This window comes from Psychrobacillus soli (assembly GCF_006861775.1).
GTDB classification, from domain to species: domain Bacteria; phylum Bacillota; class Bacilli; order Bacillales_A; family Planococcaceae; genus Psychrobacillus; species Psychrobacillus soli.
Genome location: NZ_VDGG01000004.1, coordinates 1 through 57671, shown reverse-complemented (window position 1 = coordinate 57671; position 57671 = coordinate 1). Strand labels below are relative to the sequence as shown.

Here is a 57671-nt window from a genome sequence, read left to right as displayed (position 1 = left end):
GTTTCATCACAGCTTCTAAGCGCTTCGTAAAGTAAGTGAGCAGCATGTTCTAGTTGATGTTCTTGTCCTAATGAAAAATAGTAGTCCGCCTTCGCTAAACGATAATTTTCTGTTGCAATCAGTGCTACTTTTTTCTGATCATTATGTATTTGTTCAATTGCCTGCCCGACTTTCCCGGTAGATGCTTCGATTAAATAGACAGGAGCATCAGGGGCATAATGCGCATATTTCATACCTGGTGCACGGGGTGCTTCTGCTTCATCTGTAAGTTTAGACTCGTTGACCTGCCCTATTACTTTTTCAAGCATTTCTTTCGTTACTCCACCCGGACGTAATATCGTTGGTACTTCTGTCGTAAAATCTAAAACGGTTGACTCTAATCCAATTCCAGTAGCTCCACCATCTAGGATAAGTGGGATTTTTCCGTTTAAGTCATGATACACATGTGCTGCTTTTGTAGGACTTGGTTTTCCACTTCTATTTGCACTTGGAGCAGCGACCGGTTGTTTTAAACGTCTAAGTAATTCTAGTGCGACAGGATGATCCGGCATACGAACGCCGACTGTATTTAATCCAGCTGTCACATTTTTAGCAAGTGAATCGTTTTTAATTGGTAATACGAGCGTAAGTGCTCCTGGCCAAAATGTATCCATACATGTTTTAGCTAAATTCGGAACATTTTGTGTAAATGTGGATAACTCTTCTTTTGATCCTATATGCACAATGAGTGGATTATCTTGTGGTCTACCTTTTGCTTCGAAAATTTTGGAAACGGCAGATTCACTTGTTGCAATCGCACCTAACCCATAAACAGTTTCAGTCGGAAAAGCAACTGTTTCTCCTTCATTTAACAAATCCACAGCTTGTGTATAACTAAACTCTTTCGCTAATAAGTTATCCACACTCGCAATTTCAGTTTTCATGTCGTATTTTCTCCTTTCTCTCTACTTTGTCCACAATTTGTTGGTAACTTTCTGAATTTTGTGGATAGTTATGTGGAAAACTTCTTTTTTAACCATTCCCACACCCAAAATTTCGGTTTTTCTTCTTTTTCTACTTCTTCTTTATAACAAACCTTTGGAAATAAGGAGCACCACCAATTATCTCCACGTGCATGTCCAATTGATATGACGATCGATTCGACATTTGTTTGGGAGGTAATCCCTTCATTCCATACTTTAGGTGGAAATAGAGCTTTACCTGTGGATATATGAATCTCTTCGTTTAATTTTTCTGATAACTTATCCACAGCTTGTTCTAATTCACTATATGTTTGTTGCTGATTTTGAGTATAATTCATTAAAATAGGTTCAATTGCTTTTTTTACTTCTTCTTTCATTTGTTGATCTTGGACAGTATTACTATTGGCAATTAATCGCAAGCGCATACCTTCCGCTTCTTCTCCCGGTTGAAAAAGAAAAAACAAACAAAATTGAATGATTAGTAACATCCAAACAAAGAAAATAACTGCATCTATTTGTTGGCCAACTCTTGGTGCTTTTTTTATCTCGTAATCTGGTAACATGTAACATTCCCCCTTAGGAACATTGTTACCAATAGATTCATAACTTATTCATCGATTGTGCAAAAAACAAATCTATTTTTTTGATTTATATCTTTTACAATTTCCACTTGCGCTTGCGGAAATGCAGTTTGAAGCATTTTTTGTACAGCAGGTCCTTGTGCATATCCTATCTCAAAACCTATGAAACTAGGAGAATTCATTATTTGTGGGAGCTGCTCCGCCATTTTCCGGTACAATTGCAAGCCATTTTCTTCGGCAAATAAAGCAAGATGCGGTTCATAATCTAGCACTGTATCGGACATGACTTGCGCTTCTTCGTTTCCTATATAAGGTGGGTTCGATAAGACGATATCCCATTTTTCATCTGCAATTGGGGCAAGTAAATCCCCTTGTTTGAACACTATTTCCGCTTCTAGCAATTGCGCATTTTGCTTCGCTACTTCCAAAGCTTGCGCTGAAATATCCGTTGCAGTAACGTTTGTAGTTGGTATTTCTTTTTTGATCGTGATAGCAATCGCACCACTACCAGTTCCAATATCTGCAACTTTCGGAGCAGCTTGTGCGCCAAATAGTGTTTTCGTTCGTTTTTTTACTTCTTCTATTAACTCTTCCGTTTCAGGTCGGGGTATTAATACATGTTCGTTTACTAAAAAGTTTCGGTCATAAAACGTTTCTTGCCCGATAATATATTGAAATGGGCGACCAGTTGCACTTTCTTCCACGTATGACCAAAATATTTGAAAGTCTTCTGAGGGCATGTCTTCATATAAGTCTTGCATTAACTGTGAGTAACTTTTTCCAAGGACATGTTGCAATAAGAAACGAGCGACTCCTGTTTCCCGATTATTCGCTTCTAAAAAAGAAGAAGCCCGGGTAAGGGCCTCATAATTTGTTTTACACATTCGTATCATTCATTCTTTCTAGTTTTTCTGCTTGATCTTCTACGATTAACGCATTCACAATCTCATCCATTTTACCTTCTAAAATTTGGTCCAGTTTTTGAATCGTCAATCCAATACGATGATCCGTCACACGATTTTGCGGGTAATTGTATGTGCGAATTCGTTCGGATCTATCTCCTGTACCTACTGCTGATTTTCGAACAGCATCATATTCTGCTTGTGCTTCTTGCAAAAATTTATCCGCAACACGTGCACGAAGTATTTTCATCGCTTTTTCTCTGTTTTTGATTTGTGATTTTTCATCTTGCATCGATACGGTAATTCCAGTTGGTAAATGGGTCATACGAACAGCAGACATCGTTGTATTAACGGACTGTCCACCGGCACCAGATGATGCAAATGTATCCACACGGATGTCTTTTTCATGAATATCTACGTCAACTTCTTCTACTTCTGGAAGTACCGCGACTGTTGCCGTTGATGTGTGAATACGACCACCAGACTCTGTTTCTGGGACACGTTGAACGCGATGCGCACCATTTTCATATTTCATCTTCGAGTAGGCCTTATTGCCATTAATCATGAAAATGATTTCCTTGAAACCACCAAGTCCAGTTGGAGATGAATCCATTACATCAATTTTCCAGTTTTGCGATTCTGCATAGCGACTATACATACGGAATAGATTTCCTGCAAATAATGCAGCTTCGTCTCCACCCGCTGCTCCACGAATTTCCATAATTACGTTTTTATCATCGTTTGGATCTTTCGGGATCAACAAAACACGAAGTCGCTCTTCTAATTCCTCGATTTGTGATTCCAAATCATTTACTTCTTCTTTTACCATGTCGCGCATATCCGCATCTAGCTTTTCCTCTAGCATAAGCTTGGCGTCTTTAAGCTGACTTTTTACTTCTTTATATTCGCGATATACATCGACTGTATCTTGCAAGTCGGATTGTTCTTTTGAATATTGTCTTAACTTGCTCGTATCATTTACGACATCCGGGTCGCTGAGCAATTCATTTAATTTATCATAGCGATCTTCTACCGATTGTAATCGATCAAACATCGACCTCACCTCGTTCGTTTAAGTCTATATCATTCCTATTATAAAGAAAAAACATCGTTCCCGCTACTTTTTCTATCATCGATTTATTACAGTTTTGTTACTGGTGCCAGGCACCAGTAACAAAACTGTAATAAAAAAAGAGCAGCTTTAGCTACTCTTTTGGAATGTTATTGCTGTAAAGTTGTTGTTCCTACAGGTACTTCATGGTGGTGGCGGCATCTAGGCTCGTACGCTTCAGATGCTCCAACTAGAATGATCGGATCATCTGCACCAGCAGGTTGTCCATTAATGAGCCTTTGAGTTCTGCTTGCCTCTGATCCACAAACAGCGCAAACTGCGTGGAGTTTCGTTACTTCCTCCGCCATACATAAAATAGCAGGCATAGGTCCGAATGGCTTGCCACGAAAGTCTTGGTCAAGACCTGCTACAATTACACGATAGCCATGATCTGCAAGTTTTGTGACAACATCCACTATTCCTTCATCGAAAAATTGCGTTTCATCTACTGCTATTACGTCGATTTCATCTGAAATATGTTCCCATATTTCCTCCGATTGTTGAATCGGAATCGCAATTGTTGACGTTCCATCGTGGCTCACTACTGCCTCTTCACTATACCTATTATCAATCATCGGCTTAAACACGGCAATTTTCTGTTTAGCAAATTGTACACGTCTAATACGACGAATTAGCTCTTCTGATTTACCAGAGAACATGCTTCCACATATTACTTCTATCCAGCCCATTTGGGATGTAATAAACATTTAAATACTTCCTTTCAAACAGTCTTTACTCATCATACCGAAAAACAAATTAAAAATCTTGTCTTTTATTTATTATGAAAATGTGCTTAAGGAAAAACTGTTTCCGAACACTTTAATTTTACTATCGATGGTTTATGATTTTTTCTCTATCTATTTATAACATACGCTACTGTACATCTAAATTTAAATAAATATTTTCATTTTTCACTTCAGCATTTTTCTAGAAAATACTAATACGAGGATATGTATCACACAAACAAAAATACCTGCAAAACACATTGTGTTTTGCAGGTATTTGGTGCTTAGTTTTTAACTTCTTCTTTAATACCGTATTTTTTGTTGAAGCGATCAACACGGCCATCCGCTGCTGCGAATTTTTGACGTCCAGTATAGAATGGGTGACATTCGTTACAGAACTCGACTTTAATGTCTGATTTTACAGAACCTGTTGTAAATGCGTTACCACATGAACATGTTACTGTTGCTTCTTTGTAATCGGGATGAATTCCTGCTTTCATCTCTATCTCTCCTCTCGCCCTGAACCATCTGGAACAGAGTTGGTTATGAAAACTGATACCTTACACGATCCGATTGATGTCAATCGCATATGTAGCAGAAATGTATGATGTTACGTTAAATATAGTATCATCTTTCTCATTCGCTTGCAACTATTTTATTTTAAAGCGTTACTTTGCCACTACGATGTGCTTTCATTTCTTCTGCGAGTTGTTCAAAAAATGCTTCGTTCGTTTTTGATTGGCGCAGTTTTTTCAAGAAACGTTCTGCAAAATCGGATGAGTCGGAAAACGTTTTGCGGATTGCCCATAGTTTATCCAGCTGATCTTTTGGAATAAGTAGCTCTTCTTTTCTTGTTCCTGATCTGCGAATATCGATGGCAGGGAAAATTCGGCGTTCTGCGAGGCTTCTATCTAAGTGAAGTTCTAAGTTACCTGTTCCTTTAAATTCCTCATAGATTACTTCATCCATACGTGAACCTGTGTCTACTAAAGCAGTAGCAAGAATCGTTAAGCTACCACCTTCTTCAATATTACGTGCTGCTCCGAAAAATCGTTTTGGACGGTGGAATGCAGCTGGGTCAATACCACCAGATAATGTTCGACCACTTGGAGGAATTACTAGATTATATGCACGAGCAAGTCGTGTAATAGAATCCATTAAGATGATAACATCACGCTTATGTTCTACTAGGCGCATTGCTCTTTCTAGTACTAACTCAGCTACTTTCACGTGATTTTCTGGTACCTCATCAAATGTGGAACTTACTACATCCGCTTTTACGGAACGCTCGATGTCTGTTACTTCCTCAGGACGTTCATCTATTAATAAAACAATTAACTCCGCATTCGGGTGATTAGTCGTAATCGCATTTGCAATTTCTTTTATTAGTAATGTTTTACCTGCTTTTGGAGGAGCAACGATTAATCCACGTTGACCGTATCCAACCGGAGCTACTAAATCCATTATTCGAGTTGATAGCTTTTCAGGAACGCTTTCTAATTTAATATGACGATCTGGGTATAATGGTGTAAGTCCTGGGAAATGCACACGTTCTTTTGCGATTTCTGGATCTTCTCCATTTACTAACTCTACATGTAAAAGGCCGTAGTAACGTTCACTTTCTTTTGGAGGTCGTACTTTTCCTGTTACTTTATCTCCGTTACGTAGATCAAATCTTCTAATTTGAGAAGCAGAAATATAAATATCCTCGGAACTAGGAGAATAGTTAATCGGACGTAAGAATCCAAAACCTTCTTGCTGAATTATTTCTAAGACACCTTCCATAAAGAAGAATCCTTCTTGTTCGGCACGGGATTTTAATATAGCAAAAATAAGTTCTTTTTTTGTTAGTTTGCTGTAAGCCGCCACTTTGTATTTGCGCGCAAGTGTATAAAGCTCTTTAAGCGTCATGTTTTCTAATTCATTTATCGTCGTTTGTGTCATCGGCAACGCACCACTCTTTATTATATTTTGTTGTGAATTCTTTTTTCGGATTTAATAGGAATGAAGTTTATTATGAGGATACCCGGTACATAAAGACCGGGTATACATAAGAGAAGTTTCACTTATAGAACTAAATTCGGTTTTTTGTTTAAACTATGGCGTCCTTCTACAAATCGAATTGTGCCTGATTTTGCACGCATAACGATTGAATGTGTAGAACCGAAAGCCCCTTTAAATTGTACACCACGAAGAAGTTCTCCATCTGTTACTCCTGTTGCTGCAAAAATTGCATCGTCGCCTTTTACTAAATCTTCCATACGTAATATTTTTTCTACGTTGAGACCCATTTTAATACAACGAGCTAGTTCTGCTTCATCTTGTGGTACAAGTTTCCCTTGAATTTCCCCGCCTAAACATTTTAATCCAACAGCGGAGATTACTCCTTCTGGAGCTCCACCCATGCCGAATAAAATATCTACACCTGTGTTATCAAATGCAGTATTAATAGCTCCTGCTACATCGCCATCTGTGATTAACTTAATGCGAGCACCGGCAGCTCTAATTTCATCGATAATTTTTTGGTGACGTGGACGACCTAAAATCGTAGCAACTACGTCTTGGATATCTTTGTTTTTTGCACGTGCTACTGCTCTTAAGTTATCAATTACTGGTGCATTGATATCGACTTGACCAACAGCTTCAGGACCAACAGCTAGTTTGTCCATATACATATCTGGCGCGTGAAGTAGATTTCCGCGATCGGCAATTGCAAGTACTGCTAGTGCATTCCAACCACCAGAAGCTACGATATTTGTACCTTCTAAAGGATCGACTGCTACGTCTACTTGAGGACCTCCAGTTCCAAGACCAAGCTTTTCTCCGATATATAACATCGGTGCTTCGTCCATTTCCCCTTCCCCAATTACAACGACACCTTCCATTGGAATTGTGTCAAAAACTGATCGCATTGCAGTAGTTGCTGCGTCGTCTGCTTCATTTTTTAATCCTAGTCCCATCCAACGTGCTGATGCAATTGCTGCTGCTTCTGTTACTCGGACTAGTTCCATTGATAAACTACGTTCCATCTATTATATGCCTCCCGTTTTACGGTAAATAAAATCCGATCTTAACTTTCTTCCTGTATCATTGTAGCATATTTTAAGAGAAAAACGGAAGCACCTATGTTCTAGCTAGGAGGTAGGTTTACTCGTTGTTTACTTCTACTTCTTTTATCTTTACTCGTCGAATGTCTGCTCCGAGCCCTTGCAGTTTTTCAATGATGTTGCTGTATCCGCGTTCAATATGGAAAATATCTTGAATTTCTGTTTCTCCCTCTGCGAGTAAGCCAGCAATAACGAGTGCTGCTCCTGCTCGCAGATCGCTTGCGCGCACTATTGCCGCCTCTAGCTTCACCGGACCTGTAATGGTTGCTGTTCTACCATCCACTCGACCAACTGCATTCATACGGCGAAGTTCATCGATTTGTTTAAAACGGGCAGAGTAGATACTATCTGTAATAACGGAGGTTCCAGTAGCTTGTGTCATTAATACGGAGAATGGTTGTTGTAAATCCGTCGGAAAACCAGGATAGACAAGTGTTTTCACATCTACTGCCTGTAAGTTCGTCGATTTCGGAATGAAAATCTTCTCTTCGTATTCTTCTACTTTAATACCCATTTCCCGGAGCTTAGCAGTTAATGCTTCTACATGGAATGGGATGACATTATCGATCGTTACACCGTCTCCTGCAACCGCTGCCATTATCATAAATGTCCCCGCTTCAATACGGTCTGGAATAATTGTATGCTTTGTGCCATGCAACTCTTTCACACCATCAATACGGATGACATTCGTGCCGGCACCTTTAATATTTGCGCCCATATTAGATAATAGCGTTGCCACATCTATAATTTCAGGTTCTTTCGCAGCATTTTCAATGATCGTTCTTCCATTTGCAAGTACAGCAGCAAGCATAATATTAATCGTTGCTCCAACACTTACGACGTCTAAATAGATTTTAGAGCCGACTAATCCCTCTGTACGCAAGTAAATGGCTCCATGTTCATTGGAAACATTCGCTCCTAAAGCTTCAAAACCTTTAATATGCTGATCAATTGGACGAGGGCCAAGATGACATCCACCTGGCAAGCCGATTGCTGCTTTTTTAAATTTTCCAAGTAGGACACCCATTAAATAATAAGAAGCACGCAATTTTTTAATATTGCCATTTGGGAGCGGGATATCGACCACATTTGTTGGATCGATAGTCATTGTACCGTTTTCAAACGTTACGTTCGCTCCCAGTTCTTCTAAAATTTCTTTTAACGTCCAAACGTCTAAAATTTCTGGTAAGCCTTCAATGGTAACAGGTGAATTTGCAAGTAAAGAAGCAGGTATTAATGCAACTGCACTATTTTTTGCTCCATTTACTTTGATCGTGCCTTTCAGGCGTTTTCCGCCATTTATTTTATAAACTTCCATACGTTTCTCCTTCGACTTGTTACTCGCTTTTACGATTGTTCCAATCCGCTAGAAACCCTTCAATCCCTTTGTCTGTTAAAGGATGGTTAAATAATTGTTGTAATACTTTAAATGGAGTTGTAGAAATATGCGCACCATTTAACGCAGCATCTGTAATATGCTGTGGATGTCTAATGGAAGCAGCAATAATTTCTGTATCGATTTGATGGATGTCAAAAATTTGCGCAATTTTTGCGATTAACTCCATTCCATCATGCCCAATATCGTCTAAACGCCCCAAAAATGGTGATACATATGTGGCACCTGCACGAGCTGCAAGTAATGCTTGGTTCGCGCTGAAAATAAGCGTTACGTTTGTTTTAATATTTTCTTTTGTAAATACTGCACAAGCTTTTAAGCCTTCTGGTGTCATTGGTAGCTTAACTGTAATGTTCGGAGCAATGGCAGCAAGTTCTCTACCTTCTTTAATCATTCCTTCAGCATCTAGTGCAATTACTTCTGCACTAACCGAACCGTCCACAAGTGCTGTAATTTCACGTAGTCGATCATGAAAAGAAATGTTTTCTTTTGCAACAAGTGATGGGTTTGTTGTGACACCGGATAAAATACCCCATGCGTGTGCTTCTTTTATTTCGTCAAAGTTTGCTGTATCGATAAAAAATTTCATATTAATATTTCCTCCTCATGATGGACAAATAGGAGAAGGTCCTTTAGATGAACGCTTCTCCATTAAAGTTGTTTATGTTGACTTGCTTATGCTTTGTTTGAGCTTCCAAATTCGCGCATTTTACCCATTACGGTTGTTTTAATCGCGTCGCGTCCTGGAGTCAAGTATTTACGTGGGTCGTATTGGTTTTCATTTTCTGCCAAATACGCACGTATTGCTTTTGTAGCAGCAATTTGGTTTTCCGTATTTACATTAATCTTCGCTGTTCCAAGAGAAATAGCGCGTGTAATATCATGCGTAGGAATACCAGTTCCACCGTGTAATACTAATGGAAGGTCCGCAAGTTTCGAGATTTCTTCCATTTCTTCGAACCCTAAATTTGGTTCCCCTTTGTATGGTCCGTGAACGGAACCTAATGCTGGTGCTAAACAGTCAATTGCCGTACGTTTTACAAGTTCTGCACATTCTGCTGGATCCGCATAAATAACCCCATCTGCCACTACATCATCTTCTTGACCACCAACTGTGCCAAGCTCTGCTTCGACAGAAACGTTATGTGCATGTGCATAATCCACCACTTTAGATGTAATTTCTACATTCTCTTCAAACGGGTGATGGGATGCATCTATCATAACGGATGTAAATCCTGCGTCAATGGCCGCTTTACATTTTTCAAAACTAGAACCATGGTCTAAGTGAATAGCTACTGGTACGGTTGTTTTGTAGTCTTCCATCAATCCTTTTACCATGTGTACTACTGTAGTAAACCCGCCCATATATTTTGCTGCACCTTCAGAAACGCCTAAAATAACTGGAGACTTTTCTTCTTCAGCAGCTTGTAAAATAGCTTGTGTAAATTCTAAATTGTTAATATTGAATTGTCCTACAGCATAGCCTTCTTTTTTCCCTTTTTCAAGCATTTCTTTCATCGATACTAAAGCCATTTAAATGGGCCTCCTCTATTCGCTTTTTCATACTTTGTTTTAATCCCTATATCTTTTTCATCATATCAAAAAAAGGCGATGTTTTCCACTGCCTGCTAGTAGAGCTTTTTATTTCAATAAATTCATTACGGCATCCCGTACTTCAAATATATCGAATGGCTTTGTAAAATAAAGAGCGGCACCTAAATCCATTGCTTCTTGGATTACATTTAACTCCCCGTATGCAGTCATCATCATTACGGGTAAATCAGGCCACTTTTCTTTTAGCTTTTTTAAAATCTGAATACCATCCATTCCCGGAATCTTCATATCTAATAAGACTCCGTCAATTTTCCCGGCATTCGCAATTTCCAAAGCTTCAAAACCGTTTGCCGCTAAACTCACTTCGTATTTTACTTGTGAAAAAACTTCTTTCAAGAGCATTCGTATTCCTAGTTGATCGTCTACAATTAAAATGTGTTTCATGATGAACAAACCCCTTTTTTGAATTTCCCACTTTCATACTACTATTCGATACTTTCCCTACTATTCCTTCTTTATTCCTAATCTTTTTTCCATTTTTTATTCGAATAGGAAGAAAGGCGACGTTTTTTTACTTTTCCTTTATAATTATTATGAAGATGAGGTGAATAAAGAATGAAAATGTTAACAACACAACTCACAGGGCTTCTTCAACGTATTGCAACTTCGGAGGAAGAGAATATAGAAGAAACCGCTCGACTATTAGCACAAGCCGCCGCTAGAGAAGGAAGCATTTATTTTGCAACGTTTGGAGAAATGACCAGTATTTCTGTCAATGCACAATTAGCTGCAGAGCCCTTTCCTAGTATGAAAAGTTGGACACCAACCGTTCAGCTGACAAGTGCGGATCGCGTTTGGATCATCGTTCGATCTGCCGAAAATGAGGAAGCAATAGCTCTTGCGGAACATTTAAGTGCATTATTTATTCCTTTTAGCGTGCTTGCTGCAGAGCCTGTAAGTGAAGAAAATAAGTTAGCGAATCTTGCCTATACATATATTTCATTGAAATTAGCGAAAGGTTTGCTTCCTGCTGAAGATGGTTCACGCATAGTGTTGCCGTATGCACTGGGCGCAATGTTTGTGTATGAAGCGGTGAAGATGAAGTTGGATGAAATGCTATTAGGTGAATAATTTTATTGGAAACGCCCAAAGAAATTTCTTTGGGTGTTTTTTTGTTTGGATACTTTGGCTTTCTAATTGGTTGCTTTCGATGGTGAACTGGTTGCTCTGCCTGGCGATTTGGTTGCTTTCGTTATGGATTTGATTGCTTTCATGCTTGATTTGATTGCTCTTAGCTATTTATTTCCAATTTGTGTTTTCATTTTTGGTGTTCATTCAGATTGTAGTTAGTTCTATACTGTTTGGTTGCTCTCAGAGCTGAACTGGTTGCTCTGCCTGGCGATTTGGTTGCTCTTTCTATGAATTTAATTGCTTCCATGCTTGATTTAGTTGCTCTTAGCTATTCATTTCCAATTTATGTATTCATTTTCGCTATTCATTCAGTGAGTAGTTAGTTATATATGTTTGGTTGCTCTCACGTTCCAACTGGTTGCTCTCGAAGCTGAACTGGTTGCTCTGCCTGGCGATTTGGTTGCTCTCGTTATGGATTTGATTGCTTCCATGCTTGATTTGATTGCTCTTAGCTATTTTTTCCAATTATTATCTTCATTTTCGATATTCATTCAGAGAGTAGTTTTGGTTGCTCTCCCGTTCCAATTGGTTGCTCTCGCTGCTGAACTGGTTGCTCTGCCTGGCGATTTGGTTGCTCTCGCTATGGATTTGATTGCTTCCATGCTTGATTTGATTGCTCTTAGCTATTTACTTCCAATTTGTGTCTTTATTCCGATGTTCATTCAGAGAGTAGTTAGTTCTATACGCTTTGGTTGCTCTCCCGTTTCAATTGGTTGCTCTCGCTGCTGAACTGGTTGCTCTGTCTGGTGGTTTGGTTGCTCTCGCTATGGATTTGATTGCTCCCATGCTTGATTTGATTGCTCTTAACTATTTATTTCCAATTTGTGTATTCATTTTCGATATTCATTCAGAGAGTAGTTAGTTCTATACGCTTTGGTTGCTCTCCCGTTCCAATTGGTTGCTTTCGATGGTGAACTGGTTGCTCTGCCTGGCGGTTTGGTTGCTTTCCCACCGGATTTGGTTGCTTTTAGCCAATTATTCCCTTTATCCACACTAAAAAAGCAGCTCGACGTTGTCGAACTGCTTCTTTTATATTATTCGCCTACAGATGCTTTGATGAATTCACGGAATAATGGTTGTGGACGTCGTGGACGAGACACAAATTCCGGATGGAACTGAGAAGCTACGAAGAATGGGTGATCTGGAAGCTCGATGATTTCGATTAGACGACCATCTGGGCTTGTACCAGAGAACTCAAATCCTGCTGCTTCGAATTGTTCGCGGTACTCGTTGTTGAACTCGTAACGATGGCGATGGCGTTCGTATACAAGTTCTTCTCCGTAAGCTTGGTGTGCTTTTGAACCAGGCGTAAGTTTACATGGGAATAATCCAAGACGAAGGGTTCCGCCTAAGTCTTCCACATCTTTTTGTTCTGGCAATAAATCGATAATCGGATGTGCTGTATTTGGATCTAGCTCAGAAGAGTGTGCGCCTTGAAGTTCCAAAATAGAACGGGCAAATTCCACTGTTGCTAATTGCATTCCTAAACAAATACCTAGGAAAGGCACGTTGTTTTCACGAGCAAATCTAGTTGCAGAGATTTTCCCCTCTACACCACGGTCTCCGAATCCACCTGGAACAAGGATGCCGTCCACATCAGATAGAATTTCTGCAACATTTGCATCATTCACTTCTTCTGCGTTCACCCATTTAACTTCTATATCTGCATCAAATTGGTATCCTGCATGTTTCATCGCTTCTACGACAGAAATGTATGCATCTTGAAGCTCTACATATTTACCAACTAGACCAATACGCACTTTTTTCGATAAAGATTTCACTTCATCTACTAATGCTTTCCAGTCTGTCATATCTGCTTCTTTCGTAGTAAGTTGGAAATGATCCACAACAATTTGATCTAAATGTTGGGCTTGAAGATTTAATGGGATTTCATATAATGAATCCGCATCGATACATTCGATTACTTCTTCTGGTTTGATATCACAGAAAAGCCCGATTTTGTCTTTCATATCTTGAGGAACTGGCATTTCCGAACGAAGTACAATTACGTTTGGTTGAATACCAAGGCTGCGTAATTCTTTTACACTATGTTGTGTTGGTTTTGTTTTCATCTCACCAGCAGCTTTTATAAATGGAACTAATGTACAGTGAATGTACATCACATTAGTGCTACCTACGTCGCGTTTCATTTGACGGATTGTTTCTAGGAATGGAAGAGATTCGATGTCTCCAACCGTTCCACCGATTTCTGTGATAACGATGTCAGCCTGCGTTTCTTTTGCAGCTAAGAATAGACGTTGTTTAATCTCATTTGTAATATGTGGAATTACTTGTACAGTTGCTCCATTATAATCACCACGACGTTCTTTTCTTAACACGGAAGAGTACACTTTCCCTGTTGTGATATTGGAATATTTATTTAAATTAATATCCATAAAACGCTCGTAATGACCTAAGTCTAAGTCTGTTTCTGCGCCATCATCTGTAACGAAAACTTCCCCGTGTTGATACGGGCTCATAGTCCCTGGGTCTAAATTGATATATGGATCAAATTTTTGAACCGTTACATTTAATCCTCTGTTTTTCAATAAACGACCAAGTGATGCTGCTGTAATTCCTTTACCTAATGAAGATACAACTCCACCAGTAACAAAAATAAATTTTGTCATTATTTTTTCCTCCTCTAAATAATATCTAATTCGCCTTAGCTTGTTTTGCCCAGTTTTCGCATCTGACCAATGCTTTATTCAGCAAGCTTTTGGACGGGCTTTTGAATAAGGTCTTACAACAACAAAAAGCGCCCCGCCTGCTATTTTGGCAGGGGAGCGCATATGCACATAAGTAATGTCTCTTTAAAAAGAGCCCAATAGAATCTTATAGCGATTAGAAGAAGATGTCAAGAATTATTCTTCGTCTTCCTCTTCTTCGTCCAATTCTTCGTCATCGATAATATCGAAGTCTTCTTCGTCTTCATCGATTATATCTTCTTCAATTTCTTCATCGATATCTTCTTCGAAGTCCACTACTACTTCCTCTTCATCTTCTTCGTCTTCAATAAACTCATCGAATTCTTCTTCGAATACGATTTCGTCTTCATCTAAATCGTCTAAATCGTCATCTTCCACTGCTTTGGCTTTCTTTTTACGTACTTTTACAGTAGGAGCAGTTTCTTCTTCAATTTGTTCGACTGGGTACCATTCTCTTAGTCCCCATTGGTTTTCGGCAATTGCTAAAAAGCGGCCGTCAATATTCATATCTGTGTAGAATTGTGGTTTACGCTCCGCCATTTCTTCGTCCGTAAATCCATTTAGTTTTTGAATTTCATCGAATAGATCTGTTAATGTTAATGCATTTTTCTTATCTTCTAAAATCGCAAATCCTATATCTATTAGCGATTCTTCTACTAGTTGTGCTGTTGTCATTTCACGAAAATTCAAATCGTGCACGTCCTTTCTCTGTCCGTTTGGATACTTCCCATTATATACAAACAATTATGTTATATGCTACAGTCATTTATTCTTTTTGAAAAGGGAAAACTTTGCACCTGCCAATAAAAATAAGTAAATAGAAAGCAATAGTAATGGAATAGATGCCAGTCTTCTATTATACAGATAAATAGTAAGTAGTAGGAGTATAATAACTATCATTATTTGAATTGGTTTTTTCACGCCTATTCTCCTCTACTCCATAATCAACTTATATCATTATACAAAAAAGTGTCCCGATAATACATCGAGACACAAAATTTTCTTTAAACTTGTTGCCACCAGGATTTACGCTGCAGGCAGACGCTTTCCGTGGGGTGAGTGATGAGCCTTCACCGCCGCTTGCGCGTACGTTGTGAAGTCTCATCTTACTCACACAGAGGATCAAAGGCTAAAAACGCCACATCGTGTGGCAGCGCCTTTGTGACCAACATCCTGTTGGCCTCCACTGGAGTCGCCACCTGCATCGAAAATCAATGGAAATTGCTGACTAGTTAACAATTGTTCTTAACAAAGTCTTAGCTTATCAGTCATGAACCTTTACATATTTCTTCTATATTGTCCGCCAACTTCGTATAGTGCGTTTGTGATTTGTCCTAGGCTTGCTTTTTGGACTGTGGACATGAGCTCTTCGAAGATGTTGCCACCTGTTACTGCTACTTGTTTCAACTTGGCAAGTGCAATGTCAGCTTCCGATTCGTGCTTTTTTTGGAAGTTACGAAGATTTGTAATTTGAGATTCTTTTTCTTCTGTCGTTGCGCGGGCAATTTCCATATTATCGATGTCCTCGGCGGTTGCAGGATTTGGATTTAAATATGTGTTGACGCCGATAATTGGTAGCTCGCCTGTATGTTTTTTCATTTCGTAATACATTGATTCTTCTTGAATTTTGCCACGTTGGTATTGTGTTTCCATCGCACCAAGGACACCGCCGCGATCGTTCATGCGGTCAAATTCAGCAAGTACTGCTTCTTCTACAAGGTCTGTCATTTCTTCTACGATGAAAGCACCTTGGAGTGGATTTTCATTTTTAGATAGGCCATGTTCTTTTGTAATAATCATTTGGATGGCCATTGCACGTCGAACCGATTCTTCTGTTGGTGTTGTAATTGCTTCATCATACGCGTTTGTATGAAGGGAATTACAGTTATCTTGCAGTGCCATCAATGCTTGAAGTGTTGTACGAATATCATTAAAGTCTATTTCTTGCGCATGCAAACTACGACCTGACGTTTGTACATGGTACTTCAGCTTTTGGCTGCGTTCATTTGCTCCGTATTTTTCTCGCATCACGACTGCCCAAATACGACGAGCAACCCGACCGATTACTGTATACTCAGGATCCAGACCGTTCGAGAAAAAGAACGATAAGTTTGGTGCAAAATCATCTATATGCATACCACGACTTAAATAGTACTCCACATACGTGAAGCCATTGGAAAGTGTGAATGCCAGCTGCGAAATTGGATTGGCGCCAGCTTCTGCAATATGATATCCAGAAATCGATACGGAATAATAATTTCGAACCTTTTGGTCGATAAAATATTGTTGGATATCGCCCATCATACGTAGTGCAAATTCTGTAGAGAATATGCATGTGTTTTGACCTTGGTCTTCTTTTAAAATATCTGCTTGCACCGTTCCACGAACTACTTGCAATGTGTTTGTCTTCACTTCCGTAAACTCTTCCAGCGTCAATGTACGTCCTAGTTCTTCTTCTCTAATACGCACTTGCTGATCGATTGCCGTGTTCATGAACATCGCTAAAATGATTGGTGCCGGTCCATTAATCGTCATAGATACAGATGTTGACGGTGCGCATAAATCAAAACCGTCATATAGCTTTTTCATATCCTCTAACGTACAAATGCTTACACCTGATTCTCCTACTTTTCCAAAAATATCTGGACGGTGATCCGGATCTTCTCCGTAAAGTGTTACGGAGTCAAACGCTGTGGATAAACGTTTGGCATCATCATCTTTGGATAAATAGTGGAAACGACGATTTGTACGTTCTGGTGTTCCTTCTCCAGCAAATTGACGTTTCGGATCTTCCCCTTCTCGTTTGAACGGAAAAACCCCCGCAGTATATGGGAATGAACCTGGGACATTTTCTTTATATACCCATCTTAAAATTTCTCCGTAATCGACGAATTTTGGCAGGACTACTTTTGGTATTTTAAGACCGGATAAGCTTTCTGTACGAAGTATGGTCCGAATTTCTTTATCGCGAACTTTTGTGACGAATTCATCTCCAGCATACGCTTCTTTTAAAGCCGTCCAGTTTTCCAAAATACGTTTGGATTCTGCCGTCAATTCGGCTTTGACACCCGATGCAAGTGATTCCAACGATTTTACTAGTGCATCGTCCCCAGCTTTTTCTTTTACCGCTTCTATGGCACCTTCTAGTTGGAACAATCTTCTTGCAAATGCTACTTGTTCATCTGACTTTTTATGGTAGCTACGAACTGTATCGGTGATTTCGCGAAGGTAGTAGTGACGATCATTTGGAATTATGACGTTTTGTTTTTGCGTCTTCACGAATTGTTCGTATGATGTTTCCCAATCAGTACCAGTCTTATCATTTAGCACACCAACTAACGCTGCAAATAAAGAATTCGTTCCTTTATCATTAAATTGGCTAGCAATTGTTCCGTAAACTGGCATTGTATCTAAATTATCATGCCATAATTCTCGGCTGCGCTGATATTGCTTTTGTACTTGGCGAAGTGCGTCTTCGGAGCCTTTTCGTTCGAATTTATTGATGACGATTAAGTCTGCATAGTCAATCATGTCAATTTTTTCAAGTTGAGACGGTGCACCGAACTCGCTTGTCATTACGTACATCGAAACATCCGATACGTTTGCAATTTCAGCGTCCCCTTGCCCAATACCACTCGTTTCAACAATGATTAAATCGAAACCTGCTACTTTCACGACATCTAGCACATCCGAAAGTGCACCGGATAATTCTGTACGAGATCCGCGTGTTGCTAAGCTCCGCATAAACACTCGTTTATTGAAAATAGCGTTCATACGAATACGGTCACCAAGTAATGCGCCACCTGTTTTTTGTTTGGTTGGATCAATGGAAAGAACCGCAATTTTTTTGTTTGGCAGGTCATGCAAGAATCGGCGAATTAATTCGTCGGTTAACGAACTTTTCCCTGCTCCACCAGTCCCTGTAATACCAAGCACTGGTGTACCTTTCGAAATACTTTTCGCATGTTGAATCATCGCTTTTGCCTCGGCATCTCCCGTTTGGTGTGCTTCCTCTGCAATGGTGATTAAATGGGCAAGTACTTCTGGACTTTCCGTGGAAACAGCTTCAATTTGCTCCTTAGCACCCGTTGCTTTAGTAGGCACATCACATGCTTGAAGTATTTGATTGATCATTCCTTGGAGACCTAGTTTACGTCCATCTTCTGGTGAGAAAATACCGGATATCCCGTACTCTTCCAATTCCTTTATTTCTTTCGGTATGATTACGCCACCACCACCGCCAAATAATTGAATATGCGGTGCGCCACGTTCCACGAGTAAATCCTTCATATATTTAAAATACTCAACATGTCCCCCTTGGTAAGAAGAGATCGCTATCCCCTGAACGTCTTCTTGTATTGCCGCATTTACGACTTCTTCAACGGAACGATTATGACCTAAGTGAATTACTTCTGCTCCGCTCCCCTGTAAAATACGGCGCATAATATTAATCGATGCGTCATGCCCGTCAAAAAGACTAGAAGCTGTGACAAAACGAACGTGATTTTTTGGACGATATACTTCTACAGAAGACATGTTGCTCCCCCTTTGTTTTGTGACCATTTACTGTCCCATCCCCTTCAGTACAAAGTGTATTTGCAATTCAGTAAATTGTTCGAGCGAATATTCTTTGCCGAGCGCCCATCTTCTAAATGCCCACATTTGCCCTTGAACGACAAGTGTATGGGCATACAGATTGACTTGTGCATCTGTTAGCTCAAGTTCCCCAGCTTGTTTACAGCCAACAAGAATTTTCTTGAAAATCTCGACCATTTCTAATTCTTTCGTAAGTACGTATTGCAATGCGCTTTTTGGTAAAGACTTTGTTTCTTGATACATAACAACAAACTCATCTTGCATATCGTCAATAACTCCATAATAGTGTCGTATTGCAGTTTTTAAGCCTTCCGTCGTACCATTTTGAAGTGAAATTTTCGATAGTTTGTTATGCACTTCATGATAAATACTATCGCAAACTAAATAGAGTACATCTTCCTTTGTCCGAATATATTCATACAGCGTTCCGATACTAAAGCCAGCTTCTTTTGCAATTTCTCTCGTTGTTGTTCGGTGAAAGCCTTTTTGTTTGAATAACGTAACCGCTGCACGGATCATTTGATGACGCCGCTTTTCAACGAGACTCTCATCTTTTATGGACGTTAGTACTTTATGCTTTTTTTCCATAGGTATCTATTACTTCGTCAACATACGAGAAATAACAAGGCGTTGAATTTCTTGTGTTCCCTCGTATATTTGTGTGATTTTCGCATCGCGCATATAGCGCTCTACTGGGTAATCTTTTGTATAACCGTATCCACCGAACACTTGCACAGCTTCTGTTGTTACTTTCATCGCGGTATCACCAGCCATTAATTTTGCCATTGCGGATTCTTTCCCGTAAGGAAGTCCGTTAGACTCTAGCCAAGCCGCTTGATACGTAAGTAGTCGGGATGCTTCTGTTGCTGTCGCCATATCCGCAAGCTTGAATGATACTCCTTGGTTTGCAGCAATTGGTTTTCCGAATTGTACACGCTCTTTTGCGTATCCCACTGCTGCATCCAGCGCACCTTGCGCAATCCCTACTGCTTGAGCAGCGATACCGTTACGACCGCCGTCTAATGTTTTCATTGCGATGATGAAGCCTTCTCCTTCTTCTCCTAGAAGGTTTTCTTTAGGCACACGGCAATTTTCGAAAATAATTTCCGTTGTTGGTGAAGAGCGAATACCTAGTTTCTTTTCTTTTTTCCCTACAGAAAAACCTGGGAAATCTGCTTCTACGATAAATGCACTCGTTCCTTTATGCTTCGATTCTTGATCGGTCACTGCAAATACTACATACGTATCTGCAATTCCACCATTTGTGATGAAAATTTTAGAGCCATTTAGAACGTAATGATCGCCGTCTAATTTAGCAGTCGTTTTCATGCCACCTGCATCTGAACCTGAACCAGCTTCTGTTAAACCATATCCACCGATTTTAGTTCCCTCTGCCATGGGACGAAGGTATTTTTGTTTTTGCTCTTCATTGCCATATTTGAAAATCGGCCATCCTGCAAGTGATGTATGCGCGGAAAGTGTTACACCCGTTGAAGCGCAAACTCGTGATAGTTCTTCTACCGCGATACAGTATGCAAGGTAATCAGAACCGATTCCGCCGTATTCTTCTGGCCACGGGATACCCGTTAATCCAAGGCCCGCCATTTTGTCGAAGATTTCGCGGTCAAAGCGTTCTTCTTCGTCGCGCTCTGCTGCGGTTGGTGCTACTTCATTTTCTGCAAAGTCACGTACCATTTTACGAATCATTTCATGTTCTTCTGAAAGTTGAAAGTTCATTGTGTATCCCGCCTTTTTGGTAGTTTTGCTGATTTGGTTGCTCTTCTATATGATTTGGTTGCTTTCGATTCTTAGTTGGTTGCTCTTAGATGTGAATTGATTGCTTTCGCTGCTGATTTGGTTGCCCTTAACCATTTACAGGAAATTTCTTCAATTCGTTAAATATTTACTAATGACGATTCGTTGGATTTCACTTGTACCTTCGTAAATTTCCGTTACTTTTGCATCTCGGAAATAGCGTTCTACTGGATAGTCTTCTGTGTAGCCGTATCCGCCGAATACTTGCACTGCTTCGATTGCGACATCTACTGCTGTTTTGGATGCAAACAGTTTCGCCATCGATGCTTCCTTTCCACAAGGAAGTCCTTGGTCACGAAGGCTAGCTGCTCGGTATACAAGAAGTCTAGCTGCCTCTACTGCTGTGCCCATGTCTGCAAGTTTGAAGCCTACCCCTTGGTTTGCAGCAATCGGCTTACCAAATTGCACACGCTCTTTTGCGTATCTGACTGCTGCCTCAAATGCAGCTTCCGCTATTCCAAGTGCTTGCGTTGCGATTCCGATTCGACCAGTATTTAAGTTCGCCATCGCAATTTTAAATCCGTCGCCTTCTTCGCCAAGTCTACTTGCTACCGGAATCTTCATATCTTCAAATGTAAGCTGAACGGTTCTAGATCCGTGCAAGCCCATTTTTTCTTCATCTTTCCCGACAATAAATCCTGGCGTATCTTTTTCTACGATAAATGCCGTAATTCCTCTGGAGCCCCGCGAAGGATCAGTCGTTGCAAAAACGATGTTCACATCTGCTTCTCCACCATTTGTAATAAATACCTTTGATCCATTTAGCACATAGTGATCATCTTTTTTCACAGCTTTTGTTTTCAATGCAGCTGCATCGGATCCAGCAGATGGTTCTGTTAAGCAAAATGCGCCTAGATATTCCCCACTTGCTAGCTTCGGAATGTATTTATTTTTTTGTTCTTCATTGCCAAAATAAAGGATTGGATTTGTTCCAACCGAAGTGTGGACAGAAAGAATTACTCCAACTACTGCACTTACTTTTGACAGCTCATTAATCGCGATGACATAGCTTGTAAAATCCATTGCTGAACCGCCATATTGTTCCGGAACGGTAATTCCCATTAATCCAAGTTTCCCCATTTTTTGAATGATTTCACGAGGAAACTCTCCTTGCTCCATTCGACCGATAAAAGGTTCAATTTCTGTTTTAGCAAAATCTCTGACCATGTTGCGCATCATAAGCTGTTCTTCAGTAAACTTTAGCTCCATCTAAATTTCCCCTTTACCCGTAAATGTAGAAACCTCTACCAGATTTCTTCCCTAACCAACCAGCTTTTACGTATTTTCTAAGAAGTGGACATGGACGATATTTACTATCACCAAATCCTTCATGTAAAATTTCCATAATGTATAAACATGTATCTAAGCCGATAAAGTCGGCAAGTTGAAGGGGCCCCATTGGATGATTCATCCCTAGTTTCATCACATCATCGATTGCTTCTTTTGATGCAACTCCCTCGTAGAGCGTATAAATTGCTTCGTTGATCATCGGCATTAAAATTCGGTTAGAGACGAAGCCAGGAAAATCATTTACTTCAACTGGTACTTTGCTTAACTTGTTCGTCATTTCTTCGATTGCTGTATATACTTCGTCTGATGTAGCAAGGCCACGAATAATTTCTACTAGCTTCATCACTGGAACTGGATTCATGAAATGCATGCCAATTACTTGTTCTGGACGGTTCGTCACAGCAGCAATTTCAGTAATTGGTAACGATGAAGTATTTGTTGCTAAGATCGTATGCTTTGGTGTAATTTCATCTAGTTGCTTGAAAATAGATTGCTTGATTTCCATATTTTCTACTGCCGCTTCTATTACGATGTCTACATCTTTTGCGTCCTCGATGGATAATGATTTCGTAATATTGTTTAGCACTGCTTGCTTTTCAGCTTCTGTCATGCGGCCTTTTTCCACATTGCGTGAAAGATTTTTTGTAATTGTTTGAAGGCCGCGTTCGTAGTATTGTTCTTCTCGATCATTTAGCTTCACATCAAATCCGGCTTGTGCACAAACTTGTGCGATGCCTGCGCCCATTTGCCCTGCACCGATTACCATTACTTTTTGGATTGTCATGCGTTACTTCCCCCTGTTTTTGGAACTTCGATCATAATTGCGTCACCTTGCCCGCCACCTGAACAAATTGCTGCAACTCCAATTCCTCCGCCACGGCGTTTTAATTCATATGCAAGCGTTAAAATGATTCGTGCTCCAGACGCTCCAATTGGATGACCTAGTGCAACTGCTCCACCGTTTACATTTACTTTTTCTTCATCTAATCCTGCAATTTGGCTGCTGACTAGTGCTACCGCTGCAAACGCTTCATTTATTTCAAATAAATCAATATCTGCTAGATTTTTTCCAGTTCTATCAAGTAATTTATTGATGACGATTCCTGGTGTTTGTGGGAAATTTTCTGGTTCAATGGCAATTTCAGCATGCCCGATTACGTACGCCAGTGGTTCTTTGCCAAGCTCTTTTGCTTTTTCTTCATTTGTTAAAATGATTGCACATGCCCCGTCATTAACTCCTGGTGCATTTCCTGCCGTGATTGTTCCGTCACTACCAAATGCTGGTTTCAATTTCGCAAGTGAATCGATAGACGTATTTCGTCGTGGTGCTTCGTCTTCTTTTACGATGACTGGTTCTCCTTTTCGCTGAGGTATTTCCACTGCAACGATCTCCTCGGCCAAAATCCCATTGTCGATTGCTTTTAAAGCAAGGTCATGACTTCTAAAGGACCATTCATCTTGTTTCTCACGTGATAATTCAAAGACTTGAGCAGTAGAGTTTCCGTATGTCCCCATATGCACTTTTTTTGGATGGAATGAACAAGAAAGTCCGTCATAAATCATGCCATCTACTATTTGGGCATCTCCCATACGAAGGCCAAATCGTCCTTTGGGTAAATAATAAGGCGCATTTGACATCGATTCCATTCCACCTGCAACGATAATTTCTTCGTCCCCAAGTCGAATTAATTGATCAGCTAAAGTAACACTTCTCATACCAGAAGCACATACTTTATTAATCGTTTCGGTTTTCACTGACCAAGGAATTCCTGCTTTTGTCGCCGCTTGTCTAGATGGAATTTGCCCTTGCCCTGCTTGTAAAACGGTCCCCATAATTACTTCATCTACATCTGTAGCATCGACACCCGCGCGAGTCAACGCTTCTTTTATCGCAATTCCCCCAAGATCCGAAGCTGTTAAACTACTTAGTCCTCCTCCGAACTTACCAAAAGCTGTACGTGCCCCATCCAAAATCACTGTTTTTGTCAACATAGCCACCCCTTTTGTATGCGCTTTCATCACCTTTAAAATAAAAAACAAGTTGACTGAACGCTCGCTCAATTTATCTTGTTAGAAAAAGGGAGTATCGACTACTCCCTTTACTGTTACTCCTAGTTTACGAAACTGTTAAACTATTTGCAATATAAATATGTCTATTTATTGAACAATCGCTTCCTTTTCTTCCTCTTCTAATTCTTCGCTCGATGGTGTGAATTCCCCGAAAATAGATTTCTCTAGCAATTCAGCAATATCGTACGTGCCAACTGTTTCTTCTACTTCTTTTGCTTTTGTACCATCGGAAAGCATTGTTAAACAATATGGACAACCAGATGAAATAATAGTTGGATTTACTTCTAGCGCTTGTTCTGTTCGAGCAACGTTAATACGGTTTCCTACATGTTCTTCCATCCACATTAGTCCGCCACCAGCTCCACAACACATACCAGTTTCACGATTACGATCCATCTCCACTAATTTCACACCAGGAATTGCTTTCAATACTTCTCGTGGTGCGTCATATACATCGTTGTATCGACCTAAATAACAGGAATCATGGAATGTAATCGTTTCTTCCACTGCATATTGTGGCTTTAAGCGACCTGCTTGGACTAAGTCGTACAGCATTTCTGTATGATGTAGTACTTCCCCGCTCCAACCAAAATCACTATATTCATTTTTAAAGATATTATATGCATGCGGATCGATTGTGACGATTTTTGTTACACCAGCTTTTTCAAATTCGGAAATATTCGATGTTGCCAACTCTTGGAATAAAAACTCGTTTCCTAATCGACGTGGTGTGTCTCCAGAGTTCTTTTCTTTATTACCAAGAATGGCGAATTTCACTCCAGCTTCGTTCATCAAATGGGCGAATGCTAATGCAATTTTTTGTGACCGATTATCGAATGATCCCATTGAACCAACCCAGAACAAGTATTCAAATTCTTCTCCAGCTTTCGAAACTTCCTTCACTGTAGGAATATGAATTTCTGGACTAGCATCTCTCCAGTTTTCTTTTTCTTTACGGTTTAAGCCCCATGGATTTCCTTGACGTTCAATATTCGTCATTGCGCGTTGTGCATCTGGATCCATTTTTCCTTCTGTCATTACTAAGTAGCGACGAAGGTCGATAATTTTATCGACATGCTCATTCATAACTGGACATTGGTCTTCACAGTTACGACAAGTAGTACAAGCCCAAATTTCTTCTTCTGTAATAACGTCGCCAATTAGTGATGGGCTATAAATGTCTTCAATGATTGCCCCTTCTGCTCCAGCAGCCATTGCAAGTTGGTTTCCTTTTGTTCCTTGGAATGCTAGTGCTGGTACCCAAGGTTTTGCCTTCGTTTCTACAGCTCCAGTAAATGTTAAATGATCACGAAGCTTAATGATTAAGTCCATCGGAGACAGCATTTTACCTGTTCCTGTTGCAGGACACATATTTGTACAGCGACCGCATTCTACACATGCGTAGAAATCGATCATTTGCGCTTGCGTAAATTCATGAATGTTCCCAACACCAAACGAAGGCATTGCTTCTTCGTCCGCTTCTTCGTCTTCTTCCTCTTCAAAATTGATCGGACGTAGTTTACCTACATTGTCTAAGCGATGGAAGTAAACGTTCGCAGGACCAGTAATTAAATGGAAGTGCTTCGATTGTGGAACGTATACTAAGAATGTTAGTAAGAATAGTAAGTGCGCCCACCACATGATATAGAAAATAGTTGTAGCAGCTGCAGTTGGCAATATTCCAAAAATTGTTGCGACAGCTGATGCAATCGGCTCTGACCAAGTTGCTTCGTGCCCTTGCCAAATCATTCCCATACCATTCCCAACTAAAACGGAAACCATTAGCCCACCGATGAATATGAGAACTAGTCCACTTTTCCATCCTCGTTTTAAACGTACTAATTTTTCAATATAGCGTCGGTAGAATGCCCACACAACTGCTACTAAAATGACAAATGTTACAAGTTCTTGAAAAAACGTAAAAGCAGGATACACAGGACCTAATGGCATATGTGAACCTGGTGCTAAGCCTTTCCAAATGAAATCAATTGCTCCAAATTGAACAAGTAAAAACCCATAAAAGAACATTACATGGATTGCTCCGCTTTTCTTATCCTTTAACAGCTTCTTTTGTCCGAACACATACACCCAAATTTTCCGGAGTCGTTCCTTCACGTTATCTTCAAACTCCACTTTTTTCCCAAGTTTGATATACGCATACCTTGTTTTTAACAAATAGGCGAACAAACCGATTGCATACAAAGTAACTGCTATAAACAGCACCCAGTTAGCGATTAACAATGGATTCATCTTATTCTCTCCCCCTTAAAGACGTAAAATGATGTTATGCATAGAATACCATTAGGCTAATAGATTAATAAAGAATTAATTTAATATTAAAACTGAATGAGCATTCAGTCAATGGTTATTTTCAAGAATAATCTAAATTCTATCTTCTATTTTTCACCATTACCCTAACATACTATGACCACCGTTGATCGAAAACACTTGGCCTGTGATCCAATCAGACTGCTCACTTAACAAAAATTGCATCATTCCTGTAATATCTCCCGGTTTGCCTAAACGTTGAAGCGGATACCCTTTTACAATTTTTCGATACATATCCTCTCCTATCTGCAAGTCATCTTGATCGATTAAACCAAGTGAGACGGTATTACACTGAATATGTTGTCGACCTACTTCTTGGGCTAAAGACTTCATAAAACTTATAACTCCATTTCTCGCTGCTGCGGATACGATGAGTTTTCGATCACCAGTGCGCGCTGAATCGCCAACAATCGTAATAAACTTGCCTTCTTGTTGTTCTTTCATAGATGGTACAAATGTGTAAGCTAAATTTAATACTCCATTTAAGCAAACATCGATTTCTTGTTTCCATTCATTTGGTTCATAGTCAAAGAAAGACTTCATTTGCCCGTATCCTGCATTGTTGATCACACCAAACACTGATCCTAGTTGTTCTTCTATAGCTTTGTGCATCTTTTGTACATCCTCTAAACTTGCGATATTTGCTTGAAAACAAGCAACTTGGCTCCCTAATTGTTCTATTTCTTTAGCTGTTATTATTGCTTGTTCAGCAGAATGGTTGTAATGCAGTGCAATAGTTGCTCCTTCATTTGCTGCTGCAATAGCTATTGCCTTTCCAATTCGATTTGCTGCCCCTGTTACTAAAATTGTGCGACCATTTAGTGAGTTACCCATTTTCCAATCATCCTTTCTAGCTTTCTATATAAAAAAACAGGAGTCAGAATTGGCTCCTGTTGATTGTTCATGTCACACCATTGCCAATCCACCATTGACCGATAATACTTGGCCTGTAATATAATTTGCTTCTTCTGAAGATAGAAATGCTACTGCATTTGCAATATCTTCTGGTTGCGCAAGACGTCTAAATGGAATTGCTTTAATAAGCGCTTCCGCGATGCCTGCATTGTATTCACCAATTTCCTTAAATAATGGTGTATCCGCTGGACCTGGTGCGATGCTATTTACATTTATTTTATGTCTTGCCATTTCGCGTGCTAATGTTTTCGTAAACGCAATTACTCCACCTTTTGCTGCAGAATAAACTGCTTCTCCACTTGAACCAACACGACCAGAGTCAGAGGAAATATTGACGATTTTACCGTATCCATTTTCAATCATGAGTGGTAGAATCGTTTTGCACGTATGAATTTGACCTAATAGGTTAATATTTAAAATCGCTTCCCATGTAGAAGGCTCACTTTTTAAGAATGGTTCAATTTTGTCCCATCCCGCATTGTTAACAAGTATATCGATACGACCTAGTTTACTTACGGCTTCTTGTACAGCTTCTTCTACACTGCTCAATTTAGTCACATCACAATACACTGCAAAAGCTTTTCCACCCGCTTGTTCTATGAGTGCTACTGTTTCATTTGCATTTGCATCGTTCACATCCGACACAATAGTAGTTATATTTTTAGCTGCTAGTGTTAATGCAATTTGTCTACCAATTCCTCGTCCGGCACCTGTAATGAAAGCGACTTTATTTGTCATGTTCATTTCCCCCTTACGTTAGTTTGTAACATCCTCTGTAATTAGTTCTCGTAATTTAAACTTTTGTATTTTCCCACTTGCCGTCTGCGGGAAGTTCTCTATTATTTCTAGTTTTTCCGGCCAGTACTGTTTTGCTACCCCTTTTTCTTCTAAGAAAACTTGAAGTAGTTTTAGTGTGAGCGGTGTTGTACCTTGCTTCATTTGGATGAAAGCACATGCTTTTTCTTGCAAGCGTTCGTCTGGCATCGCAACAATTTGAGCGATTGCAACATCCGGATGTTCATACAAAATATTTTCAATATACACGACTGGAATATTTTCACCACCGCGAATAATAACGTCTTTGTCCCGTCCGGATATTCGAATGTATCCGTCTTCATCCATAATTGCGCGGTCACCGGTTATAAACCACCCATCATGGAATTCCGAAAGCGTTTGTTCCATTTGTTTTAAATAACCGACAAACAGAGCTGGGCCTTTACAAAGTAAGCTCCCTTCAACGTTTGCGGGTAGATCATTGAAATCCGCATCCACGACTTTCACGGCCATACTTGGAAGAGCAACGCCGTCTGTATTTGTTAATTTTTCTTCCGAATCGTTCAACTTAGTGAGTGTCACAAGCCCATCTTCTGTTTGACCCCATCCGGATAGTATGGAAAAGCTGACGATATCCGCTGCTTTTCGTATAAGTGCACGTGGTATCGGTGCACCAATTGCTACGAATGCACGCAATGACTCTAAATTATATTGCCCTATATCGGGTGATTGGATTGTATCTTGCAAAAATGGCGTTGCACCAGCTGTAAACGTAATTTTTTCCTTATCTACTAGTCGTAAAAACTCTTGGGGATTCCATATATCTTGATACACTGCTGTTCCACCAATATGTGTTGGTAAGCGAACGCCATATCCAAATCCTGTCTGATGTGCAAAAGTAGAAGCCATAAACATGACGTCCTCACTTGTTAACTGTAAACGTTCAATCCAAAAGTTAGTCGACACGCATAGTGTATTATGCGTATGCATAACCCCTTTCGGATTACCCGTTGTACCTGATGTGAAAATAATTTCGGTTACATCATTTGGATCGTGGTGAATATCATTTAAAATGGCAGGATCTCTCTTCGTTTCCCATTCGGTATCAAATAAATAACTTAAGGGTTGTGCATCACTCGGAATATCGTCGCCAATAACAAACAAATGCTTTAACGACGGTAATTTCGGTCGAATCGTTTGCACCATTTGTACGTAATCATAATTACGGAACTTTGCTGGAATAATAAGTACTTTCGATTCTACCGCCCCAACCATATAGGAAATTTCACGTTCTCGATAGATTGGAATAAGTGGGTTCGTAATAGCTCCAATTCGAGTAATAGCGTAGTGTAATATGATAAATTCGTTCCAGTTTGGCAGTTGAATAGATACAACATCGCCTTTTTCAATGCCTAGTTCTAATAAACCTAATGCTACTCGGTCGACCATTTTGCCCAATTCCTCGTATGTATAACGAGAATTTTTATCAATAATTGCAACTTTCTGTGGATACTTTTCGATTGCATCGTTCAAGTAATTCAAAATCGTTTTATACGGCCAAACAGATTGATACCCATCTATCAGATTCGCAGTTAATAACGTTTCGAGTTTCATCCTTTTCCTCCTTATTTATCCACGGAATTTATTGAAGTTGACTGGTCGTTTTTCTAAAAATGCTTCTTTTCCTTCATTCGATTCTGGTGTGTTATAAAACATCGCTAAACTACCCATTGCAAGTTGAGAAATACCTTGTATGTTGGCACTATCCGCATTGAATGAATATTTAAGCATTTGAATAGCTGTTGGACTTTTTTGTAAAATCTTTTCTGCCCATTCTTGAGCCGCTTGTTGCAATTCATTAGCAGGCACGACTTTATTAACAAGTCCCATTTCCCTACATTCTTCTGCTGTATATTGTTCACATAAATACCAAATTTCACGTGCTTTCTTTTCCCCAACAATACGTGCTAAGTAGGCAGAACCAAAACCAGCATCATAACTCCCGACTTTTGGTCCACTTTGACCAAACTTCGCTGTATCTGCAGCAATGGTTAAATCACAAATTACATGTAATACATGTCCCCCGCCAATTGCAAACCCATTTACAGCAGCAATAACAGGCTTTGGAATATTGCGAATTACTTGGTGTAGTGATTCTATTTCAAGACCGATTCCTCCGCCTAGACCACCTGAATAATCATAACCGCCTTCATTCCCTTTTTCTTTTTGGTCACCCCCAACACAAAAAGCCTTTTCACCCGCACCTGTCAGAATTACCGCTCCAATTCGCAAATCGTCCCATGCATCACGAAAAGCCCAAATAAGCTGCTGAATCGTCTGTGCACGAAATGCGTTATAAACCGCTGGTCGATTGATCGTAATTTTAGCGATTCCGTCGTTTTTTTCATATAAAATATCCGTCAAATCAATTTGTGCTACGCTTCCAGTTGTGTTTTTTGTCGTTTCCATTTTTCATATCCCCTTCGCTATTTAGTAAGTACGGAACTCTTTTCCAATAATGCCTTTTGCAATGACCATTTGGTTTGCTTGTGCTGTACCATCTCCAATTTCTAATCCAATTACATCACGCAAACGTTGCTCTAAAGGCATTTCTTTCGTATATGCATAGTGACCATTTAACAATAAACATTCATGGATTGCTTCTACACTATATTTTGGGCCAAGCCATTTTACGCTAGAAGATTCTTTGGAATGATCTAAATTTTTATCTCGGAGCCATAATCCTCGGTATGCTTGCCATTTAATAAGTTCTAGTTGAGTAAAATGCGTCACTAAGGAAAATGATACTGCTTGGTAAGTTGCTAATGGACGACCAAATGATTTTCTAATTTTTACATGCTCAATCGTCTCGTCAATACTTTGCATCGCCGTTCCTACGCATTGCAAGCCGATTAATAAGCGGCTTAAATCGAAGCCATTCATCACTTGCGAAAACCCTTTGTTTTCACTACCGATCAAGTTAGAAACCGGGACTTTCACATCATTCATATAAAGGGAACCGCGGCCAATTGGAATATTCCCCATATCTTCATAACCCTTTGTTTCTAGTCCATCCAACTCAGCTGGCACCAAAAATGCGCTAATTCCTTTATTGCCAAGTGATGGATCTGTTTTAGCAAAAATGATAAATGCATCGCCGCAAGTGGCTACGCTGATGCCCGATTTTTCTCCATTCAATACGTAATAGTTGCCTTCTAATTTTGCTGTCGATTGGATTCCACCAGCATCTGTTCCTGCAGAAGGTTCCGTAATAGCGATACCGACGATTTTGTCGCCGCTCGCAATTTGAGGGAGCCATTCTCCTTTTAAATCTGCACTACCATGCTTGGCAATAATTTCACCGATTAAGGCATTTAGCATAACTGCATACGTTAAGTTAAAATCGCCTCTTCCAATTTCTTCTGCTGCGATACCTGTTGTGACACAATCAGCTCCGCTGCCACCATACTCTTCTGGAATACGTAGACCATTGACCCCTAAATCGCCAAGTCTTTTCCATAGATGTCTAGGTGTGATGCCTTCACGATCCCATTTCGTATAATGAGGCAGCAGTTCTTCTTTGGCAAAATCCCGTAAAATCTTTCGGAACTGCTCCTGTTCTTCTGAAAATTCAAAATTCAACATGCGTAAATTCCCCTTTTTTGTCTACGTATTTTAGTTTGAATACTGGCAGTTTTCTATAATAGTCGTAATCCCTTGTCCCCCGCCAATACATAATGTCACTAATCCGTATCGAGCCTTTTGTCTTTGTAATTCATATATAAGTTTTGTCGTTAAAATTGCACCTGTTGCTCCAATAGGGTGACCAAGCGCAATTGCTCCGCCGTTAACATTTACTTTGTCTAGCTCCATGCCTGCTTCTTGTATAACGGCTAAAGCTTGTGCAGCAAATGCTTCATTCAGTTCAATTACATCTATATCTTGGATCGTCAAGTTTGCTTGTTTTAACGCTTTTTGCGTAGATAGTACTGGGCCAATTCCCATTAGTTCTGGTGAAACACCTGCAACTGCTTGTGCAATGATTTTCGCCTTCGCTTGTAAACGGTACGCTTCCAGCTTTTCTTTCGTCATAAGCAGTAATGCCGAAGCACCATCATTTCTACCACTTGAGTTACCTGCTGTTACTGTTCCACCTTCTTTAAAAACAGCCTTTAAATTACTAAGCGAATCGAGTGATGTTTGACGTGGATGCTCATCTACTGCGACTTGCACAGTCAATTTTCGTGTTTTTATCTCATACGGGATAATTTCCTCTTCAAAGCGACCTTCCGCAATTGCTTGTAATGCTAAATGCTGACTACGGAGTGCAAATTCATCTTGTGCTTCTCTCGAAATATTGTATTTTTCTGCTAGATTTTCAGCTGTATAGCCCATAGTGAACGTGCCGTATTGATCGATTGGTTGCGAGTGGATTTGGCTCTCTGTGTTCGGATCACATAACACACCGTTTCCTACATTAAATCCGTATCTTGCATTTCGTAAATAGTACGGTGCATTGCTTAAACTCTCCGTACCACCTGCGATGACAACATCCTGTAAACCGAGTGCTATTTGCTGCGCAGCGTTATTAATCGCCTGTAAGCCGGAGCCACATTGTCTGTGTACGGTGTATCCCGTAACGTCTTCTCCTAGCTTCGCATGTAGCGCTGCAACTCGTGCAATATTTGCTGCATCTGCGCTTTGTCTTGCTTGTCCTAAAATCACTTCATCTACTTCAATAGATGGGTTTGTTTTTTCTAATAGCCCTCGAATGACTTTTGCTGCTAGTAAATCCGCTTGCACTTCTTTAAAAGCCCCACCAAGTTTCCCAATAGCAGTGCGAACCCCTTCTACAATGTAAACGTCTCTCATCCAACTTACCCCCTAGGCGCATATTCTCTATTTAGTTCTGATGCAATAATATTCCGTTGTATTTCAGATGTTCCTTCATAAATTCTCGTAATACGTGCATCCCGGAAAAATCGCTCGATTGGAAAGTCTTTCATATAACCTAATCCACCGTGCACTTGAAGCGCACTGTCTGCCACTTTGTTATATACTTCTGATCCGTAAAGCTTTACCATAGCCGCTTCCTTCACAACTCGCTCCCCTTGATCCACCATCCATGCAACCCGGTATGTAAACGAGCGCAATGATTCAATTTGCAAAGCCATATCGGCAATCATGTGCTGAATTGCTTGGAAGTTAAAGATTGGTTGATCAAACTGCTTACGTTCTAGCGCATGCTCCATTGAATGCTCTAACAAACGTTCAGATGAGCCCAAACACCTCGCTGCCATACTTGCACGTCCATTTGCTAAAATTTTTAATGCATTAATATACCCTTCTCCTTCTGTACCGAGCACATTTTCAGCTGGAATTTCTACGTTTTCGAAGTAAAGTTCCGCTGAATTGGATCCACGTAAACCTAATTTCTTTTCTGGTGCGCCAATCTCAAAGCCTGGTGTTCCTTTTTCTACGATAAAAGAAGTAATTCCTCGTGCACCTTTTGTCGGATCCGTCACGGCCATTACGGTAAATACATGCGCATCATGTGCATTTGTAATATAGTGCTTGGAACCATTTATAATATATTTATCCTCACGCCTTACAGCGGTTGTTTTTAAATTAGCCGCATTGGAACCGGCATCGGGCTCAGTTAATGCAAAAGCACCTATCCATTCTCCAGTCGCCATTTTCGGCAAGTATTTCTTTTTTTGTTCTTCGTTTCCGAATTCAACAATTCCTACAGAACCAATTCCGATATGACAGGATATTAATGTCGTGTATCCATTATGCGTTTTTGCAAGTTCTTCCAGAATGGCGCATTTATCTACCATACTTAAACCTAATCCGTCATATTCTTCTGGGATACTAAGACCAAATAACCCCATTTCCTTTGACATCGATACAAGATGTGGAGGAATTGCATTTTCCTCTTCAATTTGATTGGCAACTGGCTCAACCTCTTCTTTTACAAACTTTCTTACAATCTCTTTTAATGATTCAATCTCCTCGGAAAATTGGAAATTCATCATGCTTCCCCCCTATTATTTGTTCATAAATTCCGCATTCCTTTTTTCCATGAAAGCCCTAGTACCTTCTTCTTTATCTTCTGTTCCAAATAAAACTGCTGTCGATAATTTCTCAATCCATTGTGCTGTTTGCATATCTACATCGACACCACGATTAACTGCAAACTTTGCTAACTGCACAGCAACTGGTCCTTTTTTCAAAATAGCGGATGTAACGGAAGCAAGTGTCTCATCTAGCTTTTCTGCGGTCGTATAATAATTCACTAATCCAATACGCTCCGCTTCAACACCATCAATCATCCGACCAGTTAAGATTAAATCTAGTGCACGTCCTTTACCGATTAAACGTGGTAAACGCTGCGTACCACCTGCACCTGGTATAATGCCAAGATTTAACTCTGGCAATCCAAATTTCGCCTGTTCAGTCGCAATCCTTAAATCGCATGCCATCGCTAACTCACAACCACCACCGAGCGCATAGCCGTTAACAACGGCGATTGTCACTTTCGTACACTGTTCGATTTTTGTATATAATCCTTGCATTCCTGGCACTAGCGCATCAAGTGTTGGTCGTTCATGCAATGCCTTAATGTCTGCACCTGCTGCGAATGCTTTTCCACCAGCACCTTGTATAATTACGATACGAATGTCTTCCTTATTTTCTACATAGTCAAAAGCTCTCGCTAACTCCTGTTGCATTTTAGCATCTAGTGCATTTCGAACTTCTGGACGATTGAGCGTAATATAGGCAATCTGTTGCTCTATTTCTAGTTGAATATTTTCAAATGCTGTCAATATCCATCACTCCTCCCTGTAATCGTAAACACCTTTTCCACTTTTTTTACCTAACCGACCTGCCTTTACATATTTCACGAGAAGTGGACTTGGTCGATATTTTTCACCTAAAGTTTTATATAAATATTCCAATGTCCGCAAACGTGTATCCAAACCTACAAGGTCACCCATTTCAAATGGTCCCATCGGATGATTTAAGCCAAGTTTAATCGCTTTATCGATATCTTCCGCTGATGCAACACCTTCCATTAACATATTCATTGCTTCATTGCCAATTAGAACATTCATACGGGATGTGACAAATCCCGGGAACTCATTTACTTCTACAGATTCTTTTTGCAATTGCTCCGTTACCGCTTTAATCACTGCCACCGTATCGTCTGATGTATCAAGCCCCCGGATTATTTCCACTAGTTTCATTTTGTGTACGGGATTGAAGAAATGCATCGCAACTACTTTATCGGGACGTGACGTTTGTGCCCCGATTTCCGTTGGGCTTAAGGAAGATGTATTAGTCGCTAAAATAGTATTTGGGTGACAAAGACGATCTAACTTTTGAAAGAGCTCAATTTTCACGTCCATGTTTTCTACAATTGCTTCGATGACTAATTCCGCTTCCTGAACAGCGATTTCTAACTCCGATTCATACTTTATTCTTTTTAAAGCGCTTTCTTTTTGCTCCGTTGTGATGAATCCTTTTTCTTCACTATGCGATGCGATCTTTTCAATTTCTTTTTTAGCTTTTGTAAGACCCGCTTCCGCAATATCTTGCAGTACAACTGAAAAACCATTTAATGCACTTGTATAGGCAATTCCACTGCCCATAATACCTGCACCTACTACTGTAATTTTTTGTACCATCTATTCTCTCTCCTTTTCTTACTGCTGCACTTTGTTATCCACTTCTATATTTTTCACTTTTCTGATAATAGTAGAGGCATTAACTTCTAAAATTTTCGCCATTTTTCTATAGGAAATATGCTGTGTACTAAGCAGTTGAATTAGTTCTTTTTCAACTTCCATCACCGCTTGTTTTAATGGGATGATTTTATTGACCACAACTGATTTTTGTAATTCCTGCTGTTTATCCTCTAAGTAATACACCAACTGCTCCTTACTAAGGATAGTATTTGGCCAAGTGACAACAAATTGCTCTAGGCATTCTTGAATGTCTAGCAAATTACGCTTCCATTTTGTAGAAACGATAAAATCTAGTGCATCTTCAGTCAATATAATTTCTCGATTATATTTCTCTCGTAATAGACTTACAAATTGTTGGACAATCAATTTAACATCATCTGTTCTCGTACCTAAAGCTGGAGTGGTAACCGTCATCGCATTTACTAAATAATACAATCGTTCACTAAAAGCATGCGGTCCATCAAATGTTATTTCTTTACTGACAGAAGCTATAAATCTAACGTCTACTTTTGATCCAGACTGTTCCTTAGATTGTTGCATAATTAGATTTGCTAATTGCTCTTGTAGTGTAAAAGGTAGATAATCCATGTTTTTTATATACACGATGCCACCTTCTACTGTTCGTAATAAGCGCAAAAACTGATGCGGTTCTCCTACTAATACCTTTTTCAATTCAGCATAGCTTTTTCCCTGACAATCAATTTCTATAAAAAGTGCTCCATTTCGATCACTGTTTTGCATAATTTCTCTTGCTAACTTGGAACGCCCCGTGCCAATCTCTCCTTTAATAAGAACCGGTGCACTTACTTTAGCAATTTTTTGTATTTCGTTTGCAATTTCTTTCATTTCTATATTCTGATGTATATATGGTATTGATTGCTCCATATATAGCAAATTCTTTAACGTTTTTTTCATCTGTGTCATTTGATGTTGAGCTACTCTATTAGCCGTAATATCCCTTACTCGCACGATGATTTTTTGAGTAGTTTCTTCTTCGAATATAGGCTCAAATTGAAAGTGACATATTACTCCTTGCCCAATCGTTCCTTCATAATGCCTTATTTGCTTTGATCGAACTACATCGTTTATAGTTTGAAAAAAGATTTCCATTTGATTTTTATCATTTATAATGGACAAATACAGTTGTTGGAATTGATTATTTTTTCGTAAAATATTGCCGGAAACATCTACAATCGCGATGCCATTTTCGCTATTCCCCATTAAAGCCTCATTTTCTTTTACAAGTTCTCGCACAGTATCTAGCTCCGATGATAACTTTTCTATTTTCGAAATGTCATCGAAAACTCCGACTGCACCAACAAGTTGCTTCCCATCAAAAATAGGCTCCCGGTACGAGATATACCATCTTTTTCGTACTTTATACTTCTCCACATGCCCTTGCCCGTCTTGTAATACTTGCAACAGACCTTCCGGAGGCACGATATCTGTTATAAATTGACCAATCGCTTTTTCTCTTGGTACGCCTGAAATTTTTTCTCCAGCTGGATTTATCATCGTCACATTACCTTCAATATTGACTGCCATAATGCCACTAGGAACTGCATTAAATATCGTATTGAAATGGTATAGTTCGAATTGTTGCTTTTTCACTACAGATGCAAGATAACTTTGTTGATCAATGACACCGACAATTTCCCTGCCTTTTCGTAAAATATACAATTCTATATTTTGCGGCATGTCCTTAATAGAAGTAGGTTCACCGTCAAAGATTTCGAATTTTTTATTGAGCACTTTTGTTAATGGCATTAGTGATTCAATATCTTCTACATAGTCAAATCCTATTTCATAACAATGTTTCAGTAACTCGGTACTAGAGAAAAAACCTTCTATTTTGCCTAGCCGATTCAAAACAATACCGTATTCATATTGTTGTTCCATAAAATCTTTCATGACTATATGTAATGAATGCATCGTCGTTTTGTAAACACCGACTGGTTGAACCGAAATGGATGTTTCCATTTTCCCACCTACTTTCAATTGTTGCATTTTTGCAACACATTTTTCGTTATATGTATAGTTTATTTTTTTATTATTCTGTCGTTTGTCGCATTACAACAACAGTAGCATAAAGATTTTTATGTATCAATTTCACTCGGTGCATCAATCACACTTTATTCGCGGCAAAAGTAAAACTATATAATATTAGCAAAGTTTTATTTGTTGCTTTATTGCAACGATATTATTAAGGGTGGTATTTTATCGGCTTTTCTATAAAATGTATGGAGTTTATTATTTTCTAAATGATATTGTAATATATTAAATTATTTTGTAATTTTCTTAATATTTTGTATTATGCATTCTGTTTGGAGTTCTTTTTTCATTGGAATTATTTTCTATTATTTGTTGTAATACGGCTAAGGGAAACCAACTTGGTCACGAAAGCAACCATTTTCTCCCGATAAGCAACAGAATTTTGCGTGAAAGCAACCAATTTCGCAACAAGAGCAACTAAAAGGGCTACCTCTATGTGAGATAGCCCTTTTCGATCAATTTATTTCTTCAAAATACGTTCCAAAATGCAATTTTGCTTCTTCGATTCGATTATTTGCTATACCAAGTAGCACAGAAGTTGCTGGGCCGGCAGATTTCCCAGTGTCCCAATTACTAAGCTCACAATGCAAACCGAGTCGCTTGCATTCCCCTGCTATTCCAGTGGAACCTACTGGCCAAACTCGCTGTACGAACCCGCTATTTACGCCGTCCGAAATCTTCTTCATGTTTGCAGTTTTCTCAGACTCTGTCATTACTTCTTCACCGACACACGGCATTCCGTATACATACCAAGTATAGTTTTCAGCACTCGTAACTTGCCTTTCACCAATCATTGTTACAGCCATTGCCGATTGTAGTGTTTCCATGTTGGATTCCGTGCTGCCAGTAATCTCTGGACAAGGCTGATTTATTTCTCCAAACAATTTCTCCATGCCGGCCACATACTTATTCCAGCTTTTATTGCCAGAAAAGTTATGAATGACAATAGAAACCGGATATGCTCCAGCTGCCCACTGCTCCATCAGTGCAACCCTACCTGCAAAATAGGCAACAACTTCGTCTGACACCTGAACGACATCCGCCTCTTTCTCACCGATCGCTGCGGAGTTATCCGTTGTTAATACGAGATCATTTGGCAGTAAAACAGCGTTACGCATGGTTTTTCACTCTTACCATTACTCGCTCTAAAACTGGAGACACGATTATGGCTATTCCAGCATTCAACACAGTCGCTATTGTAATTCCCGGTAATGTAGCTACAAAAAATGCCGGTGATATAATCCAGTAAAACGGAAGCGTTGCAAGCACACTATTCGCAACGATAAAAAATACCCATTTAAGTATATTTCGCCCTGCCTGATGGAGCTTCGTATACACAAATAAAATCAAAAACATTTCCGCAGCAATGACAATATGCAATGGTCCAAATGGAAATCCCACATACAAAGAGGAAGATAAATGGCCGATTAAAGATGCTGCCCCCGCATAAACAGGCGGCAAAAATGCAGCTGATAGAAGTGAAGGTACTGTATCGAGTGCCGCACTATTTATCCCTACTGGAATTTTAATAAATGCTCCTATTGCTGATAGAGCTGCAAACATTGCTGCAAGTGTAAGTAAACGAAGCTTCACCTTACTTACTCCTCCTCTTTTTTAACGCTTCCTACGTTTTTGAATACTTTTGCACTGCGCACATATTCCACATCCGAAACATTCAATCGCGCATTAACCGCTCGTGCCGCTGCAAATAAATAATCGGATAAACGGTTTAAATAGCGTTGCACAACTGCTGGTACTTCCTCTTCAGCTTTCGTTAATGTGACTACTTGACGTTCTGCGCGTCTTGTAATGGTGCGCGCGATATGAAGTGTTGCAGCTGCTGGTGTTCCACCAGGTAAGATGAAACGTTCTAACACTGGACCTTCTTCTACTAACACATCAATTCGTTTTTCCATTGCTTCGATTGGTTCGTCTGTCATTTTATAGACGCGGCGATTCGATACATTTGCAAGATCTCCACCACAATCAAATAGCTCATGTTGAATTGTTTCTAAGTCTTCTAGAATATCCGCAAAAATAGCTGGGTCTAATTCTGTTACAGCTTTTCCGATAAATGAATTTAACTCATCAATTGTTCCATAAGCTTCTACACGGATATTGTCCTTGTCTGTTCTTCCCCCTATTAATCCTGTTTTCCCTTTATCCCCTGTTTTTGTATAAATTTTCATCTCCACACATCTCCCTTTATTGTTTGTGCAATTCCGTACCAAATTCGTGTAATACTTTCTGCCTTTGTAAACAGTTGTTGATAAAATCGACCGACGTCATCTCTTAGCTTGCGCCTACTAGCTTCCATCGGTACGATTCCACGACCAATTTCCGTTGCAATTATTACTACTTCCGCTTGTTCATCCCATAATTCAAGCATTTCGAGTAACTCTGCACTCTTCGGTTCTAGCAAATTTTCTACCCCAAAAATAACTACTACATCTGTCTGTGGCGATAATACTAGCGTATCTGTTTCCGCATTTAGCCACTGAACGTTTCGTCCCTGAACGAATTGCTCTACATACGCTCGTTTTCCATTAAATGCTCCACCGAAAATGACGTGCATCGCTTTCCCTCCAGTACGTCTCGTTTATTTATCCATTGTAACTCGTAACTACAGCCATGCGGTACATCCCAATCCCAAAAACTTTTTTCGACATTTGCAAACTTTGTCAATAAAAAGCGAATGGGACCCCCGTGCGTCATAATTACTGGTTGCGATAGTTCTTCCACTGCTTCATAAAATGCTTGCAACACGCGTGCTTCCATTTGTTCCAGTGACTCCCCGTTCGGAGGTGCAAGCTTTCGTGGATTGTCAAGCCATTTACTATATAAACTATCTTCTTTTAATTCATTATATGTTTTTTGTTCCCATTCACCAAAGGAGCATTCCCGGAAATTTGCATTTTCCTTATAAGGAATTCCACTAAAAACTTGCGCTGCTGTTTGTTTGCAACGTACTAAATCGCTGCCGATAATTTGTTTCATTGTTAGTGGTCGATTTTTGGTTTTGATGCCTTCCATAATCGGTTCGTCTGTCCAGCCGATATACTTTTTTTCCAAGTTCCCTTGTGTTGGTAAATGCCTTACGAGAGTAATAGTAAAAGGGTTAGCCATAATACCACCTCCGAAACTTCCACACTCGCCCCAAGTAAATCACCAGTAACTCCGCCGAAATTCCTTAATATCCATCCTCGAAATAAACAAATAAACCCAAACAACACTACCGCAAATGTAACGGCAATCAGCCAATCTGTCTGCCATCCTACTACCGCAACGCCAATTAAAAAATGACAGGCAGCCACAATCAGTACAACATTTCCATTCATTTTTTGCTTAAAAAAATAAGCAAGTCCACTCGTTTTCGCACTATTTGTTAAAGAAAACAATGTTGCTAAAGTTATTCTAGAAAAATAAGGGATTAATAAAATAAAAATCCACTGAAATGATTCCACAGCAAGCACTTCAGACACAATAATCACTTTTCCAACAATTAGTAACACAACAGCCATTACGCCAAATGCGCCGACTCTCGGATCATCTAATATGTCGAAACGCTTTAATCGATCTTTATAAGAAAAAAACGCATCCGACGTGTCGATAAACCCATCCATATGCAGACCACCGGAGAGTAAAATGCCAAGCAGTACAATGCTAAATCCCGTCATGAGTGGGCTCCAATTGAAGTAAAGCAGCAAACATGCAACTGCTCCTAGAAGAGCTCCTAGAAAAGGAAACATACTGTACATTCCAGTAATTGACCGTCTTTCCATCGGCAAGTTTTTATGAACCGGAATAATCGTAAAAAATTGAAGCGCTAATAATAAACTGTTCACTTCTTCCCCCCATCTAAAATGGATATAATCTTATCCCATTTCACATGGTTTTTAAAATGGCTCGCCCAATCTTCTATTTGTTCATCCGATGCGGAATGCTCGGTTTTCGCTTCGCCGTCTTCTTCCTCTAATTCATTTGAAAAATAAGGAACGACTCCGATTACATCTATCCCTGTATACGATTCGATGAAGTCGATTCCTTCTTGAAATAAAGATATGTCTCCCCGAAACTTATTAATAATAATTCCTTGTACTCGAGCTTTTTGCGCTTCTGGTAATAGTGCAAGTGTGCCAACGATGGATGCAAATACTCCGCCGTATTCAATGTTTGCAACTAGTAAAACCGGAACATCCGCCAAATCGGCAACTCGCATATTCACTAATTCTCTATCTCGCAAATTTACTTCTACAGGACTGCCAGCACCTTCTAAAATTAAGTATTCATTGGATTCGGCTAGTGTCCTTAAACTGTTTGCAATCAGCTTTTGACCTTCTTCAAAAAACTGTTCCCTATACTGCATTCCATTCATTTTACTTAACTTTTTTCCAAGGATAATGATGTCAGATTCCATATTTCCTACTGGTTTTAGTAATATTGGATTCATTTCTGCAGTGTAAGGGGTTCTTGCAGCTCTCGCTTGTAACGATTGGGAAACACTTATTTCCAATCCGCTTTCTGTATGTATGCTCAATGTAGACATATTTTGTGATTTAAAAGGGGCCACTTGTTTCCCTTCATTGGCTAGTAGCCTGCAAATTGCTGTGCATACTAAACTCTTTCCTACGCTAGAAGCGGTTCCTTGCACCATTAAGCCTTTCATCTGCACCCCTCATTTCCACTGACGACCTAAGCCATATTCCATTTCGAAAGCATGATCCGCTTTCTCCACTAGCTTTTGGTGGATTCGTCCTATCCATTTTTGATAGTATACCGTGTCTTCATAGTCAGATAAAGGTTCGTCTAACACTTCATTTGACACGATAACGAGCACTTGTACTTTTTCTAACAACTTGTCAATTGCCTCATATAATTGCTTTTCTACTTGCTCCATATGACCTTCATATAATTCATTCGCAAGCCAAGTCGTAACACAATCCCAAAGGATGGCATCCCCTTCCTTGACTTTCGGAATGATTTGCTCGAAATGTCTCGGTTGCTCGAATGTTGTCCACTCGACAGGATAGTTTCTCCGGTCGTCTTTGTGTCGTTCAATACGCTCCTTCATTTCCCCGTCTACTGCAATGCCGGAAGCGACATACACATTTCGTTTTGCTTGCTCATTCATAACATATTGTTCAGCAAAGCTACTTTTCCCACTTCGCACACCTCCTGTTATGAAGACAAGTTTTCCTCGAACCATGCGGTCATCTCCTTTTGTAAATGCTCCATTTGCGGCTTTTCTTTCATCCCTACACGAAACCATTTTCCGTCAAGCCCTTTAAAATTTTCAGTGTGGCGAAGGACGCAACCTTTTGCTAATAAATATGTAAAAAATGCTTTCGAACGTGTTGCATCTGGTAATTGGAAACAGATAAAGTTAGTCGTAGACGGTAATACAATGCAGTTCCACTTTTCTAGAAATACCGTCATTTGCTCTCGCATTTCTTTGGCAAAAGTAATAGCCTGATTGCGGTATGCTTCTTCCTGTAAACACTCTGCACCAATTGCTGTAGCAATCGCATTACTATTCCATTGGGGCATGCTCGATCGGATGTCGTTTACAATTTGTTCACTTGCTACTGCATAACCAAGACGCAAACCAGGAATCGCATACATTTTCGTCATGGAGCGTACGATGATAACGTTCGGAAAATCTTTCAAATAAGGAATAAATGATTCGTTTTCATCGATAAAGTCGAGAAATGCTTCATCTAAAATCACTTCACACTTATATCTTTTCGCATATTCCGCTATTTGCTTAATTGTTTCTAAAGGTATTAAATAGCCGGTCGGATTATTTGGTCTACAAATATAAATTACTTCTGCAAACTCTACTTCATCGAATACTTCGTCCAAAGATAGTTCTCCAGTTGCCATTATTTCTTTTATGTACACATTGTAAGGAGCTAGTGTTGCTTCGTATTCTGAAAAAGTCGGATGAATCAGCACTGCACGTTTGTTTTCATATCGTTTTGCAAGAGCAGCAAATAGTTCGGCGGCACCGTTTCCAACAAGGACGTTACTTACTGATACATTGTGATACTTTGCGGCTGCTGATCGAAAAGGTTCTCCATTAGGATCTGGGTATTTGGTGATTAACCCCGCATAGGTAGACCATCTTTCCTTTACAAATGCTGGAGGACCTAATGGATTTACATTTTCACTAAAGTCTATAACCACTTCCGGCATTTCAATTCCTAGTCGTTCATATACGTGATGCGCATTTGCACCGTGATTAGGTAAGACCAAATAAAATTCCTCCAATGACCATCATCCACAGCCAAAATAGAAAGACAGCTGTATGCAAATGCGAGATGGTACTTAGTATATGGTTTGGCGATAAAGGAACTTCTCCAATTCCCATGCGTGCTCGGTTAGAAATAACTCCTTTATATGTGTTAATCCCTCCGAGTTGAATGCCTAGCTGGTACGCTGTCGCCGCTTCTAAATAGCCACTATTTGGACTTGGATGCTTCTTCGCATCCTGCCACCAGCCCTTCATGCGCTTGCCAAAAGGTATCATACTTTCTTTTTTGCCCCAAAGCATCATAATATAGCCTGTCAAACGGCTAGGTATATAGTTTGCAATATCATCGAGCTTGGCAGAGGCAAATCCGAAATCCTCGTATTGCTCATTTTTATATCCAACCATTGAATCGAGCGTATTGATCGCTTTATACGCCCAAAGACCAGGTGCACCAGCAAAAATAAAAGCATAAAAAAGCGGAGCCGTAACACCGTCACTAATATTCTCGGATACTGTTTCTACAACGCCACGTGTAATTTCTTGTTCATCTAACTGCTCCGTATCTCTTCCAACAATCCACGATAACTTTTGTCTAGCAGCAGGTAAATCATTTGCAACTAACGGTTTATACACATCCATTGCCGCTTCTTTTAAACTTTTTTGCGCAAGTCCCAAGGCAATTAACATACTTTCCACTATTATCCCAACCCACATATGAATGGAATAGGCACTTACTAAAAGTGATATCGCGACAGAGAATGTTATTCCTACAACGATAAAAACGAGTAGAAATCCTTTTGCTTTGCGTGCCCTACCTTTATTCAACCAAGTGGTTAGTTTGGAAATAAGTGTACCAATAAATCGAACGGGATGTGGCCAGTTTGGCGGGTCACCGATTATTCGGTCCAGGATAAGCCCTATCGCTATAGCGATTATATGTGGACCCATTGCTATTCCCAACCTTTAGCTTTTTTATAAATTTGAATTGCTTCGACTGTGCATTCGTACACACCAAGTCCGATTTTTTTGCCGATTTCCGTAATTGGACCTGCGTATGGAATATGCTTCCCTTGTTGCGTTGCTGCAACTAATACGCTGTCCGTTGAGGTTCCCGTAGCGATTGTGCCGGTACGAGGATCCTTGACTTGCTCAAATGCGAGCGCTTTCGTTTTCGCTTCCGTTGCGGTAATGACTGCCTGTATAAACGCTTCTTCCGCTAGTTCTCCATTTACAATAATCCATGTGTTAATCGTGCCGATTGCCGGGAATGCCTCTACTTCATAAGCTTTGGACACATCTACTGCATTACCAACACCTGCTGTCACCATAACGACGACGGAACCAAAATCAGCTTCATATTCTTTAATGATCGCATCTTTCGTATAAACGGCTGTCATCATTCCTACCGTTTCCGTTTCGGAATAACCCCGATTGGCTAGATATTGCTGCATTTCTGTTTGTGCGTTGTCAATATTATAGCGGGCATCTACTCTTCGATTCACAAACGTTCGATACCAACCAGTGCCGGCATTTATGACTGCGGAAGACCATGTTTTTAATTGATTTTCTGCTTGGAAAACAACTAATTCATCTGTTACTTGGAAGTTTTCTATTGTGATCAGCTGCTCATTACGCTTCTCTTTTACATCCGGAAGTATGGTAATTTGTGGCTTTGGACGCTCTGGATGCGGGTTTGTGCTTACGCGAGCTTTATACACCGTTTCGATTTGCTCTTTCATTACTACTTCATGCGGTGCACCAATTATTTTTACTTCGCCTTGATCCATTAATAGTAGTCTGTCACAGTATAGCGATGCGAGATTTATATCGTGAAATATACTTACTATCGTTATGCCGTTTTCATTAGCTTGCGTTTTAATCGTATCGAGTAATTGTTTTTGATGTGCAATATCTAAATGGTTCGTCGGTTCATCGAGTAGTAGTATGGGCGCTGCCTGTGCGAGTGCTTGCGCTACAAATACACGCTGTTGTTCCCCACCGGACAATAAGTCCAGCATTTGATGTTCGTATCTTTCTATCCCCATTTGTTTCATCGCCTCTACAACAGCCGTTTCATCTTCGTCCGACCAAGAGGAAAACAAGCCACTTTGGTGAGGGTACCGACCGAGTGCGATCGTATCTCTTACGGTATGAGAAAAAGCATGACTATGTAGTTGTGGAAGAACCGCCATTTTTTTCGCCAGCTCTTTCGATGAATACGCCGTTAACGATTTCCCATCTATTAGCACATCTCCAGATTCCTTATGCAGTATTCCACTAATTACTTTTAACAACGTGGACTTGCCACTCCCGTTAGGTCCAAGAATTCCAAGCATTTCCCCTTTTTCAACATGAAAGGAGACATTTTTGACAATCAATTGGCGATCATATCCACCTGAAACATTTTCCACTTTTAACATATTAAATGCCTCCTTTTTTTCGTTGTCTAAAGAAAATAAATGCAAAAACAGGAGCCCCGATAAACGCTGTAATAACACCGATCGGCAGTTCCGTTGGCGCAATAATCGTTCGAGACACTAAATCACAGATGATTAATAACGCCGCCCCATTAATAAAGCTAAGTGGCAATACATGGCGATTGTCCGAGCCAAATAAAAGCCTCGTCATATGCGGAACGACAAGTCCTACAAACCCGATTGTCCCCGATACCGCAACCGCTGTACCAGTAAGCATAGAGCCACCGATTAAAATCATCATTTTTCGTTTTTTAACGTTGACACCTAAATGCTGTGCTCGTTCTTCTCCAAACAGCATCGCATTTAACTCTCTTCTGTTTAACCACAATAAAAGCGTACCAATGAATATAAAAGGGAGAGCCATTTGCACAAAACTCCAACCGCGCATCGATACGCTACCGAGAAGCCAGCTAATAATTTGACGTAGCTCTTCCCCAGTGAGTGCAATCATTAATGAAATAACCGAACCTAAAAAAGAGCTGAAAATAATCCCAGTCAAAATGATTGTTTCCATTTTCATCGCACGATCGACTAGTTTTGCAAAAGAAATGACAAGAAACATCGTCACTATTGCACCAATCATACTGAAAACTGGTAACGTGAATATCCCTAAAAAGGGTACCGAAATACCGAAAAAGAGCGTAGTCACGGCGCCTACTGAGGCACCGGACGACACTCCTAACGTATAAGGATCGGCAAGCGGATTTTTTAACAACCCTTGAAACGCAGCACCTGCGATGGCTAGTGATGCACCAACTAACCCTGCAAGCACAACACGTGGCATGCGAATTTTCCAAACGATATTCGACGCGATTGCATCTGCTCCCGTATCCCATAAAGTGCTGATCGGTACCTTAACGGATCCGACCGATACACCAAGCCAAATTGCAACTAATAGCGCAGCAATCGACAAGATGTAGCCGATCAAGGCTTTACTCACTAAATACCTCAGGGTAAATTGCCTTCGCGATTTCTTCTAATCCTTCTGCAAGACGTGGACCTGTACGACTCGTTAAGTTTTCATCTACTTGTACTACAGCATCATTTTGAACCGCAGTAACCGTATCGAAACCATCACGCGCTTTGACGCTATCTACAATTCCATCTACATAGCTATACATAACAATGATTACGTCCGGGTTACGACTAACAATTTCTTCTGGCGACATTATAAACCAGCCTTCTTGATCTGCTGCGATATTTTCTGCATTCACCATGTCTAAAATCTCTTGCATGAATGTTCCTTTACCAGGTGTATAAATATCAGGAACATCCGAAGTTTCTACAAATACTGTTTTCTTCGCTTCTACTTTTGCTACTTTTTCTTTTACTTCTTCTACTTTTGCTTTCATATCTTCTACAATTTTTTGTGCTTCTTCTAATTTCCCTGTAGCACGACCAATTTGTTCGATTGTTGTATATGTTTCATTGAAATCTGCTGCATTTTTCACGACGAATACTTTCACACCAGCATCACGGATTTGTTGTAATCCAGCTTCGCCCATGCCTAGGCCTGACTCATGCGCAAATACGATTTCTGGATTCATCGATACAATTTTCTCCACGTTGAATTCCTGTCCACCAATTTTCTCTTTTTCTAGCGCTTCTTCTGGATAGTTATCATAGTCATTTACACCAACGATTTCTTCATTTAACCCAAGCGCAAATAAAATTTCTGTATTACTTGGAATCATGGAAACGATTGTTTTTGGTGCTTCTTCCAAGGTTATTTCATTGCCAACTGCATCTGTTAATGTTACCGGAAATGCTGCTTCTTCTACCGTTGCTTGTTGTTCTTGTTGTGCATTGCCGTTAGTTTCGACAGGTGTTTCTTCTTTTTGACCACATCCTACTAAAAGTAATACTGCTAAAGCGGATGTCATCCATAATTGCCATAATTTCTTCATGTTCTTTTCCCCCATTTTTTGTGCAATTAAAAATCTCTCGTCCAATGAACGAGAGATAGAATAGGTATAAATCTGCTAGGTTTGCAATATGCCAAGCCGACTCACACGTAACCTATCCTCGTAGGCATAAAAGTGTTTTCACATAAAGGCAGGTTTTCTGACTTATGATAGTGTTCTATCATTTACAGTGGCGGGACCGTGCTGGATTTGAACCAGCTTCCCTTTTAACTTGCTAGGTTAGTAGCAAGCACCTTTATTTTCGAAATATTTTGCATGCATCGATTTAATTATACATGAAATGGCATTGTTGTCGACAGGGATTTTTTTAGCACCAATTATGGGAAAAAGTAGCGTTTTCCAACTAAGGCGTCCATTTTTCCAACTAAATGCTCTAAAATTCCAACTAAACATCCGAGAATTCCAACTAAAACATGAATTTTTCCAACAAAACACTTTTTTCCATCAAAAAACACTCCGACCGTGGTCGAAGTGTTCCATATTACATTTTTTCCGGAGCGGCTACACCGATTAAACGAAGGGCATTCGCGATTGTTTGGCGAGCCGATGTTACTAATGCTAGACGAGCGCCAGTTAGAGCGACGTTGTCTGTATCGAGTACTTTATCCGCATTATAGAAACTGTGGAATGTTGCAGCAAGCTCTTGGATATAAGTTGCGACACGGTGAGGTGCACGAAGTTTTGCAGCATCTGCTACGACTTGTGGGAAGTCACCAATTTTTTTCAATAAGTCTAATTCTTTTTCACTTTGCAATAATTCCAGTGAATCTGTTGATGTTTTTAGCTCTTGCGTTTCAGCTGAACGTAAAATCGAACAAATACGTGCATGTGCATATTGTGCATAGTACACTGGGTTTTCATTCGACTGAGAGACAGCCAAGTCTAAATCGAAGTCCATATGGGAATCGCCTGAACGCATACCGAAGAAATAACGAACTGCGTCTAACCCTACTTCCTCTACAAGTTCACGCATCGTAACTGCTTTACCAGTACGTTTACTCATTTTCATTTTTTCGCCGTCTTTATATAACTGCACCATTTGAATCACAGATACTTCAAGTTTCTCACGCTCGTACCCAAGTGCTTCAATTGCCGCTTTCATACGTGGGATATATCCGTGGTGGTCTGCTCCCCAAATATTAATCAGTTGGTCGAAGCCACGTACTAATTTATCTTCATGGTAAGCAATGTCTGGTAATAAATACGTGAAAGAGCCGTCGCTTTTGATCAATACACGATCTTTGTCATCGCCAAATGTTGTAGAACGGAACCAAGTAGCTCCTTCTTCTTCGAAAATATGGCCATTTGCTTTTAATTTGTCTAGTGCTACTTCAATTTTTCCATCTTCGTATAAAGAAGTTTCAGAGAACCAATTATCAAAGCCTACACGGAAATCCGCTAAGTCTTTTTGTAATTTCGCAAGTTCTACTTTTAAACCATGTGCACGGAATGCTTTGTAGCGCTCTTCGTCTGACATTTGAACAAATTTATCACCATGCTCTTTTACAAGATCCGCTGCAATATCGATAATATCTTGCCCGCGATATCCGTCTTCCGGCATTTCTTTCTCTAAACCTAATGCTTCAAAATAGCGAACTTCAATAGACACCGCTAAGTTGTGGATTTGGTTACCAGCATCATTAATATAATATTCACGTGCTACATCGAAGCCTGCAAAATCAAGTACATTACATAAAGAATCCCCTACAGATGCACCGCGAGCATGACCTAAATGCAAGTCACCCGTTGGATTTGCAGATACGAACTCGACTTGAACTTTTTCACCAGCACCTGATTTTGTACGACCATAATCGGCTTGTTCCGTAAGTACTGCTTTAATTACTTCTTGTAAATAATCTTTACGCACTGTAATATTCATAAACCCTGGACCGGCGATATCGATTTTTTCCATCATCGTGCCTGCCATATCTAAGTTTTCAACGATCGAATCCGCAATTTGACGAGGATTTTTTTTCGCAAGCTTTGTTAGTTGCATTGCAATATTTGTTGCGTAGTCCCCATTTGCTTTATCTTTCGGTGTTTCTAAATGGATAGCTGGAATCTGTTCTTCTGCTACTAATTCTGCCTTTACAATTGCTTGTTGCAACGCTGTTTTGATCGATTGTTGCACTTTTTCTACTGCGTTCATTTAATCCGCCTCCGTGTAAATTAGTTCTAATGTATATGTACCTGCAATTTCTTCATTTATTAAGAGTTCATACTCCACTCGGAAATGACCATCTTCGAAATTGAGTTGCTTCGTATTTGTAGTGATCATCATTACGCCATACCCTGGATCATAGCTTCCTGTTTGACGTTCTCCTTGTACGAATGGCAGTCTCATTTTTACTCCACCACTTCGGAGAATTAAAGCAGAATCACTATTTAACTTGACGGTAGTTTTGACCGTTTTTTCATTTTGCATTTCTTCGTAAACTAAATAAGGTTGTTCCCCTTTTATCGTTAGTTCACCTGTCGTTTGTATGTCGAAAGTTTCTGCTGCAGTATCGGGATGTTTAATCGTGGATAATAAGCGGACAGTGACTGTTTTTTTTATTGGTTGAGACATTGCGTTCATCCTTAACACATTTTTTATCAATTTCGCCTTGGCGTAATTGCGTCCAGATTTTGAATTGTGCTTGCACAATTCACTCCTCTCAAAATCTGTGACATCCGCCGGAGGCATTATTAATAAGATTCAGTGTTTCTCCAACTGAGTCTTATTAATATAACCTTTTTATTATAAAGCTAAAAGCGTGTGAATGACAACTAAACATAAGCAAAACCTAAAAAAACGTGATGCCCTAAAAAGGACATCACGTTTCCAAATTATTTTACCCAGCCCAAAATCATTTCACGTAGTAGCTTTGAAGCAGTATTAGCTGTTTGCTCCTGCGCAAGCTCGTCGCAGTAACATTTAATATTCGCTTTCTATTTCACCCAGCCTAGAATCATTTCTCTTAGTAGCTTCGATGCAGTGTTTGCTGTTTGCTCCTGCGCAAGCTCGTCGCAGTAACATTAAATATTCGCTTTCTATTTCACCCAGCCTAGAATCATTTCTCTTAGTAGCTTCGATGCAGTATTAGCTGTTTGCTCCGATGAATCGTAAATCGGTGCAACTTCTACTAAATCGAATCCTACTACATTTACGCCTGAACTTGCAATCGCATGGATAGAAGCTAGTAGCTCGCGGCTTGTAATTCCACCACAATCTACTGTTCCAGTACCTGGTGCATGTGCAGGGTCTAACACGTCAATATCAATCGTGACATAGACAGGACGACCTTCGAGTGTTGGCAGTACTTCTTTTAATGGTTCTAATACTTCAAATTTTGAAATATGCATGCCATTTTCTTTTGCCCAATCGAACTCTTCTTTCATTCCAGAACGGATTCCAAATGAATAAACGTTTTTCGGACCGATGTATTCGGCAATTTTACGAATTGGCGTCGAGTGAGAAAGTGGCTCTCCCTCATATTCCACACGTAAATCCGTATGCGCATCCATATGAATGATTGCTAGGTCCTTATAGTTGTCTGCCACTGTTTTCATAACCGGCCATGACACTAAATGCTCTCCGCCCATGCCGACCGGAATTTTTCCGTCTTGCATTAACTGGCGAATAAATCCTGCGATTAAATCTAAACTTTTCGATGCATTTCCAAAAGGAAGTGGAATGTCTCCTGCATCAAAATAATTTACATCATCTAGCTCACGGTCTAAGTACGGGCTATACTCCTCTAGACCAATCGATACTTCACGAATACGCTGCGGGCCAAAGCGTGAACCTGGACGGTAGCTTACTGTCCAGTCCATTGGCATCCCATAAATAACTGCTTGCGCTTCTTCGTAATTTTGCTTGCTTTTAATAAATACATTTCCTGAATAAGCTTCATCAAATCGCATCGGCTTACTCTCCTGCTAAGTCCTTCACAAATTTAGGCAATACGAATGCTGCTTTGTGAAGCTCTTTTGTGTAATATTTTGTGTCAATTTCATGGAACTGCTCGTCAGGAACTTGAAGTGGATCGTATTTTTTCGATCCAATTGTAAAGCACCAAAGTCCACTTGGATACGTAGGAATATTCGCTAAGTACATATTTGTAATAGGGAAAATCTCTTTCACGTCTTTTTGTACTTGTCGGATTAAGTCCGCTTTGAACCAAGGGTTGTCCGATTGTGCAACGAATAATCCATCTTCTTTCAAAGCTTTTGAAATCCCAGCATAGAAACCTTTAGTAAATAAGTTAACCGCTGGACCTACTGGTTCTGTTGAATCTACCATGATTACATCGTATTCGTTCTCAGATTCAGCAATATGCATGAAACCGTCGCCTACTTGTACATCGACACGTGGATTTTCTAATTCACATGCAATTTCTGGTAAATATATTTTCGAATACTCAATAACTTTCCCATCTATATCAACAAGAGTTGCTTTTTTAACTTTCGGATGCTTCATAATTTCACGAATTACGCCACCATCTCCGCCACCAACAACTAATACGTTTTCCGGGTTTGGGTGAGTGAATAAAGGAACGTGCGCTACCATTTCATGGTATACGAACTCATCTTTTTGAGACGTCATGACCATGCCGTCTAAAAAGAGCATATTCCCCCACTCTTCTGTTTCTGCCATTTCTAATAGTTGAAAATCTGTTTGCTCCGTATGAAGTGTACGTTTTACCTTCATCGTAATTCCAAAATTCTCGGTTTGTTTTTCAGTAAACCAAAATCCGCTCATCTATCTATCTCCTTTGTGAATACGTTTGTATATAGTGTATCAAAAAAATAATACAAAGAAAGTATAGAGCTTTTTTACAAAAGTGCAATACTTTTTTCTTTTTCCGTTTAATTTGAATCTATTGTTCTCATACTAATGAAAACATCCAAGCAGGACGGAGGAGATTTTTATGGGGCGTGTACAATACCGAAAGAAAACCACTCGATCTAAACGTATGAAAAGAGTTTTTTTATTAAGTATCGTAGCTTGCTTTGCTTTGATTGGTGCACTTGTAACGCTCCGAGTTTACGCTCAAATCGTTGGTGCACCTATTATTCAAGTGCCTATTTCTTCCGTCTTTTTAGACGACCAAGGAAATGTAATTGGTGATCGATTTGAAGACCAGAGGCGTTATTGGGTTTCACTAGAGGACATTTCTCCATTCGTGCCTCAAGCGATTATTGCTGTAGAAGATCAGGAATTTTATGAGCATCATGGGTTTGATTATACGCGAATTGCTTCTGCACTTTTAAAGGATATAAAGGCGATGCGAAAAGTAGAAGGTGCAAGTACAATTACCCAACAATACGCACGAAATTTATTTTTGACGCATGAAAAATCTTGGACTCGGAAGATAAATGAAGCCTTGTATGCTTACCGGCTAGAAATTTTTTATGAAAAAGATGAATTGCTCGAAGGATTTTTGAATACAGTCTATTTCGGACATGGCATGTACGGTGTAGAAGCCGCAAGCCGGTATTATTTTGGAAAAAGTGCAAAAGATTTAACGCTTGCAGAATCCGCTTTATTGATGGGAATTCCAAAAGGACCTACTTATTACTCACCTTTAGCAGATGAAGAAAAAGCGGTAAACCGCCAACAACTTATTTTAAAATTAATGGAAAATCAACAATTTATAACTGCAGAACAACGAGAGCGTGCTGTGAAAGAGCAATATGTCTTGAAAACAGAAGACTCGCTTGTAAAGAAAAAAGCAGCTCCTTACTTTTTAGAAGAGGTTTGGAAAGAAGCAACCAGTATCATTCAGAAAAAGGGTCGGCGAATTGAAGATGGCGGATGGACAATTGAAACAACTTTGAACAGAAATCATCAACAAGTAGCTGAAGAAGTTATTGAAAAGTGGATGCCTGAAGGCGAGTTACAAATTGGCTTTGTTAGTATAGAACCGAAAACGGGATACGTTACAGCAATGGTTGGCGGTCGTAATTTTAGTGAAAGTCCATTTAATCGCGTAACGCAAGCAAAAAGACAACCAGGTTCAACGATTAAACCTTTATTGTTTGCTTCCGCTTTAGAAAATGGATTCACTCCCCTGACATATATGAAAAGTGAACGTACTATTTTCACGTATGATAATGGGCGCCAAGAATATGAACCGAAAAATGTAAACGGTGAATTTGCGGAACATCCGATATCGATGGCACAAGCACTTGCCATTTCGGATAATATTTATGCTGTTAAAACGCTTGAACAAATTGGGTATAAGCCATTCGAGCAGCTGATTGAAAGATTCAATGTTCAGATGGATGTCGACGATACTCCGGCGACAGCGCTCGGTACATCGGAGGCTTCTTTATTAGACATGACCAAAGCATATAACGCGATTTCCGCAAAGGGAATCCTGAGAGAACCAACTTATATTACGAAAATTACCGATAATAATGGCAAAGTGCTTTATGACTTGGAGAAAGATAAAAGGAAAGATAAAAAAGTGTTGCTAGAACAAGATGCATTCTTGCTATCTCATTTACTAACCGGTATGTTCGATCCAATTTTTAATGATTACTCACCTGCAACTGGCATCAGTATTCGCGCAAAGCAAACAAGACCATATGCAGCAAAATCAGGAACGACCATTTCCGATCAATATTTAATCGGCTTCTCCCCTCAATTGACTGCGGGAGTTTGGAATGGCTATGACCAAGGGAAACAAGTGAGTGAAGCAGAGGCAAGACAAGTAACGAAACAAGTGTGGATTGAATTTATGGAGAAATCTCATCAAGGTTTACCGTCAGAACCATTCATCGCTCCTCCAGGTGTTCGCGGAGTTATTGTTGATATTGAAACAGGAGGTATTGCTACTTCCGCTTGTAAAAAACAACGACTTGTCTATTTAAAAGAGGAGGATGTCCCAACTAAACTATGCACGGATCCAACTTTGAAGCAACAAACATTCGAGGATGGATCAGATGAAGATACAACACCATGGTCTATTTTCCCGTTTTCGTTTTTTGGGGAATGATTGGAAATAGATGGCTTAGGGCAACCAAATGAGGACGAAAGCAACCAGTTTCTCGGGGTGAGCAACCAGTTCCGTGGCCAAAGCAACCAATTTGTCACGGAGAGCAACCAATTCTCTTTGTAAAGAGTTAACTTGAATGTGACATACGAACAATTGGAAATAAACGGCTTAGGGTAACCAAATGAGGATGAAAGCAACCAATTTCTCGGGGTGAGCAACCAATTCCGTTGCCAAAGCAATCAATTTACCACCGAGAGCAACCAATTCTCTTTGTGAAGAGTTAACTTGAATGTGAAATACGCACAGTTGGAAATAAACGGATTAGGGCAACCAATTGAGGATGAAAGCAACCAGTTTCTCGGGGTGAGCAACCAGTTCCGCTGCCAAAGCAATCAATTTGCCACCGAGAGCAACCAATTCTCTTTATAAAGAGTTAACTTGACTGTGAAATACGCAGAGTTTGAAATAAACGGCTTAGGGCAACCAAATGAGGATGAAAGCAACTAGTTTCTCGGGGTGAGCAACCAGTTCCGCTGCCAAAGCAATCAATTTGCCACTGAGAGCAACCAATTTCCCGGCCAAAGCAACCAAAACAAAAATAAAAAGCTTTCTACTACCTAAAAAAGGTAATAGAAAGCTTTTTCTTAGTGTTGCGTTCTGCCAAAAGTATGTAATTACAGGATTGGGTTGTCACAATGATTACATTTTCCTAACCTACTTACGACTACTAAGTGTCCTAGCATTACTGTGAAGTAAGCTTTAAGTAAATTGTACTGTCTTTTCAGTTTGAATTCAACCTCATAAAGCAATTATCCCTAATTGCTACTGTTTAATTAGAAGTTACGTGTAAGTCATTATGCAGCTGTGCTTCGCTACGCTCCCACATTTCGAGGTTATGCGTTTGTAGAAAATTACTTAAAATATTTTTGGAACGATCATCCATAAAATCTACCATAATGTGGCGTTTCATTGATTTGTCCATTCGGTTTACATGGTCCGCAAGTAATTTGTAACCGCGGCGTTTTTCACGATTGACCACCATTTCGCATGCTGTAACCCCTGCATAATACGGCCCTTCTGCTTTATAATCGATTGTCACCCAAACTAGCCAATATGGTTTTCCACCTTCAGAGTCTTCTCGGTTCGTCGTAAACTTGATTCCTCTTTCTGTGTCACTTCTCGCATGCATCGCCCCAATTTCAATTCTTGCAATGTCTTCTTCGACATCGATAATAACTGGTGACACATTCTCTAAAGATAGAGAACCAATTCCAAATCCTTTATGTCCATCAGTTGGATCATTTTTTATAATGGTGAAGCCGATTTTTTGTTTTGGTTTTTCTTCATTTGCCATTCGAAAGTTCCCTCCGTTCTGTTATGATACTAGTATACAGAAAATTTCACTAAAGGAGGAAATGAAATGCCATACGTAACAGTAAAAATGCTAGAAGGTCGTACAGAAGAACAAAAAAGAGCTTTAGTAGAGAAAGTAACGGCTGCAGTATCAGAAACAGTAAATGCACCTGTTGAAAATGTTGTCGTATTTATCGAGGACATGCCGAAAAATCATTACGCAGTTGCTGGAAAATTATTTAGCGATAAATAATTACTAGTTTGGAAAGGTGTTTTTCTCTCTCGTAACGGGGGAAGACGCCTTTTTTTATTGTCGAGTTCAAGATCACTTTTCTATAATAAAAGCGCTAAAGCGTCTGTGTCGGGCTCGAGAGAATGATGAATGGAATGACGCACATAATTTGGATACTGCGACGTAGTGAGTTGAATAAAGTGTTCGCTGGGATTTTCGCTGCAGGGCGGGCGCTTTCCGTGGGGTGAGCGATGAGCCTTCCCCGCCCGCTTGAGCGTTCGTTGTGAAGTCTCATTTTGCTCATTTGATCCCACTGGAGTCGCCGCCCTGAAGCGAAAATCCATGGAGATTGCTTACTGGTGAGAATCAACAGTAATCAGATACGACTTACTAAATCCAATAAATGGATGAATTAGACTAAATACGCTGTGAACACGACCATACATACCCTCGAAGACGACAAAGCCTATCCCGAACGCGACAAAACCAAACCAACTGATACTCTGCGACGCATTATCCCTATAATGTGTCACAATTATTGGCGTCTCTCTACAAGTAAACTTGCTATTTGGAGAAATGGTTGCTTTCACTGGCAATTTAGTTGCTCTCGTGCTGAT

Annotated in this window: 54 protein-coding genes and 1 riboswitch (1 of these 55 running past the window's edge); of the genes, 4 read left to right on the top strand and 50 right to left on the bottom strand. The window is 39.9% G+C overall.

The genetic code is table 11. The features are described from left to right. From FG383_RS02810 to FG383_RS02755, 12 genes are all read right to left on the bottom strand, one after another. Positions 1 to 923, bottom strand: the 5' portion of a protein-coding gene (locus FG383_RS02810; protein ID WP_142605332.1) for an L-threonylcarbamoyladenylate synthase. Its footprint begins 106 nt before the window's first position; 923 of the gene's 1029 nt are visible here — the first part of the coding sequence; the start codon lies at positions 921 to 923; its stop codon lies off the left edge, out of view. A 68-nt stretch (positions 924 to 991) separates the two neighbouring features. Continuing rightward, the gene (locus tag FG383_RS02805) at positions 992 to 1525 is read right to left on the bottom strand and encodes a stage II sporulation protein R (RefSeq protein WP_142605331.1); all 534 of its coding nucleotides are present in this window, start codon (positions 1523 to 1525) and stop codon (positions 992 to 994) included. 44 nt (positions 1526 to 1569) lie between these two features. Beyond that, on the bottom strand, positions 1570 to 2427 hold the full coding sequence (gene prmC, locus FG383_RS02800) for a peptide chain release factor N(5)-glutamine methyltransferase (protein ID WP_342782122.1): 858 nt from the start codon (positions 2425 to 2427) through the stop codon (positions 1570 to 1572). Beyond that, positions 2420 to 3499 carry a peptide chain release factor 1 gene (gene prfA / locus FG383_RS02795; RefSeq protein ID WP_142605329.1) on the bottom strand — a complete coding sequence of 360 codons (1080 nt, stop codon included), beginning with the start codon at positions 3497 to 3499 and terminating at the stop codon, positions 2420 to 2422. The genes prmC and prfA overlap by 8 nt, the downstream gene beginning before the upstream one ends. A gap of 167 nt (positions 3500 to 3666) precedes the next feature. Next, entirely contained in the window at positions 3667 to 4263 is a 597-nt protein-coding gene (locus FG383_RS02790; protein WP_142605328.1) for a thymidine kinase, read from the bottom strand. Positions 4264 to 4565: 302 nt separating this feature from the next. Continuing rightward, the gene (gene rpmE, locus FG383_RS02785; RefSeq protein WP_142605327.1) at positions 4566 to 4781 is read right to left on the bottom strand and encodes a 50S ribosomal protein L31; all 216 of its coding nucleotides are present in this window, start codon (positions 4779 to 4781) and stop codon (positions 4566 to 4568) included. A gap of 160 nt (positions 4782 to 4941) precedes the next feature. Next, on the bottom strand, positions 4942 to 6225 hold the full coding sequence (gene rho, locus FG383_RS02780; RefSeq protein WP_142605404.1) for a transcription termination factor Rho: 1284 nt from the start codon (positions 6223 to 6225) through the stop codon (positions 4942 to 4944). Positions 6226 to 6347: 122 nt separating this feature from the next. Further along, positions 6348 to 7310: a class II fructose-bisphosphatase gene (gene glpX, locus FG383_RS02775; RefSeq protein WP_142605326.1), complete on the bottom strand. Its 963-nt coding sequence runs from the start codon at positions 7308 to 7310 to the stop codon at positions 6348 to 6350. Positions 7311 to 7428: 118 nt separating this feature from the next. Beyond that, positions 7429 to 8706, bottom strand: a complete 1278-nt coding sequence (locus tag FG383_RS02770) for a UDP-N-acetylglucosamine 1-carboxyvinyltransferase (protein ID WP_142605325.1) — start codon at positions 8704 to 8706, stop codon at positions 7429 to 7431. Between the two features lie 19 nt (positions 8707 to 8725). Continuing rightward, positions 8726 to 9373: a fructose-6-phosphate aldolase gene (gene fsa / locus FG383_RS02765; protein ID WP_142605324.1), complete on the bottom strand. Its 648-nt coding sequence runs from the start codon at positions 9371 to 9373 to the stop codon at positions 8726 to 8728. Positions 9374 to 9459: 86 nt separating this feature from the next. Then, positions 9460 to 10317 (bottom strand): class II fructose-bisphosphate aldolase, encoded by an 858-nt coding sequence (locus tag FG383_RS02760; protein ID WP_142605323.1) that lies wholly within the window; start codon positions 10315 to 10317, stop codon positions 9460 to 9462. Between the two features lie 108 nt (positions 10318 to 10425). After that, entirely contained in the window at positions 10426 to 10782 is a 357-nt protein-coding gene (locus tag FG383_RS02755) for a response regulator (RefSeq protein ID WP_142605322.1), read from the bottom strand. Positions 10783 to 10953: 171 nt separating this feature from the next. Here FG383_RS02755 and FG383_RS02750 point away from each other — a divergent pair, with 171 nt between their 5' ends. Together FG383_RS02750 and FG383_RS02745 are read left to right on the top strand one after the other, a co-directional pair. Then, positions 10954 to 11469 (top strand): DUF2529 family protein, encoded by a 516-nt coding sequence (locus FG383_RS02750; RefSeq protein ID WP_142605321.1) that lies wholly within the window; start codon positions 10954 to 10956, stop codon positions 11467 to 11469. Positions 11470 to 11940: 471 nt separating this feature from the next. Next, positions 11941 to 12258: a hypothetical protein gene (locus FG383_RS02745; RefSeq protein ID WP_142605320.1), complete on the top strand. Its 318-nt coding sequence runs from the start codon at positions 11941 to 11943 to the stop codon at positions 12256 to 12258. A gap of 305 nt (positions 12259 to 12563) precedes the next feature. Here FG383_RS02745 and FG383_RS02740 read toward each other — a convergent pair whose 3' ends face one another. From FG383_RS02740 to speE, 37 genes are all read right to left on the bottom strand, one after another. Further along, positions 12564 to 14159, bottom strand: a complete 1596-nt coding sequence (locus FG383_RS02740) for a CTP synthase (RefSeq protein ID WP_142605319.1) — start codon at positions 14157 to 14159, stop codon at positions 12564 to 12566. A gap of 234 nt (positions 14160 to 14393) precedes the next feature. Beyond that, positions 14394 to 14927: a DNA-directed RNA polymerase subunit delta gene (rpoE, locus tag FG383_RS02735; protein ID WP_185907828.1), complete on the bottom strand. Its 534-nt coding sequence runs from the start codon at positions 14925 to 14927 to the stop codon at positions 14394 to 14396. Between the two features lie 72 nt (positions 14928 to 14999). Beyond that, positions 15000 to 15158: a hypothetical protein gene (locus FG383_RS20810; RefSeq protein ID WP_185907832.1), complete on the bottom strand. Its 159-nt coding sequence runs from the start codon at positions 15156 to 15158 to the stop codon at positions 15000 to 15002. A 357-nt stretch (positions 15159 to 15515) separates the two neighbouring features. Beyond that, complete coding sequence (gene icmF, locus FG383_RS02730) at positions 15516 to 18773, bottom strand: fused isobutyryl-CoA mutase/GTPase IcmF (RefSeq protein ID WP_142605317.1); 3258 nt, start codon at positions 18771 to 18773, stop codon at positions 15516 to 15518. Between the two features lie 27 nt (positions 18774 to 18800). Then, positions 18801 to 19421: a TetR/AcrR family transcriptional regulator gene (locus tag FG383_RS02725; protein ID WP_142605316.1), complete on the bottom strand. Its 621-nt coding sequence runs from the start codon at positions 19419 to 19421 to the stop codon at positions 18801 to 18803. 9 nt (positions 19422 to 19430) lie between these two features. After that, on the bottom strand, positions 19431 to 20570 hold the full coding sequence (locus FG383_RS02720) for an acyl-CoA dehydrogenase (RefSeq protein ID WP_142605315.1): 1140 nt from the start codon (positions 20568 to 20570) through the stop codon (positions 19431 to 19433). 150 nt (positions 20571 to 20720) lie between these two features. Further along, positions 20721 to 21857 carry an acyl-CoA dehydrogenase gene (locus FG383_RS02715; protein WP_142605314.1) on the bottom strand — a complete coding sequence of 379 codons (1137 nt, stop codon included), beginning with the start codon at positions 21855 to 21857 and terminating at the stop codon, positions 20721 to 20723. Between the two features lie 13 nt (positions 21858 to 21870). Next, positions 21871 to 22722 carry a 3-hydroxybutyryl-CoA dehydrogenase gene (locus tag FG383_RS02710; RefSeq protein WP_142605313.1) on the bottom strand — a complete coding sequence of 284 codons (852 nt, stop codon included), beginning with the start codon at positions 22720 to 22722 and terminating at the stop codon, positions 21871 to 21873. Further along, on the bottom strand, positions 22719 to 23927 hold the full coding sequence (locus FG383_RS02705) for an acetyl-CoA C-acetyltransferase (protein WP_142605312.1): 1209 nt from the start codon (positions 23925 to 23927) through the stop codon (positions 22719 to 22721). Before FG383_RS02705 ends, FG383_RS02710 begins: the two co-directional genes overlap by 4 nt. A gap of 168 nt (positions 23928 to 24095) precedes the next feature. Beyond that, a complete protein-coding gene (locus FG383_RS02700) occupies positions 24096 to 26258 on the bottom strand; it encodes a heterodisulfide reductase-related iron-sulfur binding cluster (protein ID WP_142605311.1) in 2163 nt (720 codons plus the stop codon). Positions 26259 to 26417: 159 nt separating this feature from the next. After that, positions 26418 to 27170, bottom strand: coding sequence for an SDR family NAD(P)-dependent oxidoreductase (locus tag FG383_RS02695; RefSeq protein WP_142605310.1), 753 nt, complete (start codon positions 27168 to 27170; stop codon positions 26418 to 26420). 72 nt (positions 27171 to 27242) lie between these two features. Continuing rightward, positions 27243 to 27989: an SDR family NAD(P)-dependent oxidoreductase gene (locus FG383_RS02690; RefSeq protein WP_246096825.1), complete on the bottom strand. Its 747-nt coding sequence runs from the start codon at positions 27987 to 27989 to the stop codon at positions 27243 to 27245. A gap of 18 nt (positions 27990 to 28007) precedes the next feature. After that, positions 28008 to 29639 carry an AMP-binding protein gene (locus FG383_RS02685; protein ID WP_142605308.1) on the bottom strand — a complete coding sequence of 544 codons (1632 nt, stop codon included), beginning with the start codon at positions 29637 to 29639 and terminating at the stop codon, positions 28008 to 28010. A gap of 15 nt (positions 29640 to 29654) precedes the next feature. Beyond that, a complete protein-coding gene (gene menB, locus FG383_RS02680; RefSeq protein ID WP_246096824.1) occupies positions 29655 to 30494 on the bottom strand; it encodes a 1,4-dihydroxy-2-naphthoyl-CoA synthase in 840 nt (279 codons plus the stop codon). Between the two features lie 21 nt (positions 30495 to 30515). Then, positions 30516 to 31670: an acyl-CoA dehydrogenase family protein gene (locus FG383_RS02675; protein ID WP_185907827.1), complete on the bottom strand. Its 1155-nt coding sequence runs from the start codon at positions 31668 to 31670 to the stop codon at positions 30516 to 30518. A gap of 30 nt (positions 31671 to 31700) precedes the next feature. Beyond that, positions 31701 to 32897, bottom strand: a complete 1197-nt coding sequence (locus FG383_RS02670) for a thiolase family protein (RefSeq protein ID WP_142605307.1) — start codon at positions 32895 to 32897, stop codon at positions 31701 to 31703. Positions 32898 to 32902: 5 nt separating this feature from the next. Beyond that, complete coding sequence (locus FG383_RS02665; protein WP_142605401.1) at positions 32903 to 34060, bottom strand: acyl-CoA dehydrogenase family protein; 1158 nt, start codon at positions 34058 to 34060, stop codon at positions 32903 to 32905. 15 nt (positions 34061 to 34075) lie between these two features. Beyond that, positions 34076 to 34855 (bottom strand): enoyl-CoA hydratase/isomerase family protein, encoded by a 780-nt coding sequence (locus tag FG383_RS02660; protein ID WP_142605306.1) that lies wholly within the window; start codon positions 34853 to 34855, stop codon positions 34076 to 34078. 6 nt (positions 34856 to 34861) lie between these two features. Continuing rightward, positions 34862 to 35716, bottom strand: coding sequence for a 3-hydroxyacyl-CoA dehydrogenase (locus FG383_RS02655; RefSeq protein WP_142605305.1), 855 nt, complete (start codon positions 35714 to 35716; stop codon positions 34862 to 34864). 18 nt (positions 35717 to 35734) lie between these two features. Beyond that, entirely contained in the window at positions 35735 to 37783 is a 2049-nt protein-coding gene (locus tag FG383_RS02650; RefSeq protein WP_142605304.1) for a sigma 54-interacting transcriptional regulator, read from the bottom strand. 500 nt (positions 37784 to 38283) lie between these two features. Further along, positions 38284 to 38946: a hypothetical protein gene (locus FG383_RS02645; protein ID WP_142605303.1), complete on the bottom strand. Its 663-nt coding sequence runs from the start codon at positions 38944 to 38946 to the stop codon at positions 38284 to 38286. Beyond that, positions 38939 to 39421 carry an ECF transporter S component gene (locus tag FG383_RS02640; protein WP_142605302.1) on the bottom strand — a complete coding sequence of 161 codons (483 nt, stop codon included), beginning with the start codon at positions 39419 to 39421 and terminating at the stop codon, positions 38939 to 38941. Before FG383_RS02640 ends, FG383_RS02645 begins: the two co-directional genes overlap by 8 nt. Positions 39422 to 39426: 5 nt before the next feature. After that, positions 39427 to 40017 (bottom strand): cob(I)yrinic acid a,c-diamide adenosyltransferase, encoded by a 591-nt coding sequence (locus FG383_RS02635; protein WP_142605301.1) that lies wholly within the window; start codon positions 40015 to 40017, stop codon positions 39427 to 39429. Beyond that, positions 40014 to 40403 (bottom strand): bifunctional adenosylcobinamide kinase/adenosylcobinamide-phosphate guanylyltransferase, encoded by a 390-nt coding sequence (locus FG383_RS02630; protein ID WP_142605300.1) that lies wholly within the window; start codon positions 40401 to 40403, stop codon positions 40014 to 40016. The genes FG383_RS02635 and FG383_RS02630 overlap by 4 nt, the downstream gene beginning before the upstream one ends. After that, positions 40355 to 40954, bottom strand: coding sequence for a histidine phosphatase family protein (locus FG383_RS02625; RefSeq protein ID WP_142605299.1), 600 nt, complete (start codon positions 40952 to 40954; stop codon positions 40355 to 40357). The genes FG383_RS02630 and FG383_RS02625 overlap by 49 nt, the downstream gene beginning before the upstream one ends. Then, positions 40924 to 41673 carry an adenosylcobinamide-GDP ribazoletransferase gene (gene cobS, locus FG383_RS02620; RefSeq protein WP_142605298.1) on the bottom strand — a complete coding sequence of 250 codons (750 nt, stop codon included), beginning with the start codon at positions 41671 to 41673 and terminating at the stop codon, positions 40924 to 40926. The genes FG383_RS02625 and cobS overlap by 31 nt, the downstream gene beginning before the upstream one ends. Next, a complete protein-coding gene (locus tag FG383_RS02615) occupies positions 41670 to 42494 on the bottom strand; it encodes a cobyric acid synthase (protein ID WP_142605297.1) in 825 nt (274 codons plus the stop codon). The genes cobS and FG383_RS02615 overlap by 4 nt, the downstream gene beginning before the upstream one ends. Positions 42495 to 42503: 9 nt before the next feature. After that, positions 42504 to 43034, bottom strand: a complete 531-nt coding sequence (locus tag FG383_RS02610; protein ID WP_142605296.1) for a bifunctional adenosylcobinamide kinase/adenosylcobinamide-phosphate guanylyltransferase — start codon at positions 43032 to 43034, stop codon at positions 42504 to 42506. After that, positions 43007 to 44083 (bottom strand): pyridoxal phosphate-dependent aminotransferase, encoded by a 1077-nt coding sequence (locus tag FG383_RS02605; protein WP_142605295.1) that lies wholly within the window; start codon positions 44081 to 44083, stop codon positions 43007 to 43009. Before FG383_RS02605 ends, FG383_RS02610 begins: the two co-directional genes overlap by 28 nt. Further along, entirely contained in the window at positions 44070 to 45029 is a 960-nt protein-coding gene (gene cbiB, locus FG383_RS02600) for an adenosylcobinamide-phosphate synthase CbiB (protein ID WP_142605294.1), read from the bottom strand. Before cbiB ends, FG383_RS02605 begins: the two co-directional genes overlap by 14 nt. 2 nt (positions 45030 to 45031) lie before the next feature. After that, complete coding sequence (locus FG383_RS02595; RefSeq protein WP_142605293.1) at positions 45032 to 46501, bottom strand: adenosylcobinamide amidohydrolase; 1470 nt, start codon at positions 46499 to 46501, stop codon at positions 45032 to 45034. 1 nt (position 46502) lies between these two features. Beyond that, on the bottom strand, positions 46503 to 47486 hold the full coding sequence (locus tag FG383_RS02590; RefSeq protein ID WP_425467616.1) for a FecCD family ABC transporter permease: 984 nt from the start codon (positions 47484 to 47486) through the stop codon (positions 46503 to 46505). A 4-nt stretch (positions 47487 to 47490) separates the two neighbouring features. Beyond that, a complete protein-coding gene (locus tag FG383_RS02585) occupies positions 47491 to 48465 on the bottom strand; it encodes an ABC transporter substrate-binding protein (protein WP_142605291.1) in 975 nt (324 codons plus the stop codon). A 130-nt stretch (positions 48466 to 48595) separates the two neighbouring features. Further along, a riboswitch (cobalamin riboswitch) is annotated at positions 48596 to 48735 on the bottom strand. Between the two features lie 229 nt (positions 48736 to 48964). Continuing rightward, positions 48965 to 50632 carry an arginine--tRNA ligase gene (argS, locus tag FG383_RS02580; RefSeq protein WP_142605290.1) on the bottom strand — a complete coding sequence of 556 codons (1668 nt, stop codon included), beginning with the start codon at positions 50630 to 50632 and terminating at the stop codon, positions 48965 to 48967. Continuing rightward, positions 50633 to 51052 (bottom strand): YwiB family protein, encoded by a 420-nt coding sequence (locus tag FG383_RS02575; RefSeq protein ID WP_246096821.1) that lies wholly within the window; start codon positions 51050 to 51052, stop codon positions 50633 to 50635. A 464-nt stretch (positions 51053 to 51516) separates the two neighbouring features. After that, positions 51517 to 52389: an agmatinase gene (speB, locus tag FG383_RS02570; RefSeq protein WP_142605289.1), complete on the bottom strand. Its 873-nt coding sequence runs from the start codon at positions 52387 to 52389 to the stop codon at positions 51517 to 51519. Positions 52390 to 52393: 4 nt separating this feature from the next. Continuing rightward, positions 52394 to 53227 (bottom strand): spermidine synthase, encoded by an 834-nt coding sequence (gene speE / locus FG383_RS02565; protein ID WP_142605288.1) that lies wholly within the window; start codon positions 53225 to 53227, stop codon positions 52394 to 52396. A 169-nt stretch (positions 53228 to 53396) separates the two neighbouring features. Between speE and FG383_RS02560 the strand changes: the two genes are divergently transcribed. Further along, positions 53397 to 55469, top strand: coding sequence for a transglycosylase domain-containing protein (locus tag FG383_RS02560; RefSeq protein ID WP_142605287.1), 2073 nt, complete (start codon positions 53397 to 53399; stop codon positions 55467 to 55469). An 829-nt stretch (positions 55470 to 56298) separates the two neighbouring features. On the opposite strand, the gene FG383_RS02555 is transcribed toward FG383_RS02560, so the two are convergent. Beyond that, positions 56299 to 56823, bottom strand: coding sequence for a YwhD family protein (locus FG383_RS02555; protein WP_142605286.1), 525 nt, complete (start codon positions 56821 to 56823; stop codon positions 56299 to 56301). Between the two features lie 66 nt (positions 56824 to 56889). Here FG383_RS02555 and FG383_RS02550 point away from each other — a divergent pair, with 66 nt between their 5' ends. After that, positions 56890 to 57075 carry a 2-hydroxymuconate tautomerase gene (locus tag FG383_RS02550; RefSeq protein ID WP_142605285.1) on the top strand — a complete coding sequence of 62 codons (186 nt, stop codon included), beginning with the start codon at positions 56890 to 56892 and terminating at the stop codon, positions 57073 to 57075. The last annotated feature ends 596 nt before the right edge of the window (positions 57076 to 57671 follow it).

Excerpts from the sequence above, each read along its gene's own strand:
- rho (WP_142605404.1), bottom strand. The coding sequence starts at position 6,225 with ATGACACAAACGACGATAAATGAATTAGAAAACATGACGCTTAAAGAG.
- fsa (WP_142605324.1), bottom strand. The coding sequence starts at position 9,373 with ATGAAATTTTTTATCGATACAGCAAACTTTGACGAAATAAAAGAAGCA.
- cbiB (WP_142605294.1), bottom strand. The coding sequence starts at position 45,029 with ATGGGTCCACATATAATCGCTATAGCGATAGGGCTTATCCTGGACCGA.
- FG383_RS02610 (WP_142605296.1), bottom strand. The coding sequence starts at position 43,034 with ATGGTTCGAGGAAAACTTGTCTTCATAACAGGAGGTGTGCGAAGTGGG.
- FG383_RS02670 (WP_142605307.1), bottom strand. The coding sequence starts at position 32,897 with ATGAGAGACGTTTACATTGTAGAAGGGGTTCGCACTGCTATTGGGAAA.
- FG383_RS02560 (WP_142605287.1), top strand. The coding sequence starts at position 53,397 with ATGGGGCGTGTACAATACCGAAAGAAAACCACTCGATCTAAACGTATG.
- FG383_RS02625 (WP_142605299.1), bottom strand. The coding sequence starts at position 40,954 with ATGGCTAACCCTTTTACTATTACTCTCGTAAGGCATTTACCAACACAA.
- FG383_RS02725 (WP_142605316.1), bottom strand. The coding sequence starts at position 19,421 with ATGGAAAAAAAGCATAAAGTACTAACGTCCATAAAAGATGAGAGTCTC.
- FG383_RS02690 (WP_246096825.1), bottom strand. The coding sequence starts at position 27,989 with ATGACAAATAAAGTCGCTTTCATTACAGGTGCCGGACGAGGAATTGGT.
- FG383_RS02755 (WP_142605322.1), bottom strand. The coding sequence starts at position 10,782 with ATGAAACACATTTTAATTGTAGACGATCAACTAGGAATACGAATGCTC.
- FG383_RS02675 (WP_185907827.1), bottom strand. The coding sequence starts at position 31,670 with ATGTTGAATTTTGAATTTTCAGAAGAACAGGAGCAGTTCCGAAAGATT.
- FG383_RS02630 (WP_142605300.1), bottom strand. The coding sequence starts at position 40,403 with ATGCACGTCATTTTCGGTGGAGCATTTAATGGAAAACGAGCGTATGTA.
- FG383_RS02750 (WP_142605321.1), top strand. The coding sequence starts at position 10,954 with ATGAAAATGTTAACAACACAACTCACAGGGCTTCTTCAACGTATTGCA.
- FG383_RS02685 (WP_142605308.1), bottom strand. The coding sequence starts at position 29,639 with ATGAAACTCGAAACGTTATTAACTGCGAATCTGATAGATGGGTATCAA.
- FG383_RS02740 (WP_142605319.1), bottom strand. The coding sequence starts at position 14,159 with ATGACAAAATTTATTTTTGTTACTGGTGGAGTTGTATCTTCATTAGGT.
- FG383_RS02695 (WP_142605310.1), bottom strand. The coding sequence starts at position 27,170 with ATGGGTAACTCACTAAATGGTCGCACAATTTTAGTAACAGGGGCAGCA.
- FG383_RS02585 (WP_142605291.1), bottom strand. The coding sequence starts at position 48,465 with ATGAAGAAATTATGGCAATTATGGATGACATCCGCTTTAGCAGTATTA.
- FG383_RS02635 (WP_142605301.1), bottom strand. The coding sequence starts at position 40,017 with ATGAAAATTTATACAAAAACAGGGGATAAAGGGAAAACAGGATTAATA.
- FG383_RS02645 (WP_142605303.1), bottom strand. The coding sequence starts at position 38,946 with ATGCGTAACGCTGTTTTACTGCCAAATGATCTCGTATTAACAACGGAT.
- FG383_RS02615 (WP_142605297.1), bottom strand. The coding sequence starts at position 42,494 with ATGAAAGGCTTAATGGTGCAAGGAACCGCTTCTAGCGTAGGAAAGAGT.
- rpmE (WP_142605327.1), bottom strand. The coding sequence starts at position 4,781 with ATGAAAGCAGGAATTCATCCCGATTACAAAGAAGCAACAGTAACATGT.
- prmC (WP_342782122.1), bottom strand. The coding sequence starts at position 2,427 with ATGTGTAAAACAAATTATGAGGCCCTTACCCGGGCTTCTTCTTTTTTA.
- FG383_RS02790 (WP_142605328.1), bottom strand. The coding sequence starts at position 4,263 with ATGTTTATTACATCCCAAATGGGCTGGATAGAAGTAATATGTGGAAGC.
- FG383_RS02655 (WP_142605305.1), bottom strand. The coding sequence starts at position 35,716 with ATGGTACAAAAAATTACAGTAGTAGGTGCAGGTATTATGGGCAGTGGA.
- glpX (WP_142605326.1), bottom strand. The coding sequence starts at position 7,310 with ATGGAACGTAGTTTATCAATGGAACTAGTCCGAGTAACAGAAGCAGCA.
- prfA (WP_142605329.1), bottom strand. The coding sequence starts at position 3,499 with ATGTTTGATCGATTACAATCGGTAGAAGATCGCTATGATAAATTAAAT.
- speE (WP_142605288.1), bottom strand. The coding sequence starts at position 53,227 with ATGAGCGGATTTTGGTTTACTGAAAAACAAACCGAGAATTTTGGAATT.
- FG383_RS02770 (WP_142605325.1), bottom strand. The coding sequence starts at position 8,706 with ATGGAAGTTTATAAAATAAATGGCGGAAAACGCCTGAAAGGCACGATC.
- FG383_RS02595 (WP_142605293.1), bottom strand. The coding sequence starts at position 46,501 with ATGTTAAAAGTGGAAAATGTTTCAGGTGGATATGATCGCCAATTGATT.
- FG383_RS02720 (WP_142605315.1), bottom strand. The coding sequence starts at position 20,570 with ATGAACTTTCAACTTTCAGAAGAACATGAAATGATTCGTAAAATGGTA.
- FG383_RS02710 (WP_142605313.1), bottom strand. The coding sequence starts at position 22,722 with ATGACAATCCAAAAAGTAATGGTAATCGGTGCAGGGCAAATGGGCGCA.
- FG383_RS02700 (WP_142605311.1), bottom strand. The coding sequence starts at position 26,258 with ATGAATCCATTGTTAATCGCTAACTGGGTGCTGTTTATAGCAGTTACT.
- icmF (WP_142605317.1), bottom strand. The coding sequence starts at position 18,773 with ATGTCTTCTGTAGAAGTATATCGTCCAAAAAATCACGTTCGTTTTGTC.
- FG383_RS02745 (WP_142605320.1), top strand. The coding sequence starts at position 11,941 with ATGGATTTGATTGCTTCCATGCTTGATTTGATTGCTCTTAGCTATTTT.
- menB (WP_246096824.1), bottom strand. The coding sequence starts at position 30,494 with ATGGAAACGACAAAAAACACAACTGGAAGCGTAGCACAAATTGATTTG.
- FG383_RS02715 (WP_142605314.1), bottom strand. The coding sequence starts at position 21,857 with ATGGAGCTAAAGTTTACTGAAGAACAGCTTATGATGCGCAACATGGTC.
- FG383_RS02665 (WP_142605401.1), bottom strand. The coding sequence starts at position 34,060 with ATGAATTTCCAATTTTCCGAGGAGATTGAATCATTAAAAGAGATTGTA.
- speB (WP_142605289.1), bottom strand. The coding sequence starts at position 52,389 with ATGCGATTTGATGAAGCTTATTCAGGAAATGTATTTATTAAAAGCAAG.
- FG383_RS02650 (WP_142605304.1), bottom strand. The coding sequence starts at position 37,783 with ATGCAACAATTGAAAGTAGGTGGGAAAATGGAAACATCCATTTCGGTT.
- FG383_RS02550 (WP_142605285.1), top strand. The coding sequence starts at position 56,890 with ATGCCATACGTAACAGTAAAAATGCTAGAAGGTCGTACAGAAGAACAA.
- FG383_RS02575 (WP_246096821.1), bottom strand. The coding sequence starts at position 51,052 with ATGTCTCAACCAATAAAAAAAACAGTCACTGTCCGCTTATTATCCACG.
- FG383_RS02760 (WP_142605323.1), bottom strand. The coding sequence starts at position 10,317 with ATGGCTTTAGTATCGATGAAAGAAATGCTTGAAAAAGGGAAAAAAGAA.
- argS (WP_142605290.1), bottom strand. The coding sequence starts at position 50,632 with ATGAACGCAGTAGAAAAAGTGCAACAATCGATCAAAACAGCGTTGCAA.
- FG383_RS02805 (WP_142605331.1), bottom strand. The coding sequence starts at position 1,525 with ATGTTACCAGATTACGAGATAAAAAAAGCACCAAGAGTTGGCCAACAA.
- FG383_RS02555 (WP_142605286.1), bottom strand. The coding sequence starts at position 56,823 with ATGGCAAATGAAGAAAAACCAAAACAAAAAATCGGCTTCACCATTATA.